Here is a 57,671-nt window from a genome sequence, read left to right as displayed (position 1 = left end):
ATCAAAAATGTGACCATTAATGAGCCTTTTTTTCCTGGCCATATCCCTAGTCTTCCTATTATGCCAGGGGTGTTAATTGTAGAATCTATGGCTCAAGTCGGCGGAGTTATTTTAACCTTATTACCAGGCATGAAAGGAGTATTTTTTGCCTTTGCTGGTATTGATAAAGTCAGGTTTCGTCGTCCCGTTGTGCCTGGAGATCAATTGATTATGACTGTAGAATTATTAGCACTTAAAAGGAATAGAATTGCTAAAATGCAGGGAGAAGGTAAAGTCGATGGAGAATTAGCAGTACAAGGAGAAATGCTCTTTTCTCGGATTGATTAATTAATCATATTGGCAACAACAACTTGGCCGTATTTAAGTAAATTAAAATTCCCACAATATCAACAATTGTGGTGATAAAAGGGCCAGATATTAATGCTGGATCAAATCCTAAAGCCTTAAATACAAATGGTAAAGCGGCACCTGTTGCCGCTGCTATTATACTAATGACCAATAAACTAATACCGACTGTTATTCCAATTTTAGCTGTTCCTAAGAGAATAAAAACTAAAACAATGGCTAAAATACCAAGGACAACTCCTAGCATTCCTCCTGTAATTAATTCTCGCCAAACTACGAGGGGAGGTTTCTTATTTTTTAACTCATGGGTACTGAATCCTCGAATAACAACCGTTGAAGATTGGGCCCCAATATTTCCCCCAGTATCGATGAGTAATGGGGTAAAAAAGGCTAAGGCGACAACCGCATCTAAAACTGCTTCGTAACGACTCATAATCAAGACGGTAACTGAATTAGTTACTAATAAAATTAAAAGCCAAGGAATTCGTTTTTTAATAACATTTAATAGGGAAATCTCAAAATAATCATTTCCTTCAGCTTCTACGGCTGCCATTTTATAGACATCTTCCGTTGTCTCAGTTTCGATAATATCAATAATATCATCGATAGTGACAACGCCTAATAAGGTTTCTCCCCGATCTAAAATAGGCAAAGCTAATAAATTATAGCGTTGCATTAAATTAGCAGCTTTTTCTTGATCCGTATCTGTATAAGCATAAATAATATCTTGTTTCATAATCTCATTGAGAGGTTGCTCAGGGGTAGCTAAAATTAAATCTTTCAAAGAAATAATTCCTAATAAGCGACCAAATTGATCCGTAATATAGCCATAATAAAATACTTCAGAATCTTGCGCTAATTCACGAATTTTAGCCTGTGCTTCTTCAACAGTTAAATTTTCTGATAACTCCATATATTCTGGAGTCATAATACGTCCCGCTGTCTCCGGGGAATATCCTAATAAAAGAGAGGTAACTTTTCTTTCTTTTAGTGATAATTTTTTAATTAATTGTTTGACAATAATTGGAGGTAATTCATCAAAAAGCTTAACCCGCTCATCAGGAGCAATATTATTGATAATCTCTGCCGCTTCTTCCTCTTGAAATTCGGTTAAAAGCAATTGTTGAAGGGGAGAATTAAAATATTCATAAACTTCGATAGCAACGGGTTTATTAAGAAGACGAAAAGCGAGCAGTTGTAAAGATTTTGGTAACTGATTGATCGCCTCAGCAATATCCACAGGAGCAACAGGTAATAATAAGGTTTTTGCTGCCTCATAATTTTTCTGTTCAAGAAATAATTGTAACTGTTGACTAATAACATCACCAAGATTACGAGGGCCAATTTTCAGATTGCTAGTTGCTGTATTCATTGTAAATCTATATCCTTAATAGATAATATAACGGTTTAAATTCCCAAGATTAATCTGGCAATATTCAGATAAATTAAAATCCCTAAAATGTCAACCACTGTTGTAATTAGAGGGGCAGACATAAAAGCTGGATCAAACCCTAATTTATTAAATAAATAGGGCAAAGCAGCACCAGTAGTTGCTGCAATTATCGTGATACAAAGCAAACTAATTCCCACAATCAAACTAACTTCTTGATGTCCCAAAAAAAGAAAAATTCCGATAATAACTAATACGCCTAGAATAAGTCCGAGCAATCCGCCACTAACTAATTCACGGAGAATAATTTCTAGGGGTTTCTTATCTTTTAACGCTTCGGTACTCAATCCTCGAATAACAACCGTTGAAGATTGGGCCCCAACATTTCCCCCTGCACCAATTAATAAAGGTGTAAAAAATGCTAAAGCAACTACTTCATCTAATATGGCTTCATAGTTACTCAAAATCATTACCGTTGCTGAATTGGTAAGTAATAATAACAATAACCAAGGCATTCTTTGTTTGAAAACATGAAAGAAACTGGCTTCAAAATAATTGTATCCTGTGGATTCTAAGCCACCCATTTTATAAATATCTTCCGTTGCTTCCTCCTCAATTACATCAATTACGTCATCAATGGTGACAACCCCTAATAAATTTTTATCCTTATCAATAATGGGTAATGCTAATAAATCATAGCGTTGAATCAACTTAGCAACTTCTTCTTGATCCGTATCTGTATCAGCACAAATTACCTCCCGTTTCATAATTTGTTCCAAGGGCTTTTCAGGGTCAGAAATAATCAAATCTTTTAGAGAAATCAGACCCATTAAATGTTTATTTTGATCAGTGATATAAAGATAATAATTAACCTCTGATTTCTGTGCTAAACTTCTGATTTTTTCCTGCGCTTGTCTAGCTGTTAAGTGTTCCTTTAGGGCAATATATTCAGGAGTCATGATACGCCCTGCGCTATCCCCTCGGTATCCTAAAAGTAGGGCTGTTGCTTCTCGTTCCTCTGGTGTTAAATTATTAATTAACTTTCGTACCAATTGGGGCGGTAATTCATCAAATAATTTGACTCGTTCATCGGGAGACATTTGATTGACAAGATCAATCGCTTCTTGCGCTTGAAATTCTTGAATTAATGACTGTTGTATGTTATGATAAAAGTATTCATAAACTTCAACAGCTACCTGTTTTGGGAGAAGGCGAAAAGCAATTACCTGTAAAGTGCCTGGTAATCCTTCAATCGCCTCAGCAATATCAACTGCCTGAACCGGAATTAAAAGGTTTTTAACTCCTTCATAATTTTTTTGTTCTAGAAATAGCTGAAGTTGAGAACAGACCAAATCTCTGAGTTCGCTACGGGATTCTAAGGAAATCCGAGGAGCAATATTTGTCACACCAAATACTCCTTTTTGAAAGAAAATATAGTTTGATTGTAGAGATAACAATCAGGTTATCCATAAAATTTTTAACATATCCTGTTTAACAACTGTTTAAGAAAAAAATACTATTTTCACTCAAACGTCTTAAAATAGTTACAGAGCGGAATAGAAAAACTATAAACTATTCCACTCCGAAAGATTAAATGTTAATTAATTATTCACTAAACTTTTAGATAAAGGACGAAGATTGGGAACAGAAAACTTGGGACTTTCTTCGAGCAAATAATTTAAGAAAGCTTTAGTAATTACTGAAAGTTGTTTTCCCCCTAAATAGGCCACATACCAACGACGTTGAATGGGGAAATGTTCTATATCTAAAACCGTTAATTCACTATCTATTCCCTCAGAAATTAGGGTATGCTGGGAGAGGACAGAAATTCCTAGTCCTCCCGCGATCGCCTGTTTAATTGCTTCATTACTGCCTAATTCGAGTCTGACATGAACGGATACCCGATGTTTGGCCAAAAGGCTTTGTACTGCTTGTCTAGTTCCTGATCCCTGTTCTCGCATGATAAAGGGTTCTCCCTCTAAACTGCTAATAGGAATGTGCCTCTGGCCAGCAAGGAAATGAGTTTTAAGAGCAATCACCACTAAAGGATTATCTAAAAAGGGTTGAGTACACAAATCCAGTTCTTGGGGGGGATTACTGACAATATAAAGATCATCCTGATTTTCTAGCATTCGTCGCTGAATTTGTTGATGATTCGTTACTTGTAGGGATACTTCAATGCCTGGATATTGTTGACAAAAAGAACCTAAAATTCTGGGAATAAAATATTTAGCAGTGGTAATCACTCCTAAACGCAGTTGTCCTTGTTTAGTTCCCTTTAAATCAGCAACTTTCATCTCGAAATTATCTAATTTCTCAAAAATTCCCTGACAAGTTCCCAATAATTCCTGGCCCGCTTCGGTGAGATAAAGACGTTTACCAATTTGCTCAAATAAAGGTAAACCAATGGATTTGGTAAGTTGTTTAATTTGACTCGATACCGTCGGTTGAGTAATGAATAACTCTTCAGCAGCACGGGTAAAACTGCCATGACGCGCTGTCGCTTCAAAAACTTTTAATTGATGTAGAGTTGCTTGTATCAATGGTCATGCCCTCTGCTGTATTCTAGGGTAATCCTGAAACTGTCTTCTATTCAGCCCTAGAGTGGGTTTGATTTTGGTTCTCCCTCTTATCATAGACTAAACACGATGATTTCACAACTTTACGTAGAAAAAAATCTATTAAAACAGATAAACTATCTTGTAACAAAAACAACTGTTTTCCTTACCTGATAGCTGTATCCTGTGTCAAACTATCAATAACAATAGTAATAATTACCTATGATTGATCCTAATGTACAAATTTGTCCGGTGTGTGGTGTCAAGATTGAGGGAGGGGATAAAGTCATCTTCTCTGCTGGCCCCGTAGGGACTCGCGCCCGTTTATGGGCAAGGGTATGTAATTATGCACAAAAACCCGACTGTATTAATCAGGATCACACTGCGATCGGTTCCGTGCATGAAAATGATTATTATAAACCCTTACCTTAGATAAAGTAGGATTAACTACCCACCGCAAGAATACAATAAAAGCAGTCCCCTAGGGCTAACTTAGGGGACATCAACAAAATCAAACCTAATAGCAAGGAATTTAAACTATGAGTCAGACCCCCATCACCGTAACTTACTCGTTAGAGGAAATTTTGAAAGAGATCAACAGTAAGTTAGACAAGATTGATGAGAAATTTGAGGCTAAATTTGACACCCTTCAAAAAGACGTAAATGACTTGAAAGTAGGACAAGTTAGATTGGGGAAAAAATTAACGGGAGACATCAAAGCTCTTGGCACAGAGGTCAAAGGAATTAATAAACGATTAGACAGTCAGGAGTTTATTAATCCTTCGGTTGCGGTTGGATTTATTTTGGCATTGGGGACGGGAGCAATTAAGCTACTATTCCCGAACTTTCTCAACTTACCCCATTAATCCTATTGTTATAAAAATCTAGGTAAAACTAATCCTAACGCCAATAAGATACCACTCAAAAAATGAAGATTAACTGCAATAAACTTACAATTACGAACTTGATCAGGTTGATCGTGATATTGTCTAACATGATTAACTAATTGATAGGCAATGGGAAGACTGAGAAATATGAGCAAAGTCCAGCCAGAAATCGTCCCTAACCAAGCAAAAATGATGGTTAAAACGAAGATTGAAAGCGTCGCACCTGTTAACACCTGAAAGCCTAATTTTGTGCCTAAACGAACGAGAGGAGACTTTTTACCAGCGGCCAGATCATCTTCCACTTGATGAAAATGAGAACAAAATAAAATGATCGAGGTACTAATTCCAATGATTGTCCCAGGAATTAAACTAGATAAAGAAAACCCTTGAGTTTGAGAATAATAAGCTGCTGCGATCGCCATAGGGCCAAAGGTAAAAAAGCAAATAATTTCTCCCAAACCCTGATATCCTAGACGAAAGGGAGGCCCTTGATAGCTATAACCCAAGGCACAACAGAGTAAAATAATCCCTAATACCGTTGCATCTTGTTGCCACCAAGCAATTAAGAAAATACCTAAAATTCCGAAAGCTAAAAAGAAATTAGCCAACCAAAACATTAAGGATTTATTGCCTGTTAAATTAACAATTGAATGAGCCTTATTTTTATCGATACCCGTTTCTGAATCAAAAACATCATTACTGATATTTAACCAAGCAATAATTAAAATCGCTGACAGTAAAAAGGTGCCAAAAATCCTACCATTAAAGTGCTGAGTTTCCCAGAAAGCCGTTGCTGTACCCACAGTAATCGGTATAATGGCGACACTGTACATTGGGGGTTTAATGGCAGCAAACCATAATTTCCCCTTTGATGGGGGGTTTGAGGGGGGAACAAGGGGGGTTGTAGTCATAAACAAGCTACCTTAGAATAAAACTCTCTCAAGATTTGGATCAACCAATTATAACCTCCGTCTCCACAAGGGGCGGAAATAGATGATATGATGCTCAAAAGGCGAGAACCTGACTTGAATACCTTTCTTCGATATACCATCAATATCAGACTAAGGTGGAACAAACTATAAATAACTTTACGATGTCTGTTACCGCACCAGTCATTCCTAATCGTGCTAATGTCGGGTACAACGAACATAAGCTTGATCAATTACTCAAAGCTAGTCAATCATCTTTAGAAGGACAAAATAAATCGGTAATTGTCAGTTTTTCTCAAATCATTGAGTCTGTTGATCCCTTGTCGGTTTTGTCTTTTTTGACAGAGAAACAACAAAACCTAAGCCTTGTTCAACCCAATGAGCTTTCTTTTTACTGGGAAAATAGAGGTAGAAAAGAAGCAATTCTTGGCTATGGTACTACACAATATTTATCTTTAAATAATTCTGATAGATTTACTCAGTCTCAGGCATTTATTAAAGATTGTTGGCAAAAAATTCTTAGAATTGGTGAACAAAATTTAGAAGAATCATCTCCTCACTTTTTTTGTGGGTTTACCTTTTTTGTTAAAAATAATAACTCAAGTTGCCCTTTTCCCTCTGCTGCTGTATTTTTGCCGAAAATACAGCTAATCAAGCGAAATAATCGCTGTGTTTTAACTTTAAATATTTTGATAGATAAACAAACAAATATTCAGGAAATTATCAAAAAAATTCAGACCCAAACTAAAATTATTTCTAAAGTCAATACTTCCAGTGAATATTTATTTAATTTAAGTCCTTCAATTCATCCTCAGACTAAGTATAAAATGGCCCAGAATTTTAAAGCTTCTGTGGCCTCTGCTTTAAACTCAATTAAAGCTAATCATTTTCATAAATTAGTTCTTGCTCATGCTTTAGATTTAAAATCTCCGACGGATTTCTCTTTAATTAATTGCTTAAATAATTTACGGATTTCTTATCCTGATTGTTATGTTTTTGCTCTTAATAATGGTCAAGGAAATTGCTTTATTGGGGCGAGTCCTGAACGGTTAATTAGTATTCAAAATCAACAGTTAGTCACTGATGCTTTAGCGGGATCTTCTCCTAGAGGTAAAAACAAAAAAAATGATGATTATTTAGGACAGAATTTGCTAAAAAGTGAAAAGGAAAGACGAGAACATCAAGTCGTTATTGACTGTATTACTCACCGTTTATTTGCCTTGGGATTAACGCCACAAATTTCTCCGTTAAAATTATTAAAATTATCTAATATTCAACATCTTTGGACACCAATTTATACTCAATTATCTCCCCATATTCATCCTTTAGAAATAGTGGCTAAACTTCATCCTACTCCAGCCGTTTCAGGATTTCCTACTGAGATAACTTGTGAGGAAATTCAACGGTATGAAACCTTTGAAAGAGGCCTTTATGCTGCACCTTTAGGATGGATAGATTATCAGGGAAATAGTGAATTTATTGTGGGGATTCGTTCTGCTTTAATTTCAGGTAATCACGCTAGATTATATGCGGGGGCTGGTATTGTGGAAGGATCTGAACCTGATAAAGAATTAGCAGAAATTCAACTGAAGTTTCAAGCCTTACTTAAAGCTTTGTCTTGATATAGCAATTCTCATACTCATGAAGCTCACGACGAAGCCTCATGAGTCCAAGAAACGCTATATATAGCGGCCGTTGACCCCGACAAGGACGAGTTATAATTTTTGATAATGATATAGCTCAATTCCTTTTAAATTTCTAATGTCTCTCAAAATGGCTCAATTTACCTCCCACCAGAAAAATTAGGAAAAATTGCTCTACGAGGTTGCGCCTTTTAAGCCTCCTATGATATCATTACAATGCAAGGTCACAGGCTTGCTTTGACTAAAAACAGTTTTTTAGATCATTTGTTTTACTTTTAAGGACTATCACAATTTAGCGATCGCTGTCTAATTTTTTTAAAAAGTAGTTGCTTTTTGAGGGGGTTTGTGAGAAAATTAAAATTAATGCTTCATAATCGGAATATTGACACTTATTAATAAAGGGCAATATTTCCCATTATGACATAGTATATCATAAAAGTTTCCCTTTTGGATCATTGAAGTTGAAATTTTGGGAATTTTTTTGAGATTTAAGAAATTTTAAAATTGTGTTTCTTGTGGGGGTAATTCAGGAATTACCTATACGACCAATTATAGGTTTGATGTTTAATTTGCTCATATTTTGTAACAAAATTAAATATTAATATGCGGTTACGGGGAGGTTTTAGATATCTGATTAAAACAACTAGAAAGTTTTTCTTGCTCTTGGGGACGGGTAACTAAATAATCTTGTAACCAATGACATCCTTGAGCTAAAAGCGAGTTTAAGCGGGCAAATTCTTCTTCAACGGGCCACACTTTTACCATGCCATCTCTAGCGATAGTAAGTATTTGTTGATTATCAGGACGAAATTGTAAACTTTCCACAGATTCTTGATGTCCTTTCATCTTAGTATGAAGGTTGCCTTGTTGATCCCACAATCTTACTGTACCATCCCGTGAAGCCGTAATAAAATAATCACCACTGGGACTAAATGTGACACGGGAGATCGGAAATAAATCACTTTTCAGGGTGTTTAATAGTTCCCCTTTTAAGTTCCATAATTTAGCGGTACTATCCTCAGATGCTGTTAATAAATACTGGCCGTCAGGACTAAAGCTTAAGGAATTGATCCGATCTTGATGTCCTGTAAAAGTTTGTAAAAGATTGCCTTGTAAATCCCATAATTTAGCAGTATCATCGGCTGATCCTGTAGCTATATTTTGACCATCAGGACTAAATATTATCTGATAAATGCTATCATCATGAGCCGTAAAATGCTTAATTAATTGATAAGGTTTTTTCTGAATATTCCATAACCAAACTCCTCCTGAGCGATTAGCGATCGCTAATTTTTGACCATCAGGACTAAAACTAATACTATAAACCCTAACTGTATTGTCATTTAATTCCCCTAATAATTTACCTTGTAAATCCCATAATCTAACGCTTCCATTACTAGCAGAAGTAGCAATTGTTTGACCATCAGGACTAATACTAATGGTATTAACTCCACTACCATGAGCCTCAAATTCTTTTAATTTTTTTCCTTCTAAATTCCAGAGATAAACCATACCACTTTCATCAGCGATCGCCACTAATTTACCATTCTTAGAAAAATCCGCACTGGTAAGATAATTATTTAAAGTATCAAAGCCTTGCTCATGGCCCCTGGTGAGTTTCCATAGTTTAACAGTTCCATCACTAGAAGCAGTGGCCAAACGGGTTCCTGTCGCATTAATAGCCACATCATAGACAGGATCTTGATGTCCCCTTAATATAGCCACTTCTTGCCCTTGAGTATTCCAGAGTCTTGCAGTGCCATCACTTGATCCACTGACTATCAACTTACCATCCCGACTAAAAACGACACTATTGACCAATTCTTGATGACCTTCCAAGGTTGAGCGTAAATTTCCCTGTTTATCCCAAATTCTAATCGTGCCATCCTTCGCCCCCACAGCAATGCGTTGACCATCAGGACTAAAATTGATGCTATAAAAAGGAATTGCGTCCTGTTGTAAGCTTTTGAGCAATGTTCCTTGAATATTCCATAATTTGGCTGTACCATCCCGTGATGCAGTAGCCACAAATTGACCATCAGGACTAAAAGCAACATCATCCACAGATTTTTTATGCCCTTTCAATACAGCTAATTGTCGTCCTTGTAAGTCCCAAATTCTGGCAGTTTCGTCCCGTGAGGTGGTAGCAATACTTTGACCATCTCGACTAAAGGTAACACTATAAACCGAGGCAGTATGACCTTTGAGAATGGCTAATTGTTTCCCATTCAAGTCCCACAATCTAGCGGTATCATCTTGAGCCGCGGTAGCGATATGTTGACTATCAGGACTAAAGACAACCCCATAAATATTGCCTTCATGACCCGTTAATAGGGCTTTTTGTCGTCCTTGACTGTCCCAAAGACGTACAGTACCATCACTAGAAGCAGTGGCTATCCAACGACCATCAGGGCTAAAATTGACGCTATTGACAGCATCTTGATGGCCGATAAGTTTATTTTTCTCTTGAATGCGATCGAGAATTTGCTCTAGGGCTAAAATGGGGCTAGTAGCGGGATAATCACCTAAAAGTCGCCGATCTTCCACCAAGGTTTTCAATTTTTGACCCGCTTGCATGGCAGAGACTAACCCTTCCAGTTGTTCAAATTCAAATTGTCGCCAAGCACTATCCCCAGTCTGTTCTAATTGTGTCCCCATTTGCGCTTCTTTTTGCTTCTCAAAGGCTGATCTTGCTTGAGTGAAGGCAATAGTCGCACCCACCAAAGAAACGGCTAATATGCCTATTCCGAGGCGGATCATCCGTTGGGCTTTTTGGTTAGCTTGGGTTAATATTTCATTGGCTTGTGTTTGGGCAGCAAGATTAAATTCGGCTTCTCGTTTATCTAAATTTTGGCTTTCTGTTAAGTATTTATAATCAAGATTACTCAAACTTTTATCCATAGCCCAACCGAGGGCATCTTTAAGAGCTTGTCCCCGCAATAAACGGGAATCATCTTCATAATTAGAATTGAGCCAAGCAGTAAACATTTCTGAGTAGGGGCGAATTTTTTCTAGTTCTTTACTTACCCATTTTTGATTAAAAACGTTTTGATAAATGGCATTATAAACCACTAAATTGCCATTGCGTTTGACCACTAATCCTGATAATCTTAATTCTGTTTGTTCTGGACTTTCATCAGTTTCTAAGAACCCTTGTTGTAAAATTTGTTGATACATTCCCAACAGTCTTCCCGCCCGTTTTTCATTTCTAAATAGTCTGTCTCGAATGGTTTTGAGGTGAACTGGTTCATCTTGGGATTCCCAGTTTTTAATAACGGATGATTTGACTAATTTTTCGACCCAGTTTGCTTCTTCTCCTGGGGGAATAATAGCAGAATCATTTAACAGTAAAGTGCATAATTTTTGAGTTAAAAATGGCTGTCCTCCTGTCCAATTTACAACAGCTTTTAATACTGCTAGGGGACGCTCAGTAATAGGGGTTAAACCTGGAGCAAGAGGTTCAATTTCTTCTGGGGTAAATCCTGTTAATTCGATGGGTTGTCCGATATTAAAAGGGGTTTGGGTTTTATCTTGAATTAAGTCAGAGGGAGTAGCTACTCCAAATAAAGAAAAGACTAATCGTTCAAATTTAGGATTTTCTGCTCTTTGATTATAAAAAAAGCGAATTAAAGTAAAAAAATCATCCAAAGAAAAATTTAAGCTGAGAACTTTATCAATTTCATCAATAAAAATATAAACCTTTTCTCCTAAACAATGAACCAATAAAACTTCTTCTAAAAATTGACTAAATTTTTGTACTCCTGGTAAATCTTCTCGCTCCCGCAACCATACTTTTAAGTTAACTTTCCCAACTAAATTAAAGCCTAAAAATAATTGAGTAATAATGCCACTGTACCATTGTTTTTGAGTCAAATCGCTGCCTAAACTGGTAATATCAACCGAAGCGCAACTCATTCCCAAGTCTTGTAACTGGTGCATTGCTCGCACCCTCAAGCTAGATTTTCCCATCTGACGACAATTAAAAACATAGCAAAATTTACCCACTTTTAAGGCAGTGAATAGGTCTTGATCTGCTTGACGTTCCACATAAGTTGGATGATCAAAAGCGAGACTACCGCCGACTTTATAATTATAAGATTGTTGGGTTGTTAAATTCATCATAAACTGTTAAGTTATTTATTAAGGGAATATCTTTTAATTAACTTATTTCTCTTATTCTATCATCTCTAATCTTATCATCTCTCATCCCACTAACCAACCAATCCTGCTAATCTTATCATCTCTCATCCCACCAACCAGCTAATCCTGTTAATCTTATCATCTCTCATCCCACCAACCAACTAATCCTGTTAATCTTATCATCTCTCATCCCACTAACCAACCAATCCTGTTAATCTTATCATCCTAAAAATCCTGATCCATGACCTTAACTAAAATTTCCTCCCGTTCAAAAAAAAAGTTTTTCCGTCCCCGTCTTTGGTTTGAACAAATCATGGCGTTAATTGTCCTTGCTAATTATACTCTAGTTATTTTTGATTTAACTTATATTCCCTTGCGAGATTTTTGGTTACAGGGGAGGGTACAAATATTTATAAAACTAGGTACATTTGAGCGAAATATTCCCCCAAAACCCTTAAGAATTTTACCGCCTATTTTTTCGGAAATTATCACCAAATATGATGTAATTAAAGGAATTGAACCTCATCGAGACACGGCTCAATATTTACAAAGAATCGACAATCTTAATGAAGCAGTTAATCAGCAAGTTTTTTCTAATAAAACACCAGATGAAAGACAAAAAATAACAGAAGAAATTGAGAAAATATTGGCTGATTTGCGACTGAGAAGTAGAGACATGATTAACCAAAATCCTTTTCAGATAGCGAATAAAACGGGAACTTTAGAACGGATAAAAAATAAAATGCGTCAACACATTTTTGAGACGGAAGAAAGTTCAGCAACAGAAGCTTTTGAGCAGTTTTGGAGTGCAGAAAACTTCCGTAAAAATGGTTGGCGAGAAGAATTGAACTTTTTTGATGAAAGAATTCGCCCTTTAATAGAGACAAATTATTTTCGTCCTGTGGGAGAAAATGGGCAACCAATTGATAATTTTGGCTTAATAGATTTTCCTTTCTTTTTAATCTTTTTATCCGAATTTTTAGCCCGTACTTGGTATATTAGTCGTCGTCATACTGGTGTTAGTTGGTTCGATGCAATGTTATGGCGTTGGTATGATATTCTCCTCTTAATTCCCCTATTTCGTATCTTAAGAATTATTCCCTTAATTATTCGTTTAAATCAAGCAAAATTAATCGATCTCAAAGCAATTCAAAAACAAGCAAGTCAGGGTTTTGTAGCAAGTATTGCCCAAGATATTACAGAAGTCGTTATTCTTCAAGTCGTTAACCAAGTTCAATCTTCTATTGAAGAAGGCATTGTCAGGGATGTACTGATGCAGCAAAATACCCATCAATATATTGATCTTAATGATGTTAATGAAACTTCTGAATTAGTGAAATTAATGTCCCATGTAGTGATTGAAAAAGTGCTGCCAGAAATTAGGACTGAAGCAGAAGCTTTTTTACAGTATAATGTAGAAAAAGCCCTAAACCAAACCCCAAATTATAAAGAATTAGCAAATATTCCTGGACTCAAAACAATACAAAATCAACTAACAGAAAGATTAGTCTCTCAACTGTATCAGGGCTTATCTGTAGGACTTCAAGGACTCTTAGTAGAAGATCCTGAATTTGACCAACTGCTCAAAAAATTGATTGAAAAATTCAGTAAATCAATGGGAACTGAACTCCAAGAAGAACACAGTATTGATCAAATTGAATCCCTCTTAAATGACTTATTAGAGGAGATTAAAGTCAATTATGTTGAAAGTCTATCTCAAGAAAATGTTGAGGATATTTTAGAACAGACTCGCGCCCTTCGCCAAGCAGCAAAAACCACGAATACAAATTAAAATAGTCTCCATGTAACCCATAATAACTGAATAAACCTAAAGCAAATCCTCCTAAACAAATAACCCCTAATAATGACAAAACTTGCCATTCTGGATAGTTTTGTTTTTCTAATTCTAATTTACCTAAAATAGCAGCACACAACAATATCAAAAATCTCGCAAAATCTGTGAGCCAACGCAGCATAAAGACAATAGCAAATGACCAAAACAAAACCGCAAAGATGGCTCTACTATCAGACTTAAACCCACTGCCAAATAAAACTGTCACCAAAGCAACTGGTGCCATTAAACTAGATGTAATTAACAACACAACACCAATTGCGAATATGTGAAGCACGAGAAAAACCGTCTGATCTTGAAGAAACCATCCCCAGGTTTTTCCTTGTTCAACTAATTCATGAGTCCAGATGGTTATAGAAGAACCAACATACCAGCCAAAGGTACTATAAGTCAGTAGAACAATACCAAGAGAAAGGAAAGGAAACTTAATTGACTTGATCATTTTCACATTTTAACTATCCTGAATCTGAGAAACTGTTTATCCTGAGATATTGCACCTAGTTTGAAAACCCCGATTTTTTACCAAATAGTAACAAAGTCAATGGGGTTTCAGTCTTTAAAAATCGGGGTTTTGTGATTTTCAAATCATGGTGCAAGATCTCAGTATCCCTACAATATTAAACTAAAACCCTAAGTATTTTAGGTTTGTAGTAAGCTTTTAGGGCTTATTAGAAGGGCTAAAGCCCTTACTACGAACTCAAGCTGTTATTAGATAACTCTTTCATTTCCCCCATCTAAAGGAATTTGGGCCGCGGTTATCTTGCGAAATAACCCATCACACATCGAGGCAGCTAATTCCGCCACATCTTGACTGGTAACTTCTTCTTTTAACACATTATTGGTTTTATATTCTTGCACTGTCAAACCGTAATGTTTGGCCCGGGCTTCTAACACTTCTTCTGTCCAAATACCCGTATCAAATACCCCATTAGGATGAATAGAATTAAGGCGAATTTTATCTTGACCCCATTCTAAAGCCGCCACACGGGTTAACTGATTTAAAGCCGCTTTGGAGGCAGAATAAGCCGCAACCCCTGGGCCCGGGGCCGGCACATTTTTCGAGCCAATAACGACGATTCTACCGCATTTGGGAGCTAATTTAAGGAAAGGGTATACCTCTCGCATTAAGACTAAATTAGCATCCAGATTAATATTCATGATGCGTCGCCATTGTTCGGTTGAAAGGTTTTCTATTCGACAGGCCGGCGGAAAAATGCCCGCATTGAGAATCATCATATCAATACCCCCAAACTGTCTAATTCCCTGCTCTAAGGCTTGTTTAATAGCAGTTTCATCGGTAAGATCGCAAGGGATACCACAAAAATCAGGGCGTTTATGTAACTGGGTAATTTCCCCATTAATATCTAGTGCTATCACTGCGGCCCCTCGTTTTAATAAGGAGTCTACACAAGCTTTGCCAATACCCGACGCGGCCCCCGTAACTAGGGCCACTTCCCCCGCAAAAACAGGCGGTTTCCCCCCTTTGGCCAATTTTGCTTGTTCCAGTTCCCAATATTCCACATCAAAGATATCATCAGGCGGTAAAGCTTGATAACCTCCCAGGAGAGTAGCTCGTTCGATAATATCAATGGTATGGTCATAAATATCAGCGACAATGGCTGCTGCTTTCGCATTTTGTCCGATCGCACCTAATCCTAATTCTGGATCTAAAATTACCCTAGGGGCCTGATCTAGCATCGTTTTCGTCTCTTTAGCTTGGGCTAGATGGGTGTTAAAGTAGGTTTGATAGGCGGTTATATATCCCTGTACATCCCGTCCCAATAGGGGCAAGCGTTTGGTACGAATAACGTGATCGGGTGTGGCGGGCCCTTGTTGGGAAATAGTCTGAATATCGTCTCTTTGGGCAAATCTTAGGGTTTTTGGGGTTTGATGTAGGGCCAAAATGACGGGAAACCCCGCAGCTTGAGAAACTTGATAACGCAACTCCGCTAAGGTATGACTTAAGGGGGTTTGGGGAAAAGTTACGGGAGTTTGAGGAATATTCCAAGCATCATGTTTTTGTAGATAGTCTTCTGCTTGAGAGACTAACTCAATCATCCGTTGGTAAGATTCTTGGGCGGTTTCTCCAAAGGAAAAGATACCATGATTCATTAATACCATGCCGATCGTATTATCTCCCCTTTGAACCTCAAATTCTTGGGCGCAGAGACGAGCGAGGTCAAAGCCTGGCATAATGTAGGGGATAATGACCACGCGATCGCCATAAATTTCCTCGATGCGCTTTCTGCCTTCTGCTGTATTGGTGATGGTAACAACAGCATCCGCATGGGTATGATCTACATATTTGTAGGGTAAGATAGCATGAAGAATGGTTTCAACGGAGGGAGATGGCGCATTGGCCTGGATCATCTGGGTTTTCAGTTCATTGACCATCTGGGAGTCTGATAATGCCTTCAGTTTGGCTAATTTCAGCAAATGGGGCATTTTTACCCCAGCAAACCCTTCTTCTTCGATGGTAGCTAAATCCCAACCACTGCCTTTAACATAGAGAATGTCTTCCGTTTCCCCAACCAAATTATTTTGACGAATTTTAACCGAAGTATTGCCCCCACCATGTAAGACTAAGGAAGGATCTTGTCCTAATAATCGGGAAGTATATACTCTTAAGGCTAAATCTGTGGGATATTTAGCCGCATCTTGGTCATTCCACAAACTTTTCATTATCTAGGCGATCGGGTTAAGATTACAACAGCCATTTTTTTCTTCTCAACTGTATAACAATCTGACCCAAGGGCGCAAAAAATACCCAGGATAGTTAAGATTTTAGTCTATCCTGAGTTAGTTTGAAGTGTGAACATTGCCAATTTTGTCAATATCCTTTGATTGAATTAGTTTTCGGCTGATTTTAAGAGAAAATTACTGCTACGAATGGCATCTTCCCACTCTAGCAAAGGATCAACCATTAGACTTGTTTCTTTTTCCAGTAATTCACTCACAAAATTTTCGTATCCTTCTAGAGTATTAAACATTGATTGTGATTGAGTTGTATACATAATTAACCTCTTGATTCTTGAGCGTTACTATTTTATAAATTTTCATAGTAGGTTACTTCCAATGATAGAATTTAACCCCTTGAAAGTAAACTCGAAAACCTACGGATTTTGATCATTACCCATCTTTCCGAGAGAATACTTATCAATGGACAATTGACAATTGACAATTGGTTAATTTGGTTTAAAACCTCCTCTTTTAAGGGGATAAATTAAAAAAATTTTCCTTATTTTCAATCCTCTACCTTTTAGGTAGAGGTAATTGTCAATTGTCCATTGTTCATTGTCAATTGTTGAACGTCCTTGAAATTAGGGCAATTTTACGGTAAAATTCAGATAAAAATTTGTGAGGTTCGATCAATTAGAATAAAAGATGATACAATCACACAATCATAGTATCCAAACTTAGTAAAACTATGTCAAGACAAGGACAAAAACGATTAACAATTGGCACAATTATTGCGGCTAATTTTCTGTTGTTTTCTCCTCATATTACCCTCGCTCAATGGTCATCTCGTTCTCAATCTTATTGTGAAGGATATGCCAGAGATTTCGCCGATCGCAATGCGAGAGGGGGCTTTTTGAGAGGAGGGGCCAGAGGTGCGGCAAGTGGTGCGGCCATTGGTGCTATTGTTGATGGGGGAAGTGGTGCTGGAACAGGTGCAGCCATTGGTTCAGTTGTCGGGATCATTGGCGGTAGTGCGCGTCGAGCATCAGATTATGATAGCCTTTTTCAACAAGCTTTTAATGATTGTATGCGGGGCGCACCCCTCAGATAACAAATAAGTTTCCATCATCATAATTGAGGAGTTACCATGAAATTAGTCAAGAAACTTTTGGGAATTCTGGTATTAACTGCCATCGTTAATGAACTGGCAATCATGCCCAGTTTTGCCCAAGAAAATGCGGAAGATACCAAAATTGATTTGAGTAAAGTTAGCTGTCGAGAACTTCTAAAAATGCCAGGGGAAGACAAACGACTAACCCTAGTATTTTTTCATGGATTTATCAGTGCTAAAAAAAATCAAATGATGGTTGATAGCATTGCCTTACGAGAAGCAACGAATAAAGTAACAGATTATTGTATTGATAATCCTGATGCAACCTTAATGAGTGCCTTTGAGAAATATCGTATGTAGCTTCTGGAGAAAGAGTAAGACCAAGTAAAAGCACTGCTTTTAGGAGGCATTTTTCGGTGAAGGAAGAATCCCCTCACCTAAAGGTGAGGGGAGTTGTTAATCCTCCCCTTCTACCAGAGCGCGATATTCCGTAGCTGATAAGGTATCATCCAATTCATCATCAGGATTTTCCACCCGAACTTTGAGTAACCATCCATCTCCATAGGGATCATCGGCAATAAGTTCTGGAGAATCAATCATCGCTTGATTGCATTCGATTACCGTTCCCGAAACTGGGGGGTAGAGATCTTCTACCGCTTTGACAGATTCGATGTGTCCAAAGCTTTCCCCAATTTCTAGGGACTCTCCGACTTCCGGCAATTCTAAAAAGACCAGATCACCCAGTTGATCAATGGCAAATTCACTAATGCCAATGGTGGCAATTTCCCCATCTAACCGAACATATTCGTGGGAGTCTAAGTATCGAAGATCTTCAGGATATTCTAGTTCCATGACACATACTTAAATTTGTAGCAAAGTCAGTTTACACTGTCTTGGCTAAGGGGGATAGAGCTATGAGGACAAATCTCAATTAATCTTAGGGGATCTTTTTTATGACCAAGGATCGGGAATAGATTTAAACGGATTATTCCTTTCCCCCATGGGCCAGTCTTGATCGGAAGAAAAATCTGCCGCAATAGTTTCTTTATTGGGGTCTAATTCTCGTTTGAGTGCTTCCCAATCACCTGGATCTGATAATTCTTCATAAAAACTAACCCCAGAGGCAATAGTTTCTTTGGAGAGATCAATTTCTTGGGGCAAATCTCCAGGGATCTCAGTTTTTTTGAAAGCTTCGGCTTGATCCAGGGGTTTCATAGTTGACGGGGTTTCCTGGGAAACAAAGGGAACTTTGACAGGGGAAATAGTCGGGTTTAATGCTTGTTTGAGTTGATGGAATTCTTCGGTCAAAGTCATTAACAGTTGTTCAACAGTTGCCAATCGTTGAGTTAGATCAACGGGTAACATCATCGCCTCTTGATCGGCCATAGAAGTTTGAACATAATCAGGAAATAATCGCTTTAATTCTGCCAAGGTTGTTTCTCCCTGATAGACTAAGGCTAAACCTGCTTCTAGGGGCGATGTATCCTGATTTGATAAAGCAATTTGTTTCAGGGATTCTAGTTCTGCTCCTTGGGCGATCGCCGTTTTGAGGGCGGGCGTGCTTTGAAGTAGTTCGTAAAGTTGAATTTCCCCGTGATAGCCTTTTCCGTTACATTGTCGGCACAGTCGCCCCTTTTCTCTGGCTTGTTTGATCTCTGTCTCATTTAAGCTACGAGCTTGATAAAAGGTGATTTGGGCTTGTTTCTCAGGGGGAATGCCCCAGTCAGCTAATTCCTCAGCACTGGGTTGATGAACGGTGCGACAGGTAGGACAGAGACGACGGACAGAATGTTGATGAATTACCCCAATTAGGGTATCGGCCAACAAGCTGGGCGTTACCATCTGACTTAATAAGGCGATCGCACTGAGGCCATTCTCCGCACTTAAACTGGTCAACATAAAATGGTCATTACGGGCCATTTCTACTACCATCCGAGCCACAGAGGGATCGGGCAGGCGATCCACCATAATCCGCTGTTTATCCTGTCCTACCAAGGATTGCAGCACATCGGCATAGTCTTGTTCTGCATCAGGATTGATCTCAATTTGCTTAATCCCTGACAGAAGATAACTCATGGATTCTTCCACCGTAGCGATCGCGTTAGGATTATGATTTTCCTCCCAGAGCAGTCCATAAAGCAGGGCAGAGGGATCGCTTTTATGAGGACTGGTGACTAATAATAATCCAGAAGAACGATGATTGATCATTTGAAAGGATTTTTTGCTCACCTCATCGGCAATGAGTTGAGATAAGCTCAAAGGCTTAATGGCACTATCTAAGACACGAATCAGGGCTTTTTCCCCATAGAAACTGGGCAAAGTTTGAATCGAGAAATAAATGGTTCGTCCGCCTCCTCGTTTACGAATCCGACCTTTTTGCGGGGTTTCGTGTTGGGTAATGTCTAATTCTGCCATGAGTTTTAAGCGTGAGATGATGGCAGGGGTTAGCTTTTTCGGTAATGGATCTATCAGGGGTTTAAAACTTTCTCCTTGACGATAGCGAATACTGAGAAAGTTGGCTTCGGGTTCAATCTGGAGGTGGGTAGCCTGTTTTTCGACGGCTTTGGCGAGAAATTTATTAACGAGGGTGACAACAGCAGCAGATTGCGCTTCGTTTAACTTGAGGAGATCAGGGGGTGGGGTTTGCTCAAAACTATGGGGTATTTCTTCCCTGATTTCTGCATCACCGACGATGGTGGCCTCGAAATTGGGTGATTCTTCGCCGATAATGGTGACATCAAAGCCAGACTGTTGTTGACCGATCATGGTGGCCTCGAAATCAAGGGATTGTGTTTTAGAATTGTTTGACATTTGTTTTTTGAATAGATAGTTGAATTAAAAGATAGGGTGACGGGTTATATAAGGGTAATAGTAAGCTCTTGAGATAAGGGCATAGGACAAATGGAGTCTGCTTAAACAGCCTATTCTTTCTAAGGATTCCCAAATTTATTGTTTTAGTTACCATCCTTCTCGGAGGATTTTTCCGGGATTTTTCGCCAAGCAAAAAGAGGCCACAGTTGACCTCCCTTTAGTTGAGTTGAAAACTCACAATTTCTGATACTAGCTGATTTTTAGAGTAGGCCGGTGTTAGTACCAGGTTTACCAGTTGCTAGTTGTACCTTAATGATTTTACCGCCCATTTTCATGATGCGTTGTTGTTCCCGAAACCAGTTATCATAGGGAACTAATTTTGTGAAGTAAGTATTTTGCAATTCCCGCTGAGTCCGAATTCTCGTTTGACTAGGGACACAAGCAGTCACTTTAAACATTCTCATGGGTTGAATTCTCCAAATTTTCGTCAAAAATTTTTGTTGACTGTTGTCTAAATACAACAAAGTTCGGGAGTCAGGAGTCAATACTAGTTCGTCAAAACTCATCTTTAGCAGCAAAGATTAAGCCTTTAACCAGCTAGCACTCACTCTAGACTTCCCGAACCTCTAATGGACAACCTTTAATCGGTTGTGAACATCAGTTGTTCTAGCTTAAGCCAGAGCAAATGTGGTCAAAATAAACACCCATTTCTTTTCCTGCATCACTACCAACCAGGCCAGCAGTTACTTCTTTCATAGCTTGAATGGCTTGCACTGTACTGGAGACGGGAACACCTAAAGAGTTGTAGGTTTCTTTTAATCCGTTGAGTACACGCTCATCGAGGATAGAAGTATCGCCAGCTAACATGGCATAGGTTGCATAGCGGAGGTAGTAGTCGAGGTCACGAATACAAGCCGCATAACGACGGGTGGTGTACATATTGCCACCGGGACGGGTGACATCGGAGTACAGTAAGGATTTGGCGACAGCGCTTTTAACGATCGCAGCCGCATTGGCACTGATGACACCAGCAGCGCGCACACGGAGTTCTCCGGTGGCGAAGTAGCCCTTCAGTTTGTCCAGAGCGGAACCGTCAAGGTATTTACCTTGAACGTCGGCGGAATTAATGACAGAGGTAATTGCGTCTTGCATAGTTTTGCTTCCTTAATCTTGCCTAGTCTTCAACAGTCTTACAAATATTGGGTAATGGCTAACTCGTCTTAGCCCATTGCACCGATAACATAATCGAAGTAAGAACCAGCTTCAGCCGCATCATCAGCAGACATCATTCCTGTGGCAACTTCTTTCATTTCACGAATGCTTTGACCCACGGCACCTACGTCGGTTCCCAAGGATTTGTACATTTCCCGGACACCAACTAAGCCGATTTCTTCGATGGGGGTAACGTCACCAGCAACCACTCCATAAGTGATTAAGCGTAGATAGTAGTCCATGTCCCGTAAACAGGTTGCGGTCATTTCTTCGCCGTAAGCGTTTCCACCAGGAGAAACGATGTCAGGACGTTTTTGGAAAAGGCGATCGCCTGCTTGTTTGACAATAGTTTCACGGGCCCCTGTTAAGGTTTCTGCAATGCGTAAGCGAGCAGCACCAGTGGTGACAAAGGCTTTGATTCTATCTAGTTCGCCAGGGCTGAGGTAGCGGGCTTCCGCATCAGCATTCACGATTGATTTCGTGACGATACTCATTGATGGATTCCTCCCAATAAAATGAATTAGATGCTCTTAGGCTGACATCTTATACGAAAAAGGGTTGCTAATGGGTGTGTCAACTTTAGCTGTTGCCAAGCAACCTGACCCAATTATTTTCTTGCATTGTGTTGACATTCACTATTGTTTCTTAATATTTTGTAATATTTCCTTCAGGAATCCTGAGTCGTCAGAGGGATAGTTTTTGGTGATGGCGATAGCGGTAATAGGCGGCACAAGCCCCTTCTGAGGATACCATCGGGGCCCCTAATGGCTTTTCTGGGGTACATTGAGTGCCAAAGGCTGGACAATCATGGGGCTTTTTGTAACCTTGCATGATTTCGCCACTGATACACACCTCTGGGGTGCTAGATGGGGTCACGGAGGATAAGGGGGCTTCAAAGCGTTTTAAGGCATCATAGAGGGCATATTCTGAGCGCAATCCTAACCCACTTTCTCCAATTTCTCCAATGCCTCGCCAGGAACGGGGAACGACTTCAAAAATTTCTTGAATTAATTGTTGTGCTAATGAGTTTCCTTCAGATTTAACTGAGCGAATATATTGATTCTCACAGTAGGCTTTTCCGGTTTCTAATTGTTGAATACAGAGGTAAATTCCTTGGAAAATATCAATTGGTTCAAACCCTGTTACAACAATGGGAACTTGATATTTTTGAGCAATGGTTTCGTAGGCTTTATAACCCATGACTGTACAAACATGGCCCGCAGCTAAAAATCCTTGAACCAGACAATTAGGAGAAGATAAAAGGGCTTCCATGGCGGGGGGAACTAAGACATGAGACACCAATAAAGAAAAGTTTTTAATTTCTTGTTTTGCTGCTTGATAAACTGCCATAGCGGTTGCTGGCGTGGTGGTTTCAAAGCCAACTGCAAAAAATACGACCTGTTTGTTAGGATTATCTTGAGCAATTTTGAGGCTATCTAAGGGTGAATAAACAATGCGAACATCGCCCCCTGCTGCTTTAATTGTGAGTAAATCTTTTTGGGTTCCAGGAACTCGTAACATATCCCCAAAGGAACAGAAAATTACATTAGGAAGACTGGCAATAATTAAAGCACAATCAATTAACTCAATGGGGGTAACACAAACGGGACAACCAGGGCCATGAATTAAGGTAATTTCTTTGGGCAATAAGGTATCAATTCCATATTTGACAATGGAATGGGTTTGTCCACCACAAATCTCCATAATTGTCCAGGGTTGGCTGGTAATTTGGGCGATTTTTTGGGCATATTGTTGGGCTAAGGTAGCACTGCGGTATTCGTCAACAAATTTCATAATAATAAAGTCTTAATATTAAGTAGGTGAGCAAATCAAATTGATGATTCAATGATAATTGTTTTATTTTTTCTCCCTGTCTAAATTTATTTTTTTTTAAGAGTTATAAGAGGATTATTTTTGCTAGGATGAGATCTGGATTATCAAGTGATTTGAGAGTTTGTCTATGTCTGCTGCCTCTGCCTCTTTACCTCCTAACTTAGCCCATATTGTTGAACGGTTCAAAAAAAGGTCTGATCCCAAAAAACGCTATGAACAATTACTCTGGTATGCCAAAAAATTAGAGCCAATGCCTGAAGATGGTAAGCTAGAAGAAAATAAGGTTCAAGGCTGTGTTTCTCAAGTTTATATTACCGCTGATTTAAAAGATGGTAAAATTTGGTATCAGGGAGATTCTGATGCTCAATTAGTGAAGGGTTTAGTGGCTTTATTAATTGAAGGTTTAAATGGGTTAACTCCTAATGAAATCTTAGAAGTTACCCCTGATTTTATTGAAGAAACTGGTCTTAACGTCAGTTTAACCCCTTCTCGTGCTAATGGTTTTTACAATATTTTTCAACTGATGAAAAAGAAAGCATTGGGGTTTCAATTAGGAATGTCTGCTTCTTAATTACCTAACTATTCTTCTGATTCAAAATCCAAAGAATGATGATGATCAGCATCAGAAATAGCACGGGTACAAGACCAATGACTAGGCAGAGAAGAAGGCCAACCCATACGAATAGCTTCAGGACAAATTGTCATGACGGTAAGTTGACAGTCAATGAGTTGAAATCCTTCTTTTTCAGATTGCTTAAGGCTCTGTTTTAAGATAGAATCACTTTTAAATTCAGTGGTTCTATTACATTGGATACAAACCATGTGATGATGATGGTTAGGATAGGGATGATTAAGTTCATAGTGCTTGTGGCCTTCTGCTAGTTCTAATTCTCGTAAAATTCCCATCCGAGACATCAATTTAACACTACGATAAATCGTGGAGAGACTAATGGTTTCTCCTCTCTGTTCAAGAAGTTCATAAAGTTCTTCGGCACTGAGATGATGACCTTTGGAAAGGTTTTGGAAGACGTGTAAAATTTTTTCTCGTTGTGGAGTTAAACGCCAACCTCTGGCATTGAGTTCAGCTTTTAGGGAATTGGCAGTGTAGGGAGGCATAATAACTTGCTCTCACAAAGTTCTATTAATTGACAATGATAGTCTTTCTTCAGAGCTATTTGCAACAATTTTGATTTATTGATATTTCATTCTTTCACATTCCTTTCACATTCCCCCAGTCTAAAGCCTGGGGCTATACAAATGAAGCCCGCCTTCGCGGGCTTGTATTCCTAGATTAATCACAAGGGCGAACGGTACTCAATTGTAGAACAATTTTATCAATAGAACCGATCAGAGCGTTGCCAGAGACACTAAAATTGTTGGCTAGAATGCTAAATACCACGATTCCAAAGTCAGGATGATTCATATAACCTGAGAGGGCGCGAACCCCCTTTAATGTGCCTGTTTTGGCGTGAACAGCCCCTTGGGCGGGTGTGCTTTTCATGCGGTTTCTCAGGGTTCCTGTGACTCCGGCAACGGGTAAGGAGGCATAAAATACGTCCCTGGCGGGGGTGTAATACATGGCCCGTAAGGTGGTTACTAAAGCCCTGGGAGTGGCAACATTGCGTCGAGATAAGCCTGAGCCATCTACTTGACTAAAACTGCTAGGATTAACCCCAAGTTGAGTTAAGGCGTTTTTGGCTGCTTGTGGCCCTCCAATATGACGTAACAGGGTGTCAGCGTAATAATTATTGCTTCTGACGTTGGTAACATTAACCCACTCTCGTAAGGATTTTGAACCGACTTTTGATTGGGGACTTAACAAAGATAATGCTGCTGCTGTGGTAAAGATTTTGTTATTAGATGCGGGGATGAATTTTTTATCAGCATTATGGCTATATAAAAGGGTTCCGTCTTCTAATTTTTCGACTAAAACTCCCCAATTATTTTGATAGCGACCAATGATACTATCAAGGGCGGGTTCAATGACGGCAGCACAAGTTCCAACGGTGTTATTTTCTGGAATAGGAACTTCAATTTCAATGGATTCTTCTTCTTGAAAATATTCGGGATCAATGGTGTTTGTGTTGACTTCATTTGCCAAACTGGGGGTTGTCCAAGCAACTGATGCAATGGCAAAAATTGCTAAGGGTTGGAGCCAAAAACGGGTGTATTTCATGATTTTAATGTTTCCTTCACTACCTCGCCTTGTTACTCAAAGGTTTAGCAAGCAATTAAGAAACGTGCTAAAAGGAGTAAGACAATTTACAGAAGAAACTGTATCTTATATGTTCTGATAAGTCAAGCTATTTGATAGTTAATAGTTTAGAGTTGATAGTTAATGGAATTGGGCGAAAATAGAAAGGTTGGGGTAGAATAGTGGTGGTTTAAACACAATTTTTAAGTCTTTAATTTGATGTCAAATGTTCCTTATGTTTCCCGTGACAGTGCGGTAGCTTTAGAAGCTGCTTTTGTTGAAAGGTTGGACAATAATCATGATGGGTTTGTGTTTCATGTTTGGGGTATGGGGGGAGTGGGTAAAACTCGCTTGACTCGCAAGTTGAAAGAAGATTATCAAAATCAGGCAGATTTTCTTGAGGTTTCTTTTGGCTTTACTCCTGATATAGATAACAGCATTAAATTAATGGATATTCTGTATAAACAGTTACCAAATGATAATATTTTACAAAGAAATCTTCTACAAAAAGATCCTTTTAAGCAACTTTATCAACAGTATTGGGACACAATTAATGAGTTAAAAAATACACCTATTGAGGGTAAAAAAGAGGTTGATAAGGAACAAATTAATTTGGTTAAAAGTTTAGTTAGTGAGGGTGCAAGTGCTTTAATTAAATTGACTCCTGCTGCTGCTATTCCTGATACTGTAATTAAGGGAACAACGGAAACAGCGTTTCAAGTGGGAGGTTTAATGTTATCAGCAAAGGATAGAATTGGCTCATTTTTAGATCAACATCAAGCAACGAAGAAAAATAGAGAATTAAAGGCGTTGATGTTGGAACCGATACCGAAGTTAACTAAGGCATTTGTTGAGTCTTTAATACAGCGTAAAAAGCCTGTTGTTTTGGTGTTTGATACTTATGAAAAATCTACTATTGATATTGATGGTTGGTTGTGGCAATATTTAATCGGTAATAGTGACTTAAATAAGAGTAAGGTTTGTCTGATTATTGCTGGTCGAAAAAACATCTTAAAAAATGAACCTTGGCGTAAGTTACAACAGGATAAACAGTTTATTTATGAAAGGGGTTTAGATAAGTTTGATAAAAGTCAAACTAGGCATTATTTAGAACAGATAAATATTACAGATTCAGACATAGTTAATACTATTTTTAAGGTAACTAAGGGTTTACCTTATTATTTAGATAAAATTCGAGAGAGAAAAGAGAGAGGAGATAATATTGATTTTTCTCAGTTAAATCAAGATGTGGTTAATTTGCTATTACAAGGATTAAATAAAACTCAACAGCAAGTAATTCAATTAGCGGCTTGTTGTCGGCGGTTTAATCAACCCATTATTGAAGCTTTAATTAGTCAACAAGATGGGTTATATTTTAAGACAGCAGTAGATGAACAATTAAACTGTTTTGAGTGGTTAACACAACGAGATTTTGTGGAATATATTAATGGAGTATATCGGTTAGATGATGTAGCGCGAGATGTCTTTAGAAAGGAATTTTGGCGACAGGATGAACAACAGTTTAGAGAAACTCATCAAAGTTTAGCTGACTATTTTAAAGCACAAAGAAATGAGAAGATTTTTCCTGATAGTTCCCCTGCTGAACAATATAATAATTCAGATTGGGGAAGGGATACAATAGATTTTCTCTATCATTCTCTTTATGGTGGAAAACAAACCTGTGAAGTTGAATTAATGTCCCATTTATTTGCAGCACGATATTTTAAGCAAGATGAAATAGTGCAGATTCCTGTGGGAGAAATTATGACAGAAGTGGATTTATCTCGTGATGATGAATCGATGTTAATTTATCCCCTACGTCAATTTTTACGAGAAATTATTGTTGCTGTTTTATGGAGTTATGCTGTCTTAGAAAAATATCCGATTAATTATGAATATTTTGAAGAATACAATTTATCTAAGGAGATAATTGATCAAACAATTCACAGATGTTTTCGCCGTCTTAATGCTTTAGAAGGAATCGCAAAGTTTGTTGCTTTACTCTACAAGTCTAAACGCTGTTATCCATCACAAAGACTGAGTTATTTACAACAAGCAAAACAACAAGCAGAAGTGATTGCTACAGAAGATGATCCAGATTTTAGTAGTGAGTTATTTTTGTGGAGTCTGGGTGCAGAATTTTATGAATTAGAAGAATATGAGACACAATTTGATTGTTGTGAAACTGCTATTAAATTTAAACCTGATGACCATGACGCTTGGGTTAAGCGAGGGCTTGCTTTAGGGAATTTGGGAAGGTATGAGGAGGCAATTTCATCTTTTGATCAGGCTTTAGAAATTAAACCTGATTACCATGAAGCTTGGTATATCCGAGGGCTTGGTTTAGAGTTTTTGGCAAGGTATGAGGAGGCAATTTCATCTTTTGATCAGGCTTTAGAAATTAAACCTGATTACCATGAAGCTTGGTATAACCGAGGGGTTGCTTTAGGGAATTTAGGAAGGTATGAGGAGGCAATTTCTTCTTTTGATCAGGCTTTAGAAATTAAACCTGATGATCATCAAGCTTGGTATAGCCGAGGGGTTGCTTTAGGGAATTTGGCAAGGTATGAGGAGGCAATTTCTTCTTATAATCAGGCTTTAGAAATTAAACCTGATTTCCATGAAGCTTGGAATAACCGAGGGAATGCTTTAGGGAATTTAGGAAGGTATGAGGAGGCAATTTCATCTTTTGATCAGGCTTTAGAAATTAAACCTGATGATCATCAAGCTTGGAATAACCGAGGAGTTCCTTTAGGGAATTTAGGAAGGTTTGGGGAGGCAATTTCTTCCTATGATCAGGCTTTAGAATTTAAACCTGATTATCATGAAGCTTGGAATAACCGAGGGAATGCTTTAGGGAATTTGGGAAGGTTTGAGGAGGCAATTTCGGCTTATGATCAGGCTTTAGAATTTAAACCTGATTTCCATGAAGCTTGGAATAACCGAGGGGTTGCTTTAGGGAATTTAGGAAGGTATGAGGAGGCAATTTCTTCTTATGATCAGGCTTTAGAATTTAAACCTGATTTGCATCAAGCTTGGTATAACAAAGCTTGTTATTATGCCCTACAAAATAATGTAACATTAGCCATTGAAAATCTACAACAAGCGATTAATCTTAATCCTAATTATAAAGATATGGCAAAAACTGATACAGACTTTGATAACATTCGGGAAGATAAACAGTTTCAATCATTCCTCAATTCTCTAAATTCACCAGAAGAAGAATAAATGATCATCACAGGTTTAACGGTGTAGGGATATAATACCATTATGTCCTAGAGGGTTTCATCTTTTACAGGGTTTAACGGTGTTAAACCCCTACAAAATATAAACAGGATTAAAAACTAATAAAAGGACTAACATCACCCGCAGAACATCCCGAAAGTGCGGCTAAATTAATCGGTTTTTGCTCAAGACTGGAAGGGACATAAGTATAAGCTAAATCAACCCCTTTACCATTAATAGAAACTTGCCAAAAATCTTGATAACCGACGGTTCCTGCTGCTACTGATTCAATGGTAACAGATCGAGGAACTTTTTCGCCACAGGGTTCACAAAAAAGATAAATTTGTTGATTTAAACTTAAAAATGAGACTGCTTTTAATGCTTGTTCTTTTTCAACGTAAGAACATTGATCAGCGTAAGCAGAATGACTGATTAAAAGGGTTGATAGGATGCTTAAAGTAACAATTTTAAATGGTTTCATCATACTAACTCGCTAAACTTAATTTTGATCCTTTATCGGTTTTATACACTTCTATACGATGTTGAAATGCTTCCTTAAATTGAGGCATATGGGTAACAGCTAGAATGCAAGAAAAATCAGCAGAAATTGCATTAATTGCCGCCACTAAACGCTCACATCCTTCTGCATCTTGGGTTCCAAATCCTTCATCAATAATTAACATTTGTAAAGAAGTTCCTGCCCGTTGTGCTAATAATTTTGCTAAGGCTAAACGAACAGAAAAATTAATCCGAAAAGCCTCACCACCGGAATAAGTTTCATAAGCACGGGTTCCTTTATCATCAGCAATAATAATATCTAATGTATCTATTAGTTTAGCAGATTTTGCGCGGGAACTGCTACCTTTTCCCGCCCGTTGTGTGATAAATTGTATATGAAGTTGATTGCCTGTTAAGCGTGATAAAACTTGATTGGTTTCTGCTTCTAATTGGGGTAAAACATTTTCAATCATTAAAGCTTGAATACCATTTTTACCAAATGCTTTGGTTAATTCTTGATAAATTCTATATTGTTTTTTTACTTGTTTAAGTTGTTCACTTTGTTCCTGAGATTGTTCTTTAAGAGTATCTAATTGAGATAAAGCTTGTTCTAATCTTCCTTTTTGTGCCAATAATTCATCTAATTTTTGTCGTTGAGTTTGAATCTTTTTCTCTAGGGTTATAATTTCCTGACGATTATCTTTTATCTTGTTAAAATACTCGGATAATTGTTTGATTTCCTGTTGTATTTTTTCTTGGTCTTTTTGATTCGCTTGTAATCTATTGTCAACAATATTTAACTGTTCTTCTAATTTAGGATATTGCTGTTTAGCTTCCTGTAATTTTTGATAACTAATCACCAAAGATTGAGATTGACGAATATAGTTAGATACTTTTTGATGATGAGATCTATCATAACCTAATTCTTTAAGGGATTGCTCAACTTGATTGATTTTTTGTTTGATTTCTGAATCATCATGTAATTGTTTAATCTGAATTTGTAACTGGGAAAGTTGTTTGATTAAATTAGGTTTTTGCTGATTAATTATTCTTAGATTACGGGTTGCCTCATCAATTTTAGCTTGCTTAATTTCTGCCCATCTCCACCTTTCAACTTCACCCCTTGCTAACCCATGAGTTTGTTCATCATAATTAAATTCTTGTAATTTTTGATTGATCATTTTTAGTTCTGATTGTAATTCTAATCCGTAGGTTTCTAGGGTTATAAATTTATCAATATTGCCTTTTTCTTGTTGAACTTTCTTTAACTTAATTTTGACTTCCCCTGCTTGATCAAGTTGTGCTTCAATTTGACTAAATTTTTGTTGTAATCTTACATAAGACTGTCCTTCTTTTTCTAATTGTTGATATTCAATTTGTAAAGACTGAATTTCTCGCTTACTGACAGACATTTGTTCCCGTAACAGCCAAATTTGATCTTGAATTTCTTGCTGTTGTTTTTGGGTTTTTCCAATGACATGATGACGGTGATTTTCATCTAATTCTTGTTCACAAAGGGGACAAGCTGATTCAGGAATTTCTAATAGGTTTAATTTCTGTTGTAATTCTTCTGTTTTTTCTTCATGACTACGTTGATTTGCTTTTAATCTTTCTTGCAAAACCTGTCTTTCTTGTGCTTTTTCTTGCACCCGTTTTTGATAAACTTTCTTTTTATCAAGTTCTTGAATCTTACCATCAATATTAATAGCAATTTGTCGTTTTTCAGGAATCTTATCCAGTTCTTCTAAATACTGTTTTTCTAAGATTTCAAGTTGTTCTAATTTTGCTGTTAAGTTGGCTTTTATTTTTTCAAGTTCAGTCTCTAAGGTTTGTTTTTGTTTCAGTAAAGGGGTTGCTTTATGCTGTAATTGATCTAATTCTTGTAATCGTTGACGATGGTGATATAATTTTTGTAGGGCAGCTTTTACTTCTTCTGAACGATTCAAAATTTGCTGTAAGTCTTTTTCTTGTTCTTCTAAATGTTCTAAACGGGTTTGTATTTGTCTAGTTTGTAATTGTAGTTGATTATTTTGTTTTAAAATATCTTGTTCTAGTTGTTGTCTTTTTTGTTGTGCATCTTGATATAATTGAAACTGCTGAGATAAGTTTTCTTCTTCCTTCTGAAGTTGGAATAATTCTTGATATTTATGGTTAATTTCTGCTTCTTGATCAAGCAATTCTTTTTGTTTGGTTAATTGATTAGTTAATTCTAATTTTTCTTGAGTCAATCTTTTTTCATCTTGTTGTAAACTTCGCTGTTTATTTTGTTGCCATCCTAATTGTTCTTCCCAAGTTTTACGCTGACTTTCTTCCTGTTGTAATAGCTGTAATTTTTGACGTTCTTCTGCTTGTAAAATTTGCAAATATTCTAATTCTTTAACCAAGACTTTTTGTTTCTCTTTAATATCTTTCTCTTGAGAAATTTGCTGTTTAATTCCCGATAAATTAATTTCAATTTGTTCAGATTGTCCCTTATATTGTTTTGATAAATCTTTCGCTTGACTCGCTAATTCTTCATATTGATCAAGCTTTAATAAATCTGCTAAAATCTGCTTTCTTTGTGTGGGGGGACGTAACATAAATTCATCAGCCCTTCCCTGACGTAAATAGGCTGAATTAATAAAGGTATCATAATCCAATTTCAAAGTAGAAATAATCTGTTCTTGAGTTGCCCTAATTCCCTTAGCAGTTAATGATAAAAAATCTCCGGCACTTTCAATTTGAAACTCTAAAGAACTATTACTTTTTCCCCGTTGACGACTGCGAATAATTCGATAAATTTGTTGATTACTAATAAACTCAAAATCAACCCGCACATAATCAACCCCAGTATGGATAATATCCTCCTCAGTAACTGCTCGACTTTTACCCCAAATTACCCAGGTAATTGCTTCAAGTAAAGAAGATTTTCCTGCCCCATTTGCACCACAAATACAGGCAGTATGTAACCCTCGAAAATCAAGGATAGCATCTCGATAACTAAGAAAATTTTTGAGGCTAAGTTGCAAAGGAATCATGTTAGCTAGTCAAGTAAAAATAGCTGCCGAATTATCATAGTGCCAACGTACTGTTATTTAGTGTAACTAGATTTCTCTGCATAATTCTAGTCTTTCCCTTTAAACTGTTACAATTATTTATAATCTAAAAAATTATTCCCTGATAGGCATCAAAAAATATAGGGATTATGTCAAAGGTTGGGGCAGGAATCATCTCACCGCGATAATCTAGTAATTGGACAATAAGGAGATAAGCAACGGCTAAAAAGATAGAAATAGCACCAGTAATAATTGCGACAATTTTACCTTGATTCATTAGTAATTTTTCTCCTAGCATTAAATGGCTTAAGCTCTACAGTAACACAGCCTTCTAGGCTGTAACAAGTTGTATTTCGACTGCGCTCAATAACAATTTCGACTGCGCTCAATAACAGCTTGTCGAAGTATGCTTATAAAAAGAGCGTTAAATGTTAGAATAGTTATGCTAACAAACCTAAGTAATTTAGTTAACGAATGACTGAGACAATATTCAGTAAAATTATTCGTCGAGAAATTCCTGCTAATATTATCTATGAAGATGATTTAGCCCTAGCGTTTACCGATATTAACCCTCAAGCCCCTATTCATATTTTAGTCATTCCTAAACAGCCTATTTCTAAGCTAGAAGACACAACAGAAACTGATCAAGCCTTATTAGGACATTTGCTATTAACAGTTAACAAAATAGCGAAAAAAGTGGGTTTAGAAAAGGGCTATCGCGTTGTGATTAATAATGGGGAAGATGGGGGACAAACTGTTTATCATCTCCATTTACATATTTTAGGGGGTCGTTTTATGACTTGGCCTCCTGGTTAGAAACTATTTTGAAATATTTATTTTTTCAGTCCTAAACCCTGAAGGGTTAGGCTAGATAAACAAAGCCCGCCTTCGCGGGCTTATATTTAAGTATTAATCGGTTTTGACTTAGTAAAACGCATCTAAATCTATGGCTTTGGAACCCCCTTCTTTTATCTGTTTTAAGACGCTTTCGAGTTGAACCCAAACTAACGCAGCAATAAAAATGGTCATGGGTAAAGCAATAGAATAGGAAAGCCAAGGATCAAAGAGAAACACCTCTAATCCTGCCGATAAAAAGACACAAATTCCCACACAAATGCCGAGAAAAGGTAACTGTAAACCTGATCCTTTTAACATCTGATTAGCTGGTTTTTTCAACAATTCTCTGACATTCATTTTCAAAGTTGCTTCAAAGGCTAAACCACAGGTAAGTCCCGTAAACAAGCCAACAATTAACAAAAAATAAGGCGGTTCAGGTAAGTAGTACATAAAAGGCAGGTCACGAATTAAACTAATTTAGTTGCTGTTAGTTGTATTGGGAAGAATCGCCGCTACACCTACTGTAGACAGTTCTCGCAGGGCATTAATCGCAGCATCAAATAAATGTTGTGGCTTAAGATCATCGCTAATTAAAGCCCAAATTCTTTGAACTTCTTCTGTGTGTAATCGATCATCTTCTGTTAAGGCCAACAATAATTGATGACGCAAATATCTTCCTTCATCAGACAAGATATATTGTAATCCTAATTGTGCCGTTGGTAACAAGTCAAATTGTTGATCAGAACGGGCAATGGCGATCATATTTTCTAATCGTTGCCATTGGAATTTACCGTCTTTAAATAAGACTTCTAATAACCGTTTTCTTAGTTGGGGAGACTCTCCCGTTAATAAACGTCTTGCCACATAAGGATAGGCAACTTCCACAATTTTGAAATCAGGATCTAAACTGAGTGCTAACCCCTCTTGAGTGATTAAAGATCGAATAATTAGAGCAAACTTTGCGGGAACTCGGAAGGGATATTCATACATCAATGCCGAAAAATCATCGGTGATGGTTTTGAAGTTAAAATCCCCTACACTTTGGCCGATCGCATTGCCTAAAACCTTTTCTAAGGCAGGAATAATGGGCTTAATATCTGTATCTGGAGTTAAGAAACCAAGGTTAACAAAGTCCTGCGCTAAGGCATCATAATCTTGATTAATGAGTTGAACAACTGAACTGGCAATAGTTTCTTTGGTATCTTCTTCTAACTGATCCATCATGCCAAAATCAATATAAGCCATACGTCCATCTAGGGTGGCAAATAAGTTTCCAGGGTGAGGATCTGCATGGAAAAATCCATGTTCTAAAAGTTGTTTTAAGCCTGAAGTAACACCGATTTTAACAATTTCGTAGGGATCAACTCCGGCGGCTTTAATTTGTGCCGTATCGGTTAATTTATAACCTTGAATCCACTCTAATGTTAAGACGCGATCGCCACTATATTGCCAGTAAATTTTGGGAACTTTAACATCTTTATCATTTCGGAAGTTGGCCGCAAATTTCTCGGCATTTCTTCCCTCATTAACATAGTCAATTTCTTCAAACAGCTTGATGCCAAATTCATCAATAATCAGGGTTAAATCATGGCCTAAATTAAGAGGTAAAAATCGACCAAATTGACAAGCAGACCAACGCATTAAAAAGAGATCGCGGGTTAAAGTCGGTCGTAAGTTGGGCCGTTGTACCTTTACGGCCACTTCCTCCCCTGTGTGTAAGACAGCCCGATAAACTTGCCCTAAACTGGCCGCGGCTACAGGATGGGGAGAAATTTCTCTATAAGCTTGATCAATACTGGTTCCTAGGGATTTCTTAATGCTCTCAAAGGCGGTATCATTATCAAAGGGCGGCAGTTGATCCTGAAGCTTGATCAGTTCCCCCAAAAAGTCGGGACGGATTAAGTCGGGACGGGTTGACAAGGCTTGACCAACTTTGATAAAGGTGGGGCCGAGACGGGTGAGAATTTCCCGTAATTCGGCGGCACATTCCTGTTTATTGTCTTTGTCGGGGCTAAACCAGTGATGCCACTGGAGATGGATGAGAAACCAACCGAAAGACCAGATAATGGTTACGGCCCGCCAGATGACGTACCAAGGGCGAAAACTGTAATAACGGGCGATGGCCGCAGGGTTATACTTTTTCAGCTGTTGGATGTTGGAACTAGAGTTTGATAGTTCGGGTTGTTGCCAATTCACAAGGTTTAACTGATGCCTCTGAACTCGAAAGGATGGAAAAAAAGAGATCTTAAAGATTGGTATACAAAAATACAAATATCTTAACTTTTTATTATGACTGATTTCCCTTGTCTTCGCAATCTTTCTTCATCAATCAACCAACATCTTGCTGAGAATCATGGGTTTTTGCGCGAAAAATCTGCCCCTACTCAGTCACAGAATGTAGCTGATTGGGGTTAAGATTGGCATGAACTATCTGGCCATCCCGAAACCAGATCACCCGTTGAGAATGGCGGGCCACCTCTGCTTCATGGGTGACGACGACAATGGTAATGTTTAGCTGATTGAGTTCTTCAAAAATCCCTAAGATTTCGTCAGTTGTGTGGGAGTCGAGGGCCCCTGTGGGTTCATCGGCCAGGAGTAAAATGGGATCGTTAACGATAGCGCGGGCAATGGCCACCCGTTGTTGTTGCCCCCCTGAGAGTTGATTAGGCTTATTGTTAATACGATTCCCCAATCCCACTTTTTCTAGGGCTTCTAGGGCGCGATCGCGGCGTTGTTGCGGAGGAATGCCCGCGTAGATCATCGGCAAAATAACGTTTTCTAGGGCTGTCATTTGGGGCAACAGATGGAACTGTTGAAACACAAAGCCAATTTTTCCGTTACGGATGGCAGCGAGTTCCGAGTCAGGTAGTCGAGATACGTCCACATTATCTAAATAATAGCTTCCTGATGTGGGGCGGTCAAGACAACCGATAATATTCATTAAAGTAGATTTTCCTGAACCTGATGCCCCCATAATGGTGCAGTATTCCCCTTTTTCAATGCTTAGATTAATGTTATCTAGGGCCTGCACAATGGTATTACCACTCCCATAGACTTTTGTGATTTTTTCGAGGCGAATAATAATCGGATGATAAAGGGGAGAGGGTTCGTTAGTTTCGGGAGTGTTTTGGGTTAGGGAAAGACTGTCTGAAGTCATGATGAGCTTAAGAACTTTATTATTTTTTTATGATAACATAAATTCTAGATTTTTGCCTGTTAACTATTCACTATTATCTTGCAGAAAATGGCTAAATTTTATCCTAACTTAACCCCTGAATTAATTCAGTTTATTGAGGAGCAAAAAATATTCTTTACAGCGACTGCACCAATGGAGGGAAGGATTAATTTATCTCCGAAAGGAATTGATACTTTTCGCTGTTTAGATGAGCAAACTGTGGGTTATCTTGACTTAACAGGGAGTGGTAATGAAACCTCTGCTCATCTCGAAGAAAATGGACGCATGACGATCATGTTTTGTAGTTTTTCGGATAAACCTTTAATTCTTCGTCTCTATGGTAATGGCCGAGTTATTCGCCCCAGAGATGAAGCATGGGACAATTTTTCTGGTTATTTTTCTTCTTTTCATGGACAAAGACAAATTATCTTATTAACCATTAATTCGGCGCAGACTTCCTGTGGGTTTGGTGTTCCAATTTATGAATATCAAGAAACTAGAGAAACACTAATAGAATGGGCAGAAAAAAAAGGAGAAGCGGGAATTTATGATTATTGGGAGCAGAAAAATCAAAAAAGTATTGATGGTTTACCCACTAAGTTAATAGTTGATAATTAAAATTTTAGTAGTAAGGGGACTATCTTCCGGCGATCGCAAATTTTCTACTAATTATTGAACTTCTAGGGGTGGGGGTGGCGTTAAACGAGAAATAATGGTTCTTCAGGACATATTATGCTAACCTATTAGCACTCTTAAACAGCTTATTGTTGACCTACTACTTAATAAAATACAATTCATCGTGATTGAATTTGTGCAAACCCGCCTACTTTCCTCGAAAATAGTACAATTATTAACCCGTACTATTGTTAAATGGCAACAAGACGAATGCTTAGAGATGGGAGCAGCACTATCATATTATGCTATCTTTTCCCTATTCCCTATTTTGCTGGTTATTCTCAGTATTACAGGGTTAATTCTTGGCCCCTATACCAGTGCTTATAGTCAGATTTTAACCTTTGCTAAAGGGGCTTTACCTCTGGAAGCTTATAAAATAGTAGAAAGTACCTTAGTCCATCTCAATGAGAGCAGTTTAGGGGCGGGATTAATTGGTTTTGCTATCTTATTTATCACTGCAAGTCGCATTTTTAATGCTTTAAATCGGGCCGTTGATAAAATATGGAAAGTTCATGAAAATCAAATTATTCGTGATGGTTTGATTTGGCGAGTCATTGACTTTATTAAAAATCAAATTGTAGCTTTCTTGCTGGTACTTAGTACAACAGCTTTAATCTTAATTTCTTTATTATCCAATATTGCCTTAAAAGTTATTTTAAAACTGCTCAAAGATGTAGAACAAGTGGTTAGTTGGTTTAAAGTAGATGAAGCCTTACTTTGGAATACTTTACAAGTAGGCGTTACATTTTTGCTTTTAACTTTAGTGGTTATGGTGTTGTTTAAAACTCTGCCGTCTCCCAGAGTAAAATGGGGAGATATTTGGTTAGGTGCTTTAATTACAGTTAGTCTATTTTCTTTGCTTCAAGGATTAGTTGGAAGTGGCGTAATTCGCATTGGTGAACAATTTCAAGCTTATGGCGTAATTGGGGGGTTTATGGTACTATTATTTTGGATTTATATCATTTGTCAAATCTTCTTTTTAGGTTGTGAATTTACCTATGTTTATACTCATTTATTTGGCAGTCGTCGGCGTAAATAGACAGACCTTTGTATCAGCAGTTTCTAATCAATTCGGCTAACTTTTCTGCGCTATCTATCACCGCTAAAGCTTCAGTATTTTTTGCCATTTGTTGTAGTTTATCGTGATTTTTTAGTAAATCTAATACAGATTCTGTTAATTTTTCTGCGGTTAATTCTTGCTGAGTATAAACATAAGCGGCCCCCGCTTCAACAAATACCTGAGCATTGTAAGATTGATGATCTTCTGCTGCAAAAGGATAGGGAATCAAAATAGCAGGAGTATGGGTAATAGCTAACTCAGTTAATGTTCCTGCACCCGCACGACTTACTGCTAAGTTTGCCCGTTGTAAAAGTCCCGCCATATTGTCATAAAAAGGCAAAGAAATGTATTGAGAATGGGTTAAACTATCAGCATCAGGGTCATTATTTCCCGTTAAATGTACCACATAGGCCCCCAATTCTAACCAAGCAGGAACAGATTGACGCACTAATTGATTGACAGATACGGCCCCCTGAGAACCACCTACAACCACAATTAAAGGGGCATTTTCAGGGATATTTAAGTCTAAAGGTTGTTGGGTATAAAATTGCGATCGCACAGGGGTACTGACCCAAATTGTTCGGCCTTGGGGCAAATATTTCGCTGTTCCTTCAAACCCTAAAGCAACGGTGTTACAAAAACGACTTAATAGCTTTGTTACCTTACCCGGAATAAAATTAGATTCATGAAGAATTGCAGGAATTCCTGCTAAACAAGCGGCTAAAATAGCCGGACTAGCAATATATCCTCCTGTGGTAAATACTAAGTCAATTTGCTGCTCTTTCAGTAACTTTTTTACTTGAAAGATTGACCCAATTAACTTTAAGAAAATTTGTAACTTTTTGAGGGGAGAACGAGTTTGAAAGCCTTCGACTGAGATAGTATGTAAGGGATAGCGATCGCCCACTAAAGTTTGTTCCAAACGGTTAGGAACCCCTAACCATTCAATCTCGTAGTCCGGTAAATTTTCCGCAACAGCAAGGGCCGGAAATACGTGGCCCCCTGTTCCACTCGCAGCAATTAATAAACGAACCATAAGAACCAAATTTTCCTTACAATCAGGTTTGTGTATAAAGCTAAAACCCATTTTAAATGAGTTTTAGCCGTTGCTTATTGCTTTTTAACATCCCGCGCCATTTTACGGAACATATCCATGCTATCATCACCCTGACGACGCTCCGCTTTAGCTGCCTCAGTGGGTTGAGTCGAAGAAGTAGCATCATTGCTATTCATGACAACGCCATCATCTCCAGATGTTTTCTTGTCCATTGAAGAAACTTCTTGGATAATTTCGCCACCTTTACCTCCTGGACGCTTGGGAAATGTACGCTTAATGGTATTGGGTTTACGCATAAACTCGACGTTTCCGAGAGTTTTCGCATCATCATCACTCAAGAAAAAGGCTTCCTTATTTTCTGCTTGGGCATTATTAGTGTCGGGTTCATCGACGTATTTGGCCTTACGACCGCTAAACAGCCCGAAAAATCCTGCCATTGGGGTTTTGTCTCCTAAATGATTTTCTGAATTCAAATATTGCGATATATTAAATTTTATCAAAATTTGTTACAAAGTTAAGCAAAATTGAGAGAAATCTGATTTTTTTTACACCCCATCAAAAACGGGTCGGTTGCTGACGAAGCTGCTCTAAGTCTAAGGCTGACAGATGTTGATAAGTATGATCTATCAGTCCTTTTCCCCGTAAAAATCCCGTATTTGCTCCAGGACAGAGATAATTGAGGGTTTCTGCTGAAAAGCGATCGCGTAATTGGGCCACACTTTGCAACTGACGAAACCAGTGAAAGGTTTTAGCTAAGCGTAAAGGGGTAATCTGGCCCTGATTATCAGGGAGAAGATGCCGTCCGGTAAACAAAACCCCCTGATGATGCTGCCAATAGACACAGGAAGACCCTGGAGAATGGCCCGGTGTCCAAATGCCAGAGATATTATCCCCTAAGACAATTTCCGTCTCAAAAGTCGTTACAGGGACTTCTGGCAACAAATACGCTTCTTGTTCCTGGATAACCACCTCACAGTTAAGGCGTTTTTGCCAATTTTTAACTGATTGACCGATACCCCCGCGATGGGTAATAAATAAGCATTTAACGCCCCCATGCTGCTGTAAAAAGCTATAATTATCTTCATCGAGGAAAGGACAATCTATCAAGACATTACCTGCTTTTTCGACAATTAAATAAGCTGTTCCCCCTAAAATCTCCCGATTGGGAGGAAAAGCAAACAATCCTTCTAACAACAGACGAGGGGGTTTAGAGGCTTTCACGGTTTTTGGATTCATTTATGTTAAAAACTTACCTACAATGGAGAATAGGTGCTATCTCTCTATTATTGCTTTGATTGAGCATACTCCCTAACACAATCTGAATTATTCAATATGTGGTTACTTTTAATTATTTTAGGCGCAATTACATACTTTCTCGTTAAGCGCAGTGTCGCCCCCATTACCCGTACCCCTGTCTGGATCATTTGGTTGGTGATGATGATGCCAGCTTTAGTTTGGACAATTTGGTATGAATTTGTGGGCCAGGATCAGCCGATGCCCTTATTATTAGTGGTTGCGCCCCTAATTATCTGTTTTACGGTATATGTCTGGTTAATTCGACTCGGACAACCTACCACCTCAGACAAAAATATTAAGGAAAATTCAGCCATAGTTGATTCCCAAGACACAGAGAAATCTACTGAAGAATCCCAAAAACTTCGCCCGATCACAATCAATGAAGAAAAATCATTAAGAGATTGTTTTCCTTGGGCAGTTTATTACCTACAAAATTTAGATTATCGTCCCCAGGCCATTCTCTGTCGGGGTAAGTTGCGAACAGCACCAGAAGAAGCTTATAAATCGATTAAGAAAAATATTGAACAGGTATTTGGCGATCGCTTTTTAGTTCTATTTCAAGAAGGTTTAAGCGGTGGTCCCTTCTTTGCTTTAGTTCCGAATCCTTGGGCCAAATCTGATAAGAAGGAAACAGAAAAACCCTTAACTCGCCCTTTCTTTGCTTTGGGGTTATTATTAGTTACTTTATTAACAACGACTTTTGTTGGGGCCGAAATTGCCGGAGTTTCTAGGGAAATGATGGAAGCAAATTCCCGTGTCTTGTTGCAAGGTATTCCCTACAGTTTAGGATTAATTGCTATTCTCGGTCTTCATGAATTAAGTCACTATTTTACTGCGGTTCGTTATAAAATTGCCACGACGTTACCTTATTTTATTCCCATTCCTTTCTTTTTAGGAACCTTTGGGGCATTTATTCAAATGAAGTCTCCTGTGCCTAATCGTAAGGCTTTATTTGATGTGGCAGTGGCTGGGCCATTGGGAGGATTTATCATCACTATTCCTCTGTTGTTGTGGGGACTTTCTCTTTCAGAAGTAGTTGATCTTCCTCTGAATGAAGCTTCAACTCTCCTCAATTTTCAAGCCCTTGATCCGCGATTTTCCTTTCTTTTTGCTGTTTTGGCTAAATTAGTTTTAGGGAGTAGTTTTCTGGTGGGAAAAGCTGTTCATCTTCATCCCTTGGCAGTATCTGGATATGTGGGATTAATTGTTACAGCGTTGAATTTAATGCCCGTTGGACAACTGGACGGAGGCCATATTATTCATGCTATGTATGGTCAACGAACTGCGATTATTGTTGGCCAATTAACTCGGATTTTTATGTTAGTTTTGGCTATGATTCGACCGGAATTCTTAATTTGGGCGATCCTTTTATTCTTAATGCCTGTTTCCGATCAACCGGCCCTTAATGATGTAACAGAATTGGATAATAAACGGGATTTATTAGGGTTATTTTCCTTGATTTTGTTACTCTCAATTTTATTGCCTTTACCTGGGGCGATCGCTAATTGGCTGAGTATTTAATCATTTTTTCTGTCTTCCTTGCCATTTCTGTCACGGTTTATTCTGACATCAAATACCGGAGTTTCCACCAGGTGGAATGTGGCTGAAGCATAGGCAACGCGATCGCCTGTCATCAAGAATTCATCGAGAATGCGCGTAAAAAGTTGATCTCTTTTCACCCGTCGGGATTTGTAGTCAACGACATAACGTAGGGTAAATTCCATCCAGTTGTCAGTTGTCACCAGGCTAACGGCCGGCTCAATTCTGGCATTTTCAATCAAATACTTATGTACCATTTCTTGCCAATGAGTGTTGGCATGAGGGACGTACTCTCCGACGACTTCTTCTGCTACTCGCTGAAGAATTTCTCTGGCTAAATGGTGATCGCTTCCATATTTAACAGGTATGACAATTTCATCCCAGACAAAAGGAAAATCAGCCGAATAGTTGTAAACAGGTTCTTTGAAGACAAAACTATTGGCAATGCGGACGATACGACCATTGTACAAGTCAGCTTTTACCCAAGCCCCAATTTCCATGACCGTAGTTCGCAAAATACTGATGTCAATTACGTCCCCCATAATGCCCCCCAGTTGAATTCTGTCTCCTGGGTTGTAAAATTGTCCGAGGGAAATAGCAAGCCAACCAGCAATACTAGCGATGACTTCCTGGAGGGCAAAGGCAACCCCCGCACCAATTACCCCAAAGACTACGGTTAACTGTCCCAGGCGATCGCTAAAAACAATCGTAACAAACAGAACAATTGCTAAATAGCCGATGAAAGTGATGACTTTGCGGAGGTAGTAGCTAGTATCGGAATTGGGAATATAGCGCGGCAGAGAACGGCTCAGATAGCGGAAAATGACATTAATCACAACAATGCCAATGGCAATTATAATCAGCTTAATTACAATTGGGTTAGAGAACCAATTCTGAATTAATCTGAATAGGCTGTGTTCTTTTCGATATTGAGCGATAGAAGTTTTTATTTTTTGTAGATATTCTGCGGCTAACTGTTTTTGCGTTTTACCTGCTGCCTTGGCATCGCTTTCTGTAATTCCAATCAGGACTGTATCTTTTGAGGAAACAATTTCTACTCCCTCGACTTCTGCTACCTGAAAAGAATCAAGAGGAATGGAGAAATCTTTAGCCAATCCTTCAATTCTGTTACTGATTTCTTTGGCTCGTTGTTGTTGGGAAGCTGGCCCAAATTTTTCTTGGATAACAAAGAGGGTTTCATTGTTGAAAACCACTGAGCCATCATTTAACTTGTTTTCAGAGTTAGGACTTTTCTGAGAATAAGCTAATGAATTACTTAAAACAATCAGACAAGTCACTAAAACAAAAATCATCAATGCTTGCCAATGTTTTTTCATAACATTACAATCCAAAAATTCCAGCAGAAAACTTATTCAGCCGAATGACGATCTATTTTGTCTAATTCTTGGGCTAAATTTTGATATTCATCCGATTGAAACCCAACCACAGAACGCACTCCTTCTAAGGTAGAAAGAATATTTCGGGGGTCCATAAACATTACTTTGCTGCTTTCGCTGCTGCCTATTTTTACTCCCATATCGAGATAATTTTGGGCTAATAAAAATTGTAAAGCTTCACGAGCATTGGGATCAGAACTTAATTTTTGTGAGAGTATATCCACCGCTTTTGCTACAGCTTCGGCTTTTAAGATTTGTTGTTGACGTTCCCCTTCTGCTTTCAGAATTTCCGATGTTTTCCTCGCTTCTGCCTGTAAAACTTGTGATTCTGCTTGTCCTTGGGCCGAGTTAATAGCTGAGTCTCTTTCCCCTTCAGAAGTTAAAATTGCAGCCCGTTTTTTTCGTTCTGCTGCCATCTGTAATTCCATGGAATCTAGCACTGCTTTTGAGGGTACAATATCTCTTAATTCGACTCTGGTAACTTTCACTCCCCAAGGGTCTGTAGAAATGTCTAATTCTCTCAATAAAAGCTCATTTATTTCAGTTCTAGCAGTAAAGGTTTGATCTAGTTCTAACTTACCCATTTCTGAACGAATTTGGGTTAAGACTAGATTCACCATGGCCAATTGGAGATTTTCTACTTTATAATAGGCTTTCTCCATATCCATGATACGCCAATAAACTACAGCATCAGCAGTAATAGAAACATTGTCTTTAGTAATACAAGATTGTGGGGGAATATCAATCACCTTTTCTCGAATTGTCCCCTTATAAACAACCCGATCAATAAAGGGGACAACAAAGTTTAGCCCCGACCCCAGTTTTTTATTATAGCTGCCCAATCTTTCGATTAAATATTCATTTTTTTCATTGACAATTTTTACTGAACCAAACACTGCTGAACCACCTAATGCCAGGAATACTAAAAAGAAAAACTGACCCATTTTAAAACCTCCTTGAAAAATTAATTGTTCGCGTTAAGATCTGGGTAAAAATTCTGGCAAAATAATTAATGTGTTTCCTTTTCTTGTCACAATATAAACTTTTTGATGAGGTGCGATCGCTATTTTTTCATCAGCACAAATGGCCTGCCAAGAATTTCCCTCATACAAAACTCTTCCTGTTCTTCCTGGTTCAATTGCCGTTAAGGTTTCTCCTTCTTCAGCGTCCCCCAAATTAGGATTTAAGGTTTTTTTGACGGAAACAAATCGCCGAGAACCTACTACAAAAAGAGTAGATAAACTTAACCACAAGATAACCTGTAGGGGAAAGTAAGGAATAATTAAAGCGATCGCAGCAACAACAATGGCACTAATTCCCATCAGAAAGGACACAAAGGCCACTGGAAATATTGCCTCCATCAAACAAAGTGTAGCACCTGCAATCAACCAAAGTAAAGACGGACTAACCATAACGGGATTTTAAAGTTGGGATTGGGATTTTTAGATTGAGGGATTGATTGTACAATTTTATGATAACCTTTCTTTTAAGATGCGTTACACTAAAATCACAAAAAAACAAGTTTCTTAAGGAAATTTTACAATGTTTGATTTGAGTCTATTGTTCAACTTGGCCAATGTTTATGTCTTACCTTTTTGGTTATTAATGGTTATTTTACCTAAATGGGGAATCACCGAAAAAGTCATGTCTTCCTATCTTCCCTTTGTTCCCTTAGCGGGGTTGTATATTTATCTTTTTTCTGGTAGTCTCGATCCGGAGTCTGTGGCGGCATTTTCTAACCCAACTTTACCGATTTTAGCACAACTTTTTAGTCAAGAACCTGTCATGTTAACGGGATGGGTTCATTTTATTGTCTTAGATTTATTTACGGGACGATATATTTATTTGGACGGCCAAACAAAAGGAATTTGGACAATTCATTCTCTCATTTTATGTTTACTTGCTGGCCCTATTGGTTTACTGTCTCATATTCTGACTTCTTGGATACAATTAAAGTTCTTTAAAGCTGAAGAAGTTAAAGTTAGTGCTACTTGATAGAGATGTTGTCTAATAATTCCCCCTTTTTTAAGGGGGGTTTAGAGGGTAACTCAAATAACCCCAGATTCCAAATAATTAATGGTTCCAGTATTAGAATTAATCTCGACTTCTATACCCATAGGAAAAGTCAATACAGGTTCAATGTGACCAATTTGTGCGCCAGACCAAGCCGGAATTCCTAAAGGTTTAATATGATCATTTAACACTTCTTCTAAGGTTAAAGAGGCATAATCTCCATCGGGGGAACAGTTAACACATTGGCCAAAAATAAACCCCGATAAATCATCTAAAATTCCAGCCACTTTAAGATGAGTGAGTAAGCGATCAATGCGATAAATATTTTCTCCCACATCTTCAACAAAAAGAATATGTCCTTTAAAATTTGGCACATATTGAGAGCCAATAATTCCCGATAAAACAGAAAGATTTCCCCCGATTAATTTACCTTTTGCTGTCCCTGGTGTAATCGTATTAATACGATTTTTTACCTGCATTAACCTATCTGCATCTTCCCCATCAGGTTGATTTTTAAAGGTTACTTTTTGCCCTAAAAATAAAGTCTGTTTAAAGGAATTTACTTGATCGGTTCGCCATGATGTAAACCCATTGGGGCCATGAAATGTCACTAATCCAGTTTTAGCATAAATAGCTATTAATAAGGCAGTTAAATCACTAAATCCGATAATAATTTTAGGGTTATTTTTAATTAAATTATAATCTAAATAAGGAAGCATTCGAGCGCAACCCCAACCGCCACGAATTGGTAATAAAATATCAATTTTAGGGTCGGCAAAAAATTGATTGATATCCGCAGCACGGTCTTGATCTTTGCCCGCTAAATAGCCATATTTATCTAATAAATGGGGAGCCAAATAAGGCACTAAACCCAAAGCTTTAACAGCATCTTGAACAATATCAATATCTTGTTTAATAAAAGTTGTTCCCGCAGGACTTACTAACCCAACTCCTGAACCTGGTTTGAGTTTTCGGGGTTTAATAATAGGAGAATTAGCTGCTAACATGGTAGAAGAAAAGGAAGATAATAGGGTTAAACTGGCGAGAGAAGCGGTTAAGAATTGACGGCGGTTTAAGGACATTTCTAATTAACATCATTTCTTTTTATTTAGTATACAATAGTCTGTGACTAAGGAAATTTAATTAGAATAATCTCTCTTTGTTTAACTTTCAAGACATTTCTCCCATAGTCCATCAGGTTCATTATCGTAAACGTCTTTTAAGCCTTCTTCTGCCAAAATCTCATAGTCATTCACCTTTAGTAGCTTTAAGGTTATATTTGGTTCTAATGTGTAAATATAAAGTTCATCATCTTTAATATCAAATTTTTCTTTGATTTGCTCAAATTTTGCTATTTCCATTTTAATTACCTTTTTTGTTGCCTCGATAAGTATGGACAACAAATAAAAGTTGTCAGATGGCACTCATTCCTATTGTGACATAGAAAACCATATTTCTCGTATTTTTGTTTTAATATTTTGCCAATCACTTGATTCTAATTGCCCTAAGCGTCGGTTTATCAAAGACTTAGCTAAAGTATTGATTTTATGTAATCTAACTGTTGAGGGTCGTAATAAACCTGCTTTTTGCCATTCGTTAATGTGAATATCAAAATCGGTATAATGTGGTTTACTGGTAATTCTGGCGATGATTATATCCTCATCACCTGTATCTAACAAAACTAACCCTGGACGACTTTTTTTATCTGTTGTTTCAGTAAAGAAGAAGTCAACTAATACAATCTCTCCAGAAAAATAATTATTCATTGATTAAATTTGATTATAAATTTCATCTTCTTGGCTATAATCAGCAAAAAATTGTTCTGCTGCTAAACGTGACCAATCTTGATTTTCTGTGTTTTCTATCGGGGAATCTTCATTTACTAGAATAATCACTCTTACTTCTTGATTAGGTGGTAATTTGTGACGTAAATTTTCAGGCTGTTCTAATTTACCATCAGGGGAAATTTTTGTATTAAATTCGTAAGCTTTCATCTTGCTGACTAATAAATGATTGTATTGTTTAATTTTAGATGATGATTAAAAATTATTCAACCCTCACAGAAAACCGTTAAATTATTGTAGGGGCATAATACCATTATGCCCTAATATCTGTTGCTTAAATTTATAAAATAAAATTAATAGTCTTCGTATTCAGAGTTTTATGGTTCAACAAAGTAAATTTCTCGGCGTACCCATTGCCAAATAAGTTCTTGTTGTTCTGGGGGAAATTTACAACTATCTAACTCATCTTGTACTTTATCTATATATTTAGAATCAAATCGAGCAAGGAATGTATAGAGAATATGATTTAAAATATCTGGTTCATCTTCCGAAAAATCCAGGAAAGAAAAAATAGAAGGATAGTAGGCTCTCCCGTACCTGTGGTGATAAGTAAAGCTTATAATTCGTAGGGTGGGTTAGACGCGGCAACGATTTTGAGGAAAAACTAATAAGTTTTAATCCGCGTCGTAACCCACCATCTTAAGTATTGTATCTGATTATACATTTTATACCAAGATGTCGGGAGAGCCAACTCCTCTGTAATCAAGCGATCACTTACTCAGTAGGTGGTTACAAATAAATTTAGGAAAAACAGGTGGGCAATGGTCACAATAGTCTCTAAATAAGGGTTTTAAGATTTTAGTCGGCATTACCCACCCTACAGGTTGAAAAAAGAAAAAAGATTAAACCCTTGCTTATTTGTCCTAAACCCGTTAGAATAGCCATTAATTTTTGTAAAGGTTAGAAATCTTCAGCATTACCCCTGATTGATGGTAATGTATAAGACCATTAGCCTAAGCAAAGCTACCTAAGGAGGCGTGTCATGCACCAACTCAAACAATATTGGGTTGCGGAAAGACTCGACAAAGACTTAGGAGATCCCTTGACTCCTGAGAATGTAATGTCGTTTAAAAGAGTGGTTGACATCGATGAGACTGAGGAATTCCCTCACTCAGAGATTGAATGGCTCTACAATTGGAAATTGCAACATTACTATGTTCCGGCGGAGTGTGGTGGGGAGTTTACCTCTTTTGAGGAATTTTTATCTTTTGTTCGTGTCTTGTGTCGTCGAGATCAAACCATAGGGATAGCCTTTACTACCCTATTTTGGTCTTTTATCACTTGGATGGCCGGGACACCAGAACAAAAGAAAATGTTATCCCATTTTATTAAAAATGAGAATGGGGCTATGTGTTTAGGCTATTCTGAACGAGAACATGGGAGTGATCTCGTTGGGGGCGATTTAACGGCCAAAAAAGTACCAGGGGGATATATTCTCAATGGGGAAAAATGGCCGATTAATCGCGCTACAATTTCAGGAATATCCTACATTTTGGCCAAAACTGATCCTGAAGGGGGGCCAAAATGTTTAACCTTGTTTATGGTGGATAAACGAGAACTTAACCCTGATAATTATTACAATTTACCCAAAATTCTCACCCATGGCATTCGTGCTTCTGATATGAGTGGGATCGGGTTTAAAGATTGTTTTGTTCCTGACTCCATGCGGATAAAAGAAGAAGGAGACGGGTTAGAATTTGCCTTAAAAGGCTTTCAAATTACCCGAACTTTTTGCGCGGCTTTTTCCCTCGGAGCAGCAGATACAGCCTTAAGAACTACCTTAAATTTTGCGCTTAATCGGGTTGTTTACGGGAAAAAGGTCTTCGATCTACCTCAACCTCGTAAAGTCCTGACAGATGCCTTTTTAGATATCTTAATCTGTGATTGCGAAACCATTGGGGCCGCCAGAGGATTTCATGTTATCCCCGAACAATTTAGCGTTTGGGCCTCGGTGACAAAATATTTTGTCACAACCCAGTTAGAAACCATGATCAACAACGTCTATACGGTTTTAGGATCACGGTTTTATATGCGGGAAGAACATGATTATGGCATATTTCAAAAGGTACTGCGAGATAACTCCATCATTAGTATGTTTGATGGTAGTACCGTCGTAAATTTACACGCTTTAATCTTACAGTTTCGGCAATTAACTAAATATCGGGCCCGTAGGAAACCAGAAGCGATCGCACAATTACAACACCGACTCGAAATCATTTTTTCTTTGGAAAAACAGATTCCTCAATTTGAACCCGAAAAATTAGAATTATTTGGCCGTGGTGTGGATGATCCCTTACAAGGGTTAGAAATTGCGCTAAAACAGTTAGAAGCGTTAAAAGAAATTTCTGATGTGGATGAGGAAGTGTTAGTAAACCTGATGGGTTTGGGTAACTTAATTCTAGAGGAATTAAATGACCATGATGAGTTAATTACGAACTCAAAATTTGAATATGGTCATGATCAGTCCCCAGAGTTGTTTGAAATTGCCAAAAAATATTGTATCCTTCATGCAGCCACCTGTTGTTTACAGATGTGGCTTTATAATCGGACAATTTTAGGCGAATTTTTTGCAAAAGGGGAATGGTTAGTCTTGAGTTTACATCGACTTTTACGGATGATTAGACCCTTACCCTATAGCATTTCTGATGCTTATGTCGCCAATCTGGCTGAGGAACTGCTAAAACTGTATAAAGAAGATAAACTTTTTTCAATAGTTCCCTTTCAACTTGCTCAATCACCACTAACAGAGGATCGCTCCTATGCAACTTCAAAGCTCCAGCTTAAAGCTTGATAACCCCACAACTGCCCCAACTCCTGTAGAAGCCGTTCAAAATTGGCTGATTAAGCAATTAGCTGAGCAGCTTTCCCTTGATCCTACTACAATTAAAGTGGGTGAACCCTTAACCCGTTATGGGTTAGATTCCATTGATGCTGTTACTTTGGTCGGAGATCTCGAAGATTGGTTAGATTTAGATCTTCCAGATACCTTGTTTTGGGATCATTCTACCATTGAAAAAGCGGCTCAGTATTTGGAGGAGAATTATGAGCTTGCTGATGCTTTAGAAAAAATAGACACAGAAGCAGCCGAAACTCCCGTTAACAAAACCCCAGAAAACAATACTGAGAAAAAAGGTTGGGGAAACCTCTTTGCAAAATTCAAATAAAGGATAAGATAGAGAGTTATAAACGGGGTTAGTAAGGAATTTTACTTAACTAACCCTAGTTTGTAATTCATGATTAAATCTATTCTATGAACTACTCTGATTTTTCGTTTTGGTGGATCTTAATCCTGTTTAGCGTTCCCTTTTTGACGGTTCGCTTCCTCGCTAAGTCTTCTAATCTCTGGCGAGGTTTTTTTGATAGTATTGGTATCCTGGTATTATCTCTTTTATTATTTTTTCATGCTAGTCGCCCAAGTTTCATTATTTTCATTGCTGAGCTTATTTTTAATTACTTGATGGTAGCTTGGATGTTACGCTGTGAAGGAATTAAAGCGAAAGCAATTGCTACGACTGTTATTATTATTGATATTGCTATTTTAGCTTATTTTAAATATTTTACCTTTTTTGTCGAAGATGTCATTGGATTATTAATAAATATTCCTGAAAACTGGAAAGAATTATCACCCATTCCTGTTAGTAACCGTATTCCTCCAGGACTCTCATTTTATACCTTTCAGATGGTAGCTTTTGTAGTAGATTCTTTCACAGCGAGGAAGAAGAAAGCTATCGGCTTTATTGATTATGTTAACTTCGTTTCTTTCTTTCCTCAAATTGTTGCTGGCCCCATTGAGCGTCGTAGAGATTTATTACCTCAAATTGAATCTTTTCGCTTTAAATTTACTATAGAAAACTTTGAAACAGGATTAAAATGGATATCTCTTGGCTTTTTCATGAAATTTGTTTTAGCCGATAATATCGCTCCTTATATTGATTTAAAGATTGCAGATAATGCTTGGATTGTTTGGTTTTTTGCCTTGTTATTTACCCTAAGAATTTACTTTGATTTTGCAGGTTATAGTTTTGTTGCTGTTGGTCTTGCTTACTTTTTAGGAGTTAAATTAACCGTTAACTTTTTAGCCCCTTATACTTCCCAAAGTATCAATGAATTTTGGCGACGTTGGCACGTTACCTTAAGTACATGGTTCCGAGATTATGTCTTTTTGCCCTTAATGGGTTCTAATAAAAAATGGGCAGCTTTTTATCTATTTTTAACCTTTACCTTATCAGGATTTTGGCATGGTGCGGCTTGGAATTTTATTATTTGGGGAGCTTATCACGGCGCATTATTGTTAGTATTGAGATATCTAGGCCGCCCTTTTTACGGGTTCCTGGGTAACTATATTCCCCGTCCACAAGTTGTCTCTTGGTTTTTGACCTTTAGTTCAGTAACATTAGGATGTCTGTTCTTTATGGAAACGAATAGCCACCGACTGTTAACTAAATTACAGACTTTAGTGACTCCTAGTGCTTATTCTTTAAATAACTTGCAAGCTGTCTTCGGGTCGTATAGTATTAATGAAACCTTAGCCCTGCTTTTTGTCCTCGCATTATCAACCTTTATTCTTGTGATGGAACAAATCGCTGTTTGGCAAGGTAAATTTGAATATGATTTATTATTGTCTCGGTGGTTATCACCTGTTTTATTGGGTTTAACAATTCTCTTAGCGGCCAACACACCATCAGAGTTTATTTACTTTGAATTCTAATGAATAACAAAAATGTCATCAATATTTGCGTTTTAGGGGGCGGTTTTAGCGGTTTATATACTGCTTTATACCTTAGCCACTTTCCTCAAGTAAAATCAGGTCAATGGCGCATTACTTTAGTCGAACGCAATGATCGCTTTTTATTTACTCCCTTATTATACGAATTAATTACAGGAGAATTACAACGCTGGGAAATTGCCCCATCCTATCAAAAATTGTTGGCAGGAACCCCCATAGAGTTTTGTCAGCATACTATCAAAAAAATTGATTTTGATGGCCGTAAAGTTGCCTTAGATAATGATGATTTACTGAGTTATGATTATTTAGTGTTAGGGTTAGGAACCCAAAACCGTTGGGCAGATATTCCAGGGTTAAAAAACCATGCTTTAACCTTTCGTACATTAGAAGATGTGGAACGGTTACAAGCTAAAATTCATCTGTTAGAAACCTCTGAACGGAAATATTTACGGGTGGCAGTGATTGGAGGCGGCCCCAATGGCGTAGAATTATCTTGTAAGTTAGCAGATCGCTTAGGAAAACGGGCTGAAGTTTTATTAATAGAACGGGGAAATCAGATTTTAAAAGGCTTTTCTCAAGGTGTTCTTTCAGCTTCCTATCGTGCTTTAGGTTCCCGTCGTGTGCAGTTATATTTAACCACAGATGTTAATGAAATAACAGCAGATTCTATCTATTTAACCCATGTTGAACAGGAATTAAGTTTACCTGTTGATTTGGTAATTTGGGCTGCAGGAACTCAGTCACGGCAATTAATTAAAGAGTTAAATTGTCAACATAGTGGTGGTGATAAACTTCTAATTCATCCGAGTTTGCAATTAATTGATTATCCAGAGGTATTTGCATTAGGAGATTTAGCGGAAATAAGTTATAAAAATAAGCGTATTCCTGCGACTGCTCAAGTAGCTTATCAACAGGCAAGTTGTGCGGCTAAAAATATTGCGGCTGTTATTGAAAGAAAACCCTTAAAATCTTTTCATTACCTTCATTTAGGGGATATGCTAACATTAGGAAGAAGAACCGCTATTGTGTCTAGTTTCTTCTTAAATATTGATGGACAATTAGGGGGAATGATCAGACGGTTAGCTTATATTTTTCGTCTACCAACTATGCGTCATCGACTCCAAGTATTAAGAAATTTTGTGCAGAAAATTGGCTTAAAAATTCGTGGTTTTTTCCGGTGGAGAATCACTAAATTATTGTCTCAAAAATCTAGTTAATATCGCTTTTATCAAAATCCTACAGATACGCGCTATGAACTTTATCGTGGTAAACTAATTCCGATGCCAACTGCTACCGCTTTACATTATAACTCGACCTTAATTCGGTTGTCTCAAGCTCAATTGAATTTATTAGAAATTTGTCCGCCTCAATTTCAACGCCTGTATTTAGAACAATTGGGATCGCCCATGAGTCCAGAAATACAGGATAATTTGACCTGGGGAAGCCAATTTCACCAATTGATGCAGCAGAGGGAATTAGGCTTACCCATTGATTCTCTTTTGGGGAAAAATCAGGACTTACAACAAACAATGACGGCTTTAGTTACAGCCGTAGAAACACAACATGAGGTCAACCAAACTCCTTGGAAAGAAGCGGAACATTGTCGAAATTTGTCCTTACAAGGATATTTATTTACAGTAATTTATGATTTATTAATGCTCGCAGAAGATCGAGCGCAAATATTAGATTGGAAAACCTATCTTCAGCCACAAAACCCTCAAAAACTGGCGAAAAATTGGCAAACTAGGCTTTATTTGTATGTCCTTGCAGAAACCTCTGACTATCCTCCTGAACAAATTTCCATGACTTATTGGTTTGTAAAACTGCCTCACGAACCCCAATGTTTAACCTTTGCTTATAATCAAAAAGAACATAAAAAAACTCATAAAGATTTAACCAAGTTATTAAGCAAACTTGATAATTTTTTAGAGGATTATAATCAAAATAACATTAATTTTTCCCATCTTAATAACTGTGCAGAAACCTGTCTTTATTCCTCTCTATTTCCTGAGCTAAAAGATAGCATAGACAATGAGGATGAAACTGAGAATAATTTATTATCAATTATCGATGAAATAGAAGAAGTATCAATTTGAAAGTTGAAATTCTCAAAATAAAACGTTATTGCATCCCCATAACTGATAAAATGAAGTTGGATAGCTCTTTATGTTATGAGGTGATTATGAATTCTCCACAACCTACCACTGGTGCAGATGCTGTTGATGTTGCGATCGCTGCGGGAGTCGATCTCGATGGTACACCTATTCCGACTGCTAAGCTAGAATTATATAATAATGTTATGGCTTTAGAAGGACAACGACAACGGAGTGGTGTTAGTAACACAATGCGTTCTCGTATTGTTAGAATTGGGGCGAAACATATACCTAAAGAAGAATTAAATCAGATGCTTCTTGATGCAAATTTTACTCCTCTTAAAGATCAAGAAATTGCTTTTTATTATAAAAAATAATAGCACTTTACTGTAGCATTGAATCACATAAATTATAATAAATAGTGAAAGTAAAGATTTTAGCCGTCTAACACACCCTACGCTAATAAACTATTTTAGCTGTGTCAATCCAGTAGGGGCCTAATATGTTATGCCCCTACTGTCGGAAAAATCCCTTAAACCTAAATAAAGCATTAGATTGTACATCAAAGCAGGATAACAACCGATACAATAATGTCGGTTTATTCTATCTAACTCTACAAATACAGCTTATGCCACGCCGCGAAGATCTAAAGAAAATATTAATTTTGGGCGCAGGCCCCATTGTGATCGGACAAGCTTGCGAATTCGACTATTCTGGTACTCAAGCCTGTAAAGCATTGCGAGAAGAAGGCTATGAGGTGGTTTTAGTCAACTCTAACCCTGCCTCTATTATGACCGATCCGGACATGGCTAACCGTACCTATATCGAACCTCTCACCCCCGATATGGTAGAAAAAGTCATTGCCAAAGAACGTCCTGATGCGTTATTACCGACAATGGGAGGACAAACTGCCCTGAATGTGGCCGTCGCATTGTCTAAAAATGGGGCGTTGGATAGATACAATGTAGAATTGATCGGTGCGAAACTTCCTGCTATTGAGATGGCAGAAGATCGCAACCTATTCAAAGAAGCAATGGCTAAAATTGGGGTTCCCGTCTGTCCTTCTGGTATTGCTAGTACCCTCAAACAAGCAAAGGCGATCGGGGAAGAAATCGGGTCTTATCCCTTAATTATACGTCCTGCATTCACCTTAGGGGGAACTGGAGGGGGTATTGCTTATAACCAAGAAGAATTTGAGGAAATGGCCCAATTTGGGATTGATTCTTCCCCAGTCTCTCAAATTTTAGTAGAAAAATCTCTGTTAGGTTGGAAAGAATACGAATTAGAAGTCATGCGAGACTTAGCGGATAATGTGGTCATTATCTGTTCTATCGAAAACTTTGACGCTATGGGGGTACATACGGGAGACTCTATTACCGTAGCACCTGCCCAAACTTTAACAGATAAAGAGTATCAGCGTTTAAGAGACTATTCTCAAGCTATTATCCGTCAAATTGGGGTAGAAACAGGGGGATCTAACATTCAATTTTCGGTTAACCCTGTTAATGGGGATGTGATCGTTATTGAAATGAACCCCCGCGTTTCTCGTTCTTCTGCGTTAGCTTCTAAAGCGACAGGGTTTCCTATTGCGAAAATTGCCGCTAAATTAGCAGTAGGTTACACTCTCAATGAGATCAATAACGATATTACTAAGCAAACCCCTGCATCTTTTGAACCCACTATTGATTATGTAGTCACAAAAATACCTCGGTTTGCCTTTGAAAAATTCCCCGGATCTCAGCCTATTTTAACCACTCAGATGAAGTCTGTGGGGGAAGCAATGGCGATCGGCCGGACTTTTCAAGAATCTTTCCAAAAAGCGTTAAGATCCTTAGAAACCGGTCGTTATGGCTTTGGTTGCGACAAAAAAGAAACTTTACCCTCTCTTTCTCAAGTTCGGGCCAGTTTACGGACTCCAAATCCTGAAAGGGTTTATAGTATTTACCATGCCATGAAATTAGGTATGACAGTTGAGGAAATTTACGAATTAACTGCCATTGATATCTGGTTTTTGGACAAATTACAAGACCTCATCGAAACTGAAAAAGTCCTCAAACAAACTCCCCTGAAGCAAATGACTGCACCTCAAATGCGGTTAGTTAAGCAAAAAGGGTTCAGCGATCGCCAAATTGCTTTTGCTACCAAAACCACAGAAGATGAGGTGAGGGCCTATCGTAAGAGTTTAGGCATTATCCCAGTTTATAAGGTAGTGGATACTTGCGCGGCTGAATTTGAAGCCTTTACCCCTTATTATTACTCTACCTACGAACCCGACGAAACAGAAGTCACTCCTACTGATAAACCCAAAGTGATGATCTTGGGTGGAGGCCCCAACCGCATTGGCCAAGGGATAGAATTTGACTATTGTTGCTGTCATGCGGCCTTTTCTTTGAGTGACGCAGGGTTTGAAACAATCATGGTTAACTCTAACCCGGAAACCGTTTCCACCGACTACGATACCAGCGATCGCTTATATTTTGAACCCTTGACCAAAGAAGATGTCTTAAACATCATTGAAACCGAGAACCCAGTCGGTGTTATTGTGCAGTTTGGGGGTCAAACACCGTTAAAATTAGCGGTTCCCTTGCAGACATACCTAGATAGTCCTAATTGTCCCGTACAGACTAAAATCTGGGGTACTTCTCCTGATTCTATCGATACCGCAGAAGATCGGGAACGATTTGAGAAGATTTTACACGATCTCAACATTAAACAACCCGCAAACGGTATTTCTCGCAGTTATGAGGAGTCTGTCGCGGTTGCTTCTCGTATTGGGTATCCAGTCGTTGTACGGCCTTCTTATGTATTAGGGGGACGGGCCATGGAAATCGTGTATTCTGATGAAGAATTAGAACGGTACATGACTTATGCGGTATTGGTAGAACCCGATCACCCCATTTTAATTGATAAGTTCCTAGAAAATGCGATCGAGGTGGATGTAGACGCATTATGTGACGCTACCGGAAAAGTGGTTATTGGTGGCATTATGGAACATATTGAACAAGCAGGGGTACATTCTGGTGACTCCGCTTGTTCTCTCCCTTATATCTCCCTTTCTTCTAGTGTTGTAGAAACCATTCGCACTTGGACAACTGCTTTGGCCAAGAGTTTAAAAGTGATCGGGTTAATGAACATTCAATATGCGGTACAAGGGGAACAAGTTTACATCTTAGAAGCAAACCCCCGCGCATCTCGTACTGTTCCTTTTGTTTCTAAAGCAACCGGACGACCTTTAGCTAAAATTGCTTCTTTGGTGATGTCAGGAAAAACCTTAGAAGAGTTAGGGGTAACAGAGGAATTAATACCCCGTCATATTTCGGTTAAAGAGGCTGTTTTACCCTTCCAAAAGTTCCCAGGTGCAGATACTTTATTAGGGCCAGAAATGCGTTCTACAGGTGAAGTAATGGGGATAGATAATGATTTCGGTAAGGCATTTTCTAAGGCAGAAATTGGCGCAGGAGTTGATTTAGCAACCACCGGAACTGTCTTTGTTTCTATGAGCGATCGGGATAAAATATTAACGGTTCCTGTGGTTAAAGATCTCGTTGCTTTAGGGTTTAAAGTGGTGGCAACTTCTGGGACACAAAAAGTCTTAGAGGAGAATGGAATAGAAGGGG

At 38.0% G+C, this 57,671-nt stretch carries 53 protein-coding genes (2 of these 53 only partly in view); 21 read left to right on the top strand and 32 right to left on the bottom strand.

Annotation, left to right across the window (positions count from 1 at the left end; all coding sequences use genetic code 11):
* Positions 1-327, top strand: the 3' portion of a protein-coding gene (fabZ, locus tag VB691_RS14190; protein ID WP_323292147.1) for a 3-hydroxyacyl-ACP dehydratase FabZ. The gene continues 174 nt to the left of window position 1, outside the view; only the last 327 of its 501 coding nucleotides appear in the window; its start codon lies beyond the left edge, outside the window; it ends in the stop codon at positions 325-327.
* Between the two features lie 4 nt (positions 328-331).
* Here fabZ and mgtE (VB691_RS14185) read toward each other — a convergent pair whose 3' ends face one another.
* The 3 genes from mgtE (VB691_RS14185) to VB691_RS14175 all read right to left on the bottom strand — a co-directional run bounded on the left by mgtE (VB691_RS14185) (position 332) and on the right by VB691_RS14175 (position 4,278).
* Positions 332-1,717 (bottom strand): magnesium transporter, encoded by a 1,386-nt coding sequence (gene mgtE, locus VB691_RS14185; RefSeq protein WP_323292146.1) that lies wholly within the window; start codon positions 1,715-1,717, stop codon positions 332-334.
* A 35-nt stretch (positions 1,718-1,752) separates the two neighbouring features.
* Entirely contained in the window at positions 1,753-3,141 is a 1,389-nt protein-coding gene (mgtE, locus tag VB691_RS14180) for a magnesium transporter (RefSeq protein WP_323292145.1), read from the bottom strand.
* A 195-nt stretch (positions 3,142-3,336) separates the two neighbouring features.
* The gene (locus VB691_RS14175; protein ID WP_323292144.1) at positions 3,337-4,278 is read right to left on the bottom strand and encodes a LysR family transcriptional regulator; all 942 of its coding nucleotides are present in this window, start codon (positions 4,276-4,278) and stop codon (positions 3,337-3,339) included.
* 237 nt (positions 4,279-4,515) lie between these two features.
* On the opposite strand from VB691_RS14175, the gene VB691_RS14170 reads away from it, so the two are divergent.
* Entirely contained in the window at positions 4,516-4,725 is a 210-nt protein-coding gene (locus tag VB691_RS14170; RefSeq protein ID WP_323292143.1) for a hypothetical protein, read from the top strand.
* 107 nt (positions 4,726-4,832) lie between these two features.
* Positions 4,833-5,159: a hypothetical protein gene (locus VB691_RS14165; RefSeq protein WP_323292142.1), complete on the top strand. Its 327-nt coding sequence runs from the start codon at positions 4,833-4,835 to the stop codon at positions 5,157-5,159.
* Between the two features lie 8 nt (positions 5,160-5,167).
* Here VB691_RS14165 and menA read toward each other — a convergent pair whose 3' ends face one another.
* Positions 5,168-6,091, bottom strand: a complete 924-nt coding sequence (gene menA, locus VB691_RS14160) for a 2-carboxy-1,4-naphthoquinone phytyltransferase (RefSeq protein ID WP_323292141.1) — start codon at positions 6,089-6,091, stop codon at positions 5,168-5,170.
* Positions 6,092-6,273: 182 nt separating this feature from the next.
* Here menA and VB691_RS14155 point away from each other — a divergent pair, with 182 nt between their 5' ends.
* Complete coding sequence (locus VB691_RS14155) at positions 6,274-7,731, top strand: isochorismate synthase (RefSeq protein ID WP_323292210.1); 1,458 nt, start codon at positions 6,274-6,276, stop codon at positions 7,729-7,731.
* Between the two features lie 630 nt (positions 7,732-8,361).
* Here VB691_RS14155 and VB691_RS14150 read toward each other — a convergent pair.
* Positions 8,362-11,871, bottom strand: a complete 3,510-nt coding sequence (locus VB691_RS14150) for an eIF2A-related protein (protein WP_323292209.1) — start codon at positions 11,869-11,871, stop codon at positions 8,362-8,364.
* Positions 11,872-12,133: 262 nt separating this feature from the next.
* Between VB691_RS14150 and VB691_RS14145 the strand changes: the two genes are divergently transcribed.
* Entirely contained in the window at positions 12,134-13,684 is a 1,551-nt protein-coding gene (locus VB691_RS14145; RefSeq protein WP_323292140.1) for a hypothetical protein, read from the top strand.
* On the opposite strand, the gene VB691_RS14140 is transcribed toward VB691_RS14145, so the two are convergent.
* The 3 genes from VB691_RS14140 to VB691_RS14130 form a co-directional block, all read right to left on the bottom strand.
* Positions 13,587-14,186, bottom strand: coding sequence for a hypothetical protein (locus VB691_RS14140; RefSeq protein ID WP_323292208.1), 600 nt, complete (start codon positions 14,184-14,186; stop codon positions 13,587-13,589). The two genes, VB691_RS14145 and VB691_RS14140, sit on opposite strands and share 98 nt — an antisense overlap.
* A 266-nt stretch (positions 14,187-14,452) precedes the next feature.
* A complete protein-coding gene (locus tag VB691_RS14135; RefSeq protein ID WP_323292139.1) occupies positions 14,453-16,426 on the bottom strand; it encodes a bifunctional aldolase/short-chain dehydrogenase in 1,974 nt (657 codons plus the stop codon).
* 167 nt (positions 16,427-16,593) lie between these two features.
* Entirely contained in the window at positions 16,594-16,758 is a 165-nt protein-coding gene (locus VB691_RS14130; RefSeq protein WP_323292138.1) for a short-chain dehydrogenase, read from the bottom strand.
* 413 nt (positions 16,759-17,171) lie between these two features.
* Between VB691_RS14130 and VB691_RS14125 the strand changes: the two genes are divergently transcribed.
* Positions 17,172-17,534 (top strand): hypothetical protein, encoded by a 363-nt coding sequence (locus VB691_RS14125; protein ID WP_323292137.1) that lies wholly within the window; start codon positions 17,172-17,174, stop codon positions 17,532-17,534.
* 36 nt (positions 17,535-17,570) lie between these two features.
* Positions 17,571-17,894: an HdeA family protein gene (locus VB691_RS14120; RefSeq protein ID WP_323292136.1), complete on the top strand. Its 324-nt coding sequence runs from the start codon at positions 17,571-17,573 to the stop codon at positions 17,892-17,894.
* Positions 17,895-17,990: 96 nt separating this feature from the next.
* Here VB691_RS14120 and gcvH read toward each other — a convergent pair whose 3' ends face one another.
* From gcvH to hypD, 6 genes are all read right to left on the bottom strand, one after another.
* Complete coding sequence (gene gcvH, locus VB691_RS14115; protein ID WP_323292135.1) at positions 17,991-18,386, bottom strand: glycine cleavage system protein GcvH; 396 nt, start codon at positions 18,384-18,386, stop codon at positions 17,991-17,993.
* A 99-nt stretch (positions 18,387-18,485) separates the two neighbouring features.
* Positions 18,486-20,345, bottom strand: a complete 1,860-nt coding sequence (locus tag VB691_RS14110; RefSeq protein WP_323292134.1) for a GspE/PulE family protein — start codon at positions 20,343-20,345, stop codon at positions 18,486-18,488.
* A gap of 260 nt (positions 20,346-20,605) precedes the next feature.
* Positions 20,606-20,809 (bottom strand): phycobilisome linker polypeptide, encoded by a 204-nt coding sequence (locus VB691_RS14105; protein ID WP_015145928.1) that lies wholly within the window; start codon positions 20,807-20,809, stop codon positions 20,606-20,608.
* Positions 20,810-21,011: 202 nt separating this feature from the next.
* A complete protein-coding gene (gene apcB / locus VB691_RS14100) occupies positions 21,012-21,497 on the bottom strand; it encodes an allophycocyanin subunit beta (protein ID WP_323292133.1) in 486 nt (161 codons plus the stop codon).
* A gap of 68 nt (positions 21,498-21,565) precedes the next feature.
* Complete coding sequence (locus VB691_RS14095; RefSeq protein ID WP_323292132.1) at positions 21,566-22,051, bottom strand: allophycocyanin; 486 nt, start codon at positions 22,049-22,051, stop codon at positions 21,566-21,568.
* A gap of 190 nt (positions 22,052-22,241) precedes the next feature.
* A complete protein-coding gene (gene hypD, locus VB691_RS14090; RefSeq protein WP_323292131.1) occupies positions 22,242-23,351 on the bottom strand; it encodes a hydrogenase formation protein HypD in 1,110 nt (369 codons plus the stop codon).
* A gap of 166 nt (positions 23,352-23,517) precedes the next feature.
* Here hypD and VB691_RS14085 point away from each other — a divergent pair, with 166 nt between their 5' ends.
* The gene (locus tag VB691_RS14085) at positions 23,518-23,961 is read left to right on the top strand and encodes a SufE family protein (RefSeq protein WP_323292130.1); all 444 of its coding nucleotides are present in this window, start codon (positions 23,518-23,520) and stop codon (positions 23,959-23,961) included.
* Positions 23,962-23,969: 8 nt separating this feature from the next.
* On the opposite strand, the gene VB691_RS14080 is transcribed toward VB691_RS14085, so the two are convergent.
* Both VB691_RS14080 and VB691_RS14075 read right to left on the bottom strand, forming a co-directional pair.
* Positions 23,970-24,506, bottom strand: a complete 537-nt coding sequence (locus tag VB691_RS14080; protein WP_323292129.1) for a transcriptional repressor — start codon at positions 24,504-24,506, stop codon at positions 23,970-23,972.
* Positions 24,507-24,681: 175 nt separating this feature from the next.
* Entirely contained in the window at positions 24,682-25,566 is an 885-nt protein-coding gene (locus tag VB691_RS14075) for a D-alanyl-D-alanine carboxypeptidase (RefSeq protein WP_323292128.1), read from the bottom strand.
* A 237-nt stretch (positions 25,567-25,803) separates the two neighbouring features.
* Here VB691_RS14075 and VB691_RS14070 point away from each other — a divergent pair, with 237 nt between their 5' ends.
* Positions 25,804-28,812, top strand: coding sequence for a tetratricopeptide repeat protein (locus tag VB691_RS14070; RefSeq protein WP_323292127.1), 3,009 nt, complete (start codon positions 25,804-25,806; stop codon positions 28,810-28,812).
* Positions 28,813-28,921: 109 nt separating this feature from the next.
* Here the strand turns inward: VB691_RS14070 and VB691_RS14065 are convergent, their stop codons facing one another.
* From VB691_RS14065 to VB691_RS14055, 3 genes are all read right to left on the bottom strand, one after another.
* On the bottom strand, positions 28,922-29,293 hold the full coding sequence (locus tag VB691_RS14065; protein ID WP_323292126.1) for a hypothetical protein: 372 nt from the start codon (positions 29,291-29,293) through the stop codon (positions 28,922-28,924).
* 1 nt (position 29,294) lies between these two features.
* A complete protein-coding gene (gene sbcC, locus VB691_RS14060) occupies positions 29,295-32,324 on the bottom strand; it encodes an exonuclease subunit SbcC (protein WP_323292125.1) in 3,030 nt (1,009 codons plus the stop codon).
* 124 nt (positions 32,325-32,448) lie between these two features.
* Positions 32,449-32,619, bottom strand: coding sequence for a hypothetical protein (locus VB691_RS14055; protein WP_323292124.1), 171 nt, complete (start codon positions 32,617-32,619; stop codon positions 32,449-32,451).
* Between the two features lie 197 nt (positions 32,620-32,816).
* On the opposite strand from VB691_RS14055, the gene VB691_RS14050 reads away from it, so the two are divergent.
* A complete protein-coding gene (locus tag VB691_RS14050; RefSeq protein WP_323292123.1) occupies positions 32,817-33,158 on the top strand; it encodes a histidine triad nucleotide-binding protein in 342 nt (113 codons plus the stop codon).
* A gap of 108 nt (positions 33,159-33,266) precedes the next feature.
* On the opposite strand, the gene VB691_RS14045 is transcribed toward VB691_RS14050, so the two are convergent.
* The 3 genes from VB691_RS14045 to VB691_RS14035 all read right to left on the bottom strand — a co-directional run bounded on the left by VB691_RS14045 (position 33,267) and on the right by VB691_RS14035 (position 36,336).
* A complete protein-coding gene (locus tag VB691_RS14045; protein WP_323292122.1) occupies positions 33,267-33,629 on the bottom strand; it encodes a hypothetical protein in 363 nt (120 codons plus the stop codon).
* A 27-nt stretch (positions 33,630-33,656) separates the two neighbouring features.
* Positions 33,657-35,333, bottom strand: a complete 1,677-nt coding sequence (locus tag VB691_RS14040; protein ID WP_416245128.1) for an ABC1 kinase family protein — start codon at positions 35,331-35,333, stop codon at positions 33,657-33,659.
* 226 nt (positions 35,334-35,559) lie between these two features.
* On the bottom strand, positions 35,560-36,336 hold the full coding sequence (locus tag VB691_RS14035; protein WP_323292120.1) for an ABC transporter ATP-binding protein: 777 nt from the start codon (positions 36,334-36,336) through the stop codon (positions 35,560-35,562).
* A gap of 87 nt (positions 36,337-36,423) precedes the next feature.
* Here VB691_RS14035 and VB691_RS14030 point away from each other — a divergent pair, with 87 nt between their 5' ends.
* Together VB691_RS14030 and VB691_RS14025 are read left to right on the top strand one after the other, a co-directional pair.
* Positions 36,424-36,972: a pyridoxamine 5'-phosphate oxidase family protein gene (locus VB691_RS14030; protein ID WP_323292119.1), complete on the top strand. Its 549-nt coding sequence runs from the start codon at positions 36,424-36,426 to the stop codon at positions 36,970-36,972.
* Between the two features lie 181 nt (positions 36,973-37,153).
* On the top strand, positions 37,154-38,068 hold the full coding sequence (locus tag VB691_RS14025) for a YihY/virulence factor BrkB family protein (RefSeq protein WP_323292118.1): 915 nt from the start codon (positions 37,154-37,156) through the stop codon (positions 38,066-38,068).
* Positions 38,069-38,081: 13 nt separating this feature from the next.
* Here the strand turns inward: VB691_RS14025 and murG are convergent, their stop codons facing one another.
* From murG to VB691_RS14010, 3 genes are all read right to left on the bottom strand, one after another.
* Entirely contained in the window at positions 38,082-39,125 is a 1,044-nt protein-coding gene (gene murG, locus VB691_RS14020; RefSeq protein ID WP_323292117.1) for an undecaprenyldiphospho-muramoylpentapeptide beta-N-acetylglucosaminyltransferase, read from the bottom strand.
* A 74-nt stretch (positions 39,126-39,199) separates the two neighbouring features.
* Entirely contained in the window at positions 39,200-39,583 is a 384-nt protein-coding gene (locus VB691_RS14015; protein ID WP_323292116.1) for a hypothetical protein, read from the bottom strand.
* Between the two features lie 118 nt (positions 39,584-39,701).
* A complete protein-coding gene (locus tag VB691_RS14010) occupies positions 39,702-40,382 on the bottom strand; it encodes an MBL fold metallo-hydrolase (protein ID WP_323292115.1) in 681 nt (226 codons plus the stop codon).
* Between the two features lie 96 nt (positions 40,383-40,478).
* Here VB691_RS14010 and VB691_RS14005 point away from each other — a divergent pair, with 96 nt between their 5' ends.
* Complete coding sequence (locus VB691_RS14005) at positions 40,479-41,963, top strand: site-2 protease family protein (protein ID WP_323292114.1); 1,485 nt, start codon at positions 40,479-40,481, stop codon at positions 41,961-41,963.
* Here VB691_RS14005 and VB691_RS14000 read toward each other — a convergent pair.
* Genes VB691_RS14000 through VB691_RS13990 form a run of 3 tightly spaced genes read right to left on the bottom strand, consistent with a single transcriptional unit; the run spans position 41,960 to position 44,790 of the window.
* Positions 41,960-43,318, bottom strand: coding sequence for a mechanosensitive ion channel family protein (locus VB691_RS14000; RefSeq protein WP_323292113.1), 1,359 nt, complete (start codon positions 43,316-43,318; stop codon positions 41,960-41,962). The genes VB691_RS14005 and VB691_RS14000 overlap by 4 nt on opposite strands.
* 32 nt (positions 43,319-43,350) lie before the next feature.
* Positions 43,351-44,322, bottom strand: a complete 972-nt coding sequence (locus VB691_RS13995) for an SPFH domain-containing protein (protein WP_323292112.1) — start codon at positions 44,320-44,322, stop codon at positions 43,351-43,353.
* Between the two features lie 33 nt (positions 44,323-44,355).
* Positions 44,356-44,790 (bottom strand): NfeD family protein, encoded by a 435-nt coding sequence (locus VB691_RS13990; RefSeq protein ID WP_323292111.1) that lies wholly within the window; start codon positions 44,788-44,790, stop codon positions 44,356-44,358.
* 130 nt (positions 44,791-44,920) lie between these two features.
* Between VB691_RS13990 and VB691_RS13985 the strand changes: the two genes are divergently transcribed.
* Positions 44,921-45,373, top strand: coding sequence for an ABA4-like family protein (locus VB691_RS13985; protein ID WP_323292110.1), 453 nt, complete (start codon positions 44,921-44,923; stop codon positions 45,371-45,373).
* A gap of 53 nt (positions 45,374-45,426) precedes the next feature.
* Here the strand turns inward: VB691_RS13985 and VB691_RS13980 are convergent, their stop codons facing one another.
* From VB691_RS13980 to VB691_RS13965, 4 genes are all read right to left on the bottom strand, one after another.
* Positions 45,427-46,473 carry an LD-carboxypeptidase gene (locus tag VB691_RS13980; RefSeq protein WP_323292109.1) on the bottom strand — a complete coding sequence of 349 codons (1,047 nt, stop codon included), beginning with the start codon at positions 46,471-46,473 and terminating at the stop codon, positions 45,427-45,429.
* A gap of 81 nt (positions 46,474-46,554) precedes the next feature.
* Positions 46,555-46,752, bottom strand: a complete 198-nt coding sequence (locus VB691_RS13975; protein WP_323292108.1) for a hypothetical protein — start codon at positions 46,750-46,752, stop codon at positions 46,555-46,557.
* A gap of 69 nt (positions 46,753-46,821) precedes the next feature.
* The gene (locus tag VB691_RS13970; protein ID WP_323292107.1) at positions 46,822-47,157 is read right to left on the bottom strand and encodes a type II toxin-antitoxin system PemK/MazF family toxin; all 336 of its coding nucleotides are present in this window, start codon (positions 47,155-47,157) and stop codon (positions 46,822-46,824) included.
* A gap of 3 nt (positions 47,158-47,160) precedes the next feature.
* Complete coding sequence (locus VB691_RS13965) at positions 47,161-47,385, bottom strand: hypothetical protein (protein WP_323292106.1); 225 nt, start codon at positions 47,383-47,385, stop codon at positions 47,161-47,163.
* Between the two features lie 832 nt (positions 47,386-48,217).
* Between VB691_RS13965 and VB691_RS13960 the strand changes: the two genes are divergently transcribed.
* The 7 genes from VB691_RS13960 to carB all read left to right on the top strand — a co-directional run.
* Positions 48,218-50,026 carry an acyl-CoA dehydrogenase gene (locus VB691_RS13960; protein WP_323292105.1) on the top strand — a complete coding sequence of 603 codons (1,809 nt, stop codon included), beginning with the start codon at positions 48,218-48,220 and terminating at the stop codon, positions 50,024-50,026.
* Positions 49,995-50,399 (top strand): acyl carrier protein, encoded by a 405-nt coding sequence (locus tag VB691_RS13955; protein ID WP_323292104.1) that lies wholly within the window; start codon positions 49,995-49,997, stop codon positions 50,397-50,399. Before VB691_RS13960 ends, VB691_RS13955 begins: the two co-directional genes overlap by 32 nt.
* Positions 50,400-50,485: 86 nt before the next feature.
* On the top strand, positions 50,486-51,943 hold the full coding sequence (locus VB691_RS13950) for an MBOAT family O-acyltransferase (protein WP_323292103.1): 1,458 nt from the start codon (positions 50,486-50,488) through the stop codon (positions 51,941-51,943).
* Complete coding sequence (locus VB691_RS13945; protein WP_323292102.1) at positions 51,943-53,178, top strand: NAD(P)/FAD-dependent oxidoreductase; 1,236 nt, start codon at positions 51,943-51,945, stop codon at positions 53,176-53,178. The genes VB691_RS13950 and VB691_RS13945 overlap by 1 nt, the downstream gene beginning before the upstream one ends.
* Positions 53,179-53,241: 63 nt before the next feature.
* Complete coding sequence (locus VB691_RS13940; protein WP_323292101.1) at positions 53,242-54,057, top strand: PD-(D/E)XK nuclease family protein; 816 nt, start codon at positions 53,242-53,244, stop codon at positions 54,055-54,057.
* Positions 54,058-54,143: 86 nt separating this feature from the next.
* The gene (locus VB691_RS13935) at positions 54,144-54,431 is read left to right on the top strand and encodes a DUF4090 family protein (protein WP_323292100.1); all 288 of its coding nucleotides are present in this window, start codon (positions 54,144-54,146) and stop codon (positions 54,429-54,431) included.
* Between the two features lie 251 nt (positions 54,432-54,682).
* Positions 54,683-57,671, top strand: partial view of a carbamoyl-phosphate synthase large subunit gene (gene carB, locus VB691_RS13930; RefSeq protein ID WP_323292099.1) — the 5' portion only. The gene runs 257 nt beyond the window's last position; the window shows 2,989 of its 3,246 coding nt (coding positions 1-2,989); it begins with the start codon at positions 54,683-54,685; its stop codon lies beyond the right edge, outside the window.

The organism is Crocosphaera sp. XPORK-15E, assembly GCF_034931425.1.
Taxonomy (GTDB): domain Bacteria; phylum Cyanobacteriota; class Cyanobacteriia; order Cyanobacteriales; family Microcystaceae; genus UHCC-0190.
Note: the sequence above shows the minus strand (reverse complement) of the source record. Positions and strands in the feature narration are given on the sequence as shown.

Excerpts from the sequence above, each read along its gene's own strand:
- VB691_RS14085 (WP_323292130.1), top strand. The coding sequence starts at position 23,518 with ATGTCTGCTGCCTCTGCCTCTTTACCTCCTAACTTAGCCCATATTGTT.
- VB691_RS14110 (WP_323292134.1), bottom strand. The coding sequence starts at position 20,345 with ATGTCAAACAATTCTAAAACACAATCCCTTGATTTCGAGGCCACCATG.
- VB691_RS14140 (WP_323292208.1), bottom strand. The coding sequence starts at position 14,186 with ATGATCAAGTCAATTAAGTTTCCTTTCCTTTCTCTTGGTATTGTTCTA.
- mgtE (WP_323292146.1), bottom strand. The coding sequence starts at position 1,717 with ATGAATACAGCAACTAGCAATCTGAAAATTGGCCCTCGTAATCTTGGT.
- VB691_RS14095 (WP_323292132.1), bottom strand. The coding sequence starts at position 22,051 with ATGAGTATCGTCACGAAATCAATCGTGAATGCTGATGCGGAAGCCCGC.
- VB691_RS14125 (WP_323292137.1), top strand. The coding sequence starts at position 17,172 with ATGTCAAGACAAGGACAAAAACGATTAACAATTGGCACAATTATTGCG.
- VB691_RS13970 (WP_323292107.1), bottom strand. The coding sequence starts at position 47,157 with ATGAATAATTATTTTTCTGGAGAGATTGTATTAGTTGACTTCTTCTTT.
- VB691_RS13995 (WP_323292112.1), bottom strand. The coding sequence starts at position 44,322 with ATGGGTCAGTTTTTCTTTTTAGTATTCCTGGCATTAGGTGGTTCAGCA.
- VB691_RS14145 (WP_323292140.1), top strand. The coding sequence starts at position 12,134 with ATGACCTTAACTAAAATTTCCTCCCGTTCAAAAAAAAAGTTTTTCCGT.
- VB691_RS14045 (WP_323292122.1), bottom strand. The coding sequence starts at position 33,629 with ATGTACTACTTACCTGAACCGCCTTATTTTTTGTTAATTGTTGGCTTG.
- VB691_RS14105 (WP_015145928.1), bottom strand. The coding sequence starts at position 20,809 with ATGAGAATGTTTAAAGTGACTGCTTGTGTCCCTAGTCAAACGAGAATT.
- VB691_RS14135 (WP_323292139.1), bottom strand. The coding sequence starts at position 16,426 with ATGAAAAGTTTGTGGAATGACCAAGATGCGGCTAAATATCCCACAGAT.
- hypD (WP_323292131.1), bottom strand. The coding sequence starts at position 23,351 with ATGAAATTTGTTGACGAATACCGCAGTGCTACCTTAGCCCAACAATAT.
- VB691_RS14080 (WP_323292129.1), bottom strand. The coding sequence starts at position 24,506 with ATGCCTCCCTACACTGCCAATTCCCTAAAAGCTGAACTCAATGCCAGA.
- VB691_RS14050 (WP_323292123.1), top strand. The coding sequence starts at position 32,817 with ATGACTGAGACAATATTCAGTAAAATTATTCGTCGAGAAATTCCTGCT.
- gcvH (WP_323292135.1), bottom strand. The coding sequence starts at position 18,386 with ATGGAACTAGAATATCCTGAAGATCTTCGATACTTAGACTCCCACGAA.
- VB691_RS13990 (WP_323292111.1), bottom strand. The coding sequence starts at position 44,790 with ATGGTTAGTCCGTCTTTACTTTGGTTGATTGCAGGTGCTACACTTTGT.
- VB691_RS14015 (WP_323292116.1), bottom strand. The coding sequence starts at position 39,583 with ATGGCAGGATTTTTCGGGCTGTTTAGCGGTCGTAAGGCCAAATACGTC.
- VB691_RS13985 (WP_323292110.1), top strand. The coding sequence starts at position 44,921 with ATGTTTGATTTGAGTCTATTGTTCAACTTGGCCAATGTTTATGTCTTA.
- menA (WP_323292141.1), bottom strand. The coding sequence starts at position 6,091 with ATGACTACAACCCCCCTTGTTCCCCCCTCAAACCCCCCATCAAAGGGG.
- VB691_RS13980 (WP_323292109.1), bottom strand. The coding sequence starts at position 46,473 with ATGTCCTTAAACCGCCGTCAATTCTTAACCGCTTCTCTCGCCAGTTTA.
- VB691_RS13935 (WP_323292100.1), top strand. The coding sequence starts at position 54,144 with ATGAATTCTCCACAACCTACCACTGGTGCAGATGCTGTTGATGTTGCG.
- VB691_RS13960 (WP_323292105.1), top strand. The coding sequence starts at position 48,218 with ATGCACCAACTCAAACAATATTGGGTTGCGGAAAGACTCGACAAAGAC.
- VB691_RS13945 (WP_323292102.1), top strand. The coding sequence starts at position 51,943 with ATGAATAACAAAAATGTCATCAATATTTGCGTTTTAGGGGGCGGTTTT.
- VB691_RS14005 (WP_323292114.1), top strand. The coding sequence starts at position 40,479 with ATGTGGTTACTTTTAATTATTTTAGGCGCAATTACATACTTTCTCGTT.
- VB691_RS14150 (WP_323292209.1), bottom strand. The coding sequence starts at position 11,871 with ATGAATTTAACAACCCAACAATCTTATAATTATAAAGTCGGCGGTAGT.
- apcB (WP_323292133.1), bottom strand. The coding sequence starts at position 21,497 with ATGCAAGACGCAATTACCTCTGTCATTAATTCCGCCGACGTTCAAGGT.
- sbcC (WP_323292125.1), bottom strand. The coding sequence starts at position 32,324 with ATGATTCCTTTGCAACTTAGCCTCAAAAATTTTCTTAGTTATCGAGAT.
- VB691_RS13950 (WP_323292103.1), top strand. The coding sequence starts at position 50,486 with ATGAACTACTCTGATTTTTCGTTTTGGTGGATCTTAATCCTGTTTAGC.
- VB691_RS14055 (WP_323292124.1), bottom strand. The coding sequence starts at position 32,619 with ATGAATCAAGGTAAAATTGTCGCAATTATTACTGGTGCTATTTCTATC.
- VB691_RS14155 (WP_323292210.1), top strand. The coding sequence starts at position 6,274 with ATGTCTGTTACCGCACCAGTCATTCCTAATCGTGCTAATGTCGGGTAC.
- VB691_RS14075 (WP_323292128.1), bottom strand. The coding sequence starts at position 25,566 with ATGAAATACACCCGTTTTTGGCTCCAACCCTTAGCAATTTTTGCCATT.
- VB691_RS14035 (WP_323292120.1), bottom strand. The coding sequence starts at position 36,336 with ATGACTTCAGACAGTCTTTCCCTAACCCAAAACACTCCCGAAACTAAC.
- VB691_RS14065 (WP_323292126.1), bottom strand. The coding sequence starts at position 29,293 with ATGATGAAACCATTTAAAATTGTTACTTTAAGCATCCTATCAACCCTT.
- VB691_RS14165 (WP_323292142.1), top strand. The coding sequence starts at position 4,833 with ATGAGTCAGACCCCCATCACCGTAACTTACTCGTTAGAGGAAATTTTG.
- VB691_RS14030 (WP_323292119.1), top strand. The coding sequence starts at position 36,424 with ATGGCTAAATTTTATCCTAACTTAACCCCTGAATTAATTCAGTTTATT.
- VB691_RS14120 (WP_323292136.1), top strand. The coding sequence starts at position 17,571 with ATGAAATTAGTCAAGAAACTTTTGGGAATTCTGGTATTAACTGCCATC.
- VB691_RS13975 (WP_323292108.1), bottom strand. The coding sequence starts at position 46,752 with ATGGAAATAGCAAAATTTGAGCAAATCAAAGAAAAATTTGATATTAAA.
- VB691_RS14170 (WP_323292143.1), top strand. The coding sequence starts at position 4,516 with ATGATTGATCCTAATGTACAAATTTGTCCGGTGTGTGGTGTCAAGATT.
- murG (WP_323292117.1), bottom strand. The coding sequence starts at position 39,125 with ATGGTTCGTTTATTAATTGCTGCGAGTGGAACAGGGGGCCACGTATTT.
- VB691_RS13940 (WP_323292101.1), top strand. The coding sequence starts at position 53,242 with ATGCCAACTGCTACCGCTTTACATTATAACTCGACCTTAATTCGGTTG.
- VB691_RS14070 (WP_323292127.1), top strand. The coding sequence starts at position 25,804 with ATGTCAAATGTTCCTTATGTTTCCCGTGACAGTGCGGTAGCTTTAGAA.
- VB691_RS13965 (WP_323292106.1), bottom strand. The coding sequence starts at position 47,385 with ATGAAAGCTTACGAATTTAATACAAAAATTTCCCCTGATGGTAAATTA.
- VB691_RS14010 (WP_323292115.1), bottom strand. The coding sequence starts at position 40,382 with ATGAATCCAAAAACCGTGAAAGCCTCTAAACCCCCTCGTCTGTTGTTA.
- VB691_RS13955 (WP_323292104.1), top strand. The coding sequence starts at position 49,995 with ATGCAACTTCAAAGCTCCAGCTTAAAGCTTGATAACCCCACAACTGCC.
- VB691_RS14130 (WP_323292138.1), bottom strand. The coding sequence starts at position 16,758 with ATGTATACAACTCAATCACAATCAATGTTTAATACTCTAGAAGGATAC.
- VB691_RS14000 (WP_323292113.1), bottom strand. The coding sequence starts at position 43,318 with ATGAAAAAACATTGGCAAGCATTGATGATTTTTGTTTTAGTGACTTGT.